We start from the raw sequence: 56,208 nt of genomic DNA on the forward strand, positions 1-56,208 counted from the left end.
CATAGACCTCGACCGGGTCCGGGCCGAGTTCCCGGAAGAACCCCACCGTCTTCAATGCGTCGGCCTCACCTCATCCTGGATAACCGGCGGTGTAGGTGGCATCCACCAGCTCCTGGAGGCGGTGAATCACGTCGGCCTTGTGCTCGCTCTCAGGCAGCTCCTGCTTTCCTGCGGCCACCAGGCCCTGCCGCCAGTAGCTGACGATCTCCGCCTGCGCATCTGGCGGCAGTTCGTGAACCCAGACCGAGCCGAGGTTGTTGTCGACGACTTCTTGGAGCTGGTCCGCGACCGTCCTGTCGGAGAGCCTCGGGATGAGGAACTCCAGCGTCCAGTCGAACAGGCCGCCCGTCACCGTCCAGTCGACGCCGGGCTTCAGCACGATGAGGCCAGCCATCACTTCCCCACAATGAACACTCGCGGGCCCAAGCCCCGATCGGCTATGAACTGCTCGATCCTAGCGACCTGCTCCCCGGAGAATTGCGAGACGTCAACCGGCACGAGGTCGGCCTTGGTCAGGTGTCGCTCGATCTGATACTGCAGCTGAGGCCACTGCCGGTCGAAGTATTGGCCTGGGAAGTTGCCTACTGCGTCGTACGTGCGCCCGCTGCCATCGACCCAGTCAGCGGATGAGCCTTCGGGTGCACGGGTCAGAGTGACGTCCAGTTCGCGCTCCAGCCGGGCAGCCGTCTCGGCCTCACTGGGCCGGAACTTGCCCGTCGCCGGATCCATGCCGAGTTCGTGGATCCGCCGCTCTTCATCGAGACGCGGCGGCTCGGGGCTGTGAGGCGGCAGTGGCTGCGACGGGTCCCTTCGGCCTGCTCGACCGCCGCTGAGCAGCCGCCCCAGTGCCTCCCTCAGCTTCTCGATCAGCTCGCCGAGGCGGCGGATCTGCGGCATCAGCCGCCGCAGGCTGGCCAGCAGCCCGCGTAGCAGCCGGGCGATCCGCGCCGCCCACGACGCCACCGTGGCGGTGACCTGCTCCACGACCATCGGTGTGGCGAGGCCGGCGGTGGCGACGAGTTCTCCCGCGTACACGATGAGGCGGGAGACGCAGGTGGCGATGGCGTCGCGGACCAGGAGCCGGACGGCGGCGACGAGGCCGGCGGCGCCCTCGGTGATGGCGGCCAGGGTGTCGGCGGCCTGGGCGAGGCCGGTGATCGCCTGGTGCTGTCCGGCGGCCCAGGTGCGGTAGGCGGGGCCGGCGTCGCCGCCCCAGCCGGCGACCTCGGTGCGTACGGCGTGGGTCAGCTCGGCGGCGTCGTCGCGCAGCGACGCGGCGACGTTGCGCCAGGTCTGGGCGTGCGCGGTGATCTGCGCCGGGTCGCCGGCGAGCCAGTCCAGCGCCTCGCTGAGGGGCTTGACGTGTTCGATGAGCCAGGCGATGCCGTATTGGAGCAGGGCGCCGACCGGGTCGGAGACGAAGGCGAGGGCGTCGAGGCCGGCGCTGACCACGCCGAGGCTGCCGTCGATCCAGCTGCCGTCGCGTACGCCCTGCGCGATGAGCTCGATGTCCTCGCAGATCCAGATGCCGGCCCAGGCGCTGGGGGCGGCGTCCTGCGGGGCGGCGACGAGCGGGTTGCCGGTCACCGCGCGTCTCGTACGCGATGGAACCGTTGCTCGGCGCGGGCGTCGGCGGCGCGGTAGCCCTCGGCGCCGGAGCGCAGCCTGGTGGCGGTGTCGCGCACCGACCGGGCCGCGGCGTCGACGCCGCCGACCAGGGTCTGCTGGAGGGCGTCGAGCAGCACCGGCATGATCGCGCACAGCTGGCCGTACGCGTCGGCGTCCAGCCGGACGTGCTGCCCGGCCTGCCGGGCGGTGTCGAGGCTGCCGGCGCAGCGTTCCAGGTGGGCGGCATGGGCGGTCAGGTCGCCGGGGTCGACCCGGATGCCGTCACCGGCGGCCATCGGGCGGGCCCTGGCCGGGGTCGAGCCGCCGCCGGTGGCCGTCGATGATGGCCCGCACGGCCGGGTCGTCGTCGCCGAGGGTCTGCGTGGTCGCCTCGGTGAGCTGCCGCAGCAGGTCGGCGTGCGCGGCCCGAGTCGTGGCGACGATCTGCCGGGCGGTGTGTGCCGCCGGGTGCTGCCGGATCTGCTCGTCGAGCCGCAGGTCGACCAGCAGACCCGTGGCGTCGACGGTGACCTCGACCGCCCGGTCGGGGCTGTGGGCGGTGCCGGTCAGGGCCCGCACCCGCGCCGACAGCGCCCGCGCATTGGCGGCCCGGTCGGCCAACGACGACTCCCACTCGTCGAGCCGGCGGGTCGCCGCGTCCAGCGCGGCCTCGTCCGCCCACATGTCGACCCTCCCCAGGGGACACACCGGTGACCGTCCCGCACACCGTAGCAATCCGTCCGCACCGCCGCCGGCCGGTCACGCGCCACGGCGGCTAGGGGTGGGTGTCACGGTTCGGGGACCTGCCCGGTCGTACGGGTGACAGGGCGGCGCGCCGCGCCGCGTACGCGGAGGGAAGTGATCCGATCATGAAGATCGTCGTCATCGGCGGTACCGGGCTCATCGGCTCCCGGCTCGTGGCCGCGCTCGACCGGGAGGGCCACCAGGCCGTCGCCGCGTCCCCGAAGACGGGGGTGAACACCCTGACCGGCGAGGGGCTGGCCGGGGTGCTCGACGGCGCGGACGTCGTGGTCGACGTGTCGAACTCGCCCTCGTTCGAGGACGCGCCCGTGCTGGAGTTCTTCCGGACCTCGACCGGCAACCTCCTCGCCGCCGAGGCCGGGGCGGGCGTGCGGCACCACGTGGTGCTGTCGATCGTCGGCGTCGACCGGATCCCCGACAGCGGTTACATGCGGGCGAAGGTCGCCCAGGAGGAACTCGTCGTCGCCTCCGGCATCCCGTACTCGATCGTGCGCGCGACGCAGTTCTTCGAGTTCGTCCGCGCCATCGTCGACGCCGGTGGAGACGGCGACTTCGTGCTTCTCGCGCCGGTGTCCATCCAGCCCCTGGCGGCCGACGACGTGGTCGCGACCCTCCTGGAGATGACCCTTGGCGCGCCGGTGAACGGCGTCGTGGAGGTCGCCGGCCCCGAACGGTTCCGCCTCGACGAGCTGGGCCGTACCGTACTCGCCACGAGCGGCGAGGACCGCGAGGTGGTGACCGATCCGGGTGCGACGTACTTCGGCGCGGCGCTGGCGGATGGCTCGCTGGTGCCGCTCGGGGACGCCAGGACGGGCGCGGTGTCCCTCGCGGACTGGCGTACCTCGCAGGCGGCTAGATTGGCCCCGTGACGGTCGACGAGACGCACAACGCGGCGACGACGGCCGTCCCGTCCCCGGCGGGGCCCGGGGACGGGCTGGCCGAGTTCGTGGCGGTGCGGCCGCGCCTGTTCGGCATCGCCTACCGGATGCTGGGCAGTGTCGCCGAGGCCGAGGACGTCGTGCAGGACGCGTGGCTGCGCTGGCAGTCGGCCGAACGCGGGGCGGTGCGCAACTCGGCGGCGTTCCTCACCACGACCACGACCCGGCTGGCCATCAACGCCGCCACGTCGGCGCGCGCAGTCCGCGAGCGGTACGTGGGTCCGTGGCTGCCCGAGCCGGTGGACACCAGCGCGGACCCGGCGCTGGGCGCGGAGCGGGCCGAGGCGCTGGACTTGGCGGTCCTGTTGCTGCTGGAGCGGCTCACGCCGACCGAGCGGGCCGCGTACGTGCTGCGCGAGGCGTTCGACTACTCCCACCGGCAGGTCGGCGAGGTGCTCGACACCTCCGAGGTCAACGCCCGACAGCTGGTCAGCAGGGCGCGCCGGCACCTGGCGTCGCAGCGCCCCTCGCCCGTGTCGGCGGCGCGGCGGCGCGAGCTGGTCGAGGCGTTCCTCGTCGCCGCCCGGGAGGGCAACGTGGCCGCCCTGGAGCGGCTGCTCGCCGAGGACGTCCGGGCGTGGTCCGACGGCGGCGGCCGGGTCAACGCCGCGCGCAAGGAGCTGGCCGGCGTCGGGCGGGTGACCACGTTCCTGGACAACGTCCTGCGCAAGTACTGGCACACCGCCGGGTTCCGGTTCGTCGAGGTCAACGGCGGCGGTTCGCTGCTGGTGACGAACGCCGACGGCAGCCCGCAGTCCCTCGTCGCCCTGGACTGCTCCGACCGGGGGGTCGAGCGGGTGCTCATCGTGGTGAACCCGGACAAGCTGCGGCGGTTCGCCGGGGCCGGCTGAGGGCGAGAGCGCGCCTGGAGGCGGCGCTGGGAGGGGCTCCGCCGGGCCACCGCCTCAGTCGCCCGGCGGGGGCGCGGTGCTCTCGCGGACCACGAGGCGGGTGGAGACGAGGGTGGTGCCGGTCTCCGGCACGCCGGTGCGGACCTGGCGCAGCACCGCCTCGACGCAGCGGCGGCCGACCTCCGCGAAGTCCTGGTGGACGGTGGTCAGGGGCGGGATGAACGCTCCCGCGTCGGCGATGTCGTCGAAGCCCACGACGCTGATGTCGCGGGGCACCGACCGGCCCCGGTCGTGCAGCGCGCGCAGCACCCCGAGGGCCATCTGGTCGTTGGCGACGAAGACCGCCGTGCAGTCGGGGTCGCCGGCCAGGTCGAGGCCGGCGCGGTAGCCGGACTCCGCCGACCAGTCGCCGCGGCGCACCTGCGGCGTCGGGCGGCCGTGCTCCTGCAGCGTCGTACGCCAGGCCAGCGCGCGCCGCTGCGCGGCGAACGACTCCCGGGGCCCCGCGACGTGCCACACGGTGCGGTGCCCGAGGCCGAGCAGGTGGTGCACGGCCTGGCGGGCCCCGTCGGCCTGGTCGGTGTCGACGACGCGGTGGCGGTCGCCGGCGTCGGAGTCGACCACGACGACGTGCACGCCGGGTGGGACGGCGACGGTCGCCGCGTCCAGCAGGTGCACCTCCATGATGACGATGACCGCGTCGACGGCGAGTTCGCCGAGCCGGGTGAAGGCCCCGAGCAGGCGGTCCTGGGTGGGTGCCCCGACGGGGATGAGGGTGATCACGTAGCCGGCGTCGGCGGCGTGGGTGGCGATCGCCTCCAGGGTGCGGCTGTTGCCGGTGCTGGACAGGGTGAACAGGATGACGCCGATGGTGCGGAACTCGCCGTACTTGAGCGCGCGGGCGGCGCTGTTGGGACGGTAGCCGAGCTGCCGCATCGCGGCGAGGACCTGCTCGCGCGTGCTGTCGACGACGCCGGGGTGACCGGTGGAGACGCGGGAGACGGTCTGCGCGGAGACGCCGGCCAGCCGCGCCACGTCGGCCATGGAGACGCCCCGCCGCCGGCCGGCGCGGGGGCGGCCCGCGCTGGCGGGCTCCTGGGTCGCCCCGTCGGGGCCGGACCGACTCATCCCGCCTCGCTCCTCTCGCCCCGCCTGCGGCCGGCGCCTCGTGCCGGCTCCGCCGCGGTGCTCACGCGGCGCAGCCCAGTATGCCGGCCGTGCTTGACGGGCCACGGGCCGACTGGGAGCATCGCAACACTCGATGTTTGCGTAAACATCGAGGTAGCGCGCCCGCCGCAGGAACGCGGCGCGATCCACCGGCTCACCACCACCCGTCGGAGGAGATCGTCCACATGAGCAGACACCCGTCCCGCCGGGGGCTGGCCGCCGCGGTCACGGCGGCCGTCGTCACCCTCGGCGTCGCCGTCGCGCCCGGCGCCGGCCCCGCCTCCGCCGCGCCGGCAACCGGATCCGCCGCCGTGGCCGGGGGCGCGGCCGCGCCGGGGCCCGCCGCGCTCCCGGTGGTCACCGTCCGCCCCGACCCGTCCTACCAGGGGCAGGAGTTCCAGGGGTGGGGCACCAGCCTCGTCTGGTTCGCCAACGCCACCGGCGGCTACCCGGAGGAGATCCGGCAGCGCCTGGCCGACCTCGTCTTCGGCGAACAGGGCCTCAACCTCAACATCGCCCGCTACAACATCGGCGGCGGCAACGCCCCCGACGTCCCCGACTACCTGCGCCCCGGCGGCGCGGTGCCCGGCTGGTGGCGGGCCCCCGACGGCACCGCCCGGGCCGACACCGACTGGTGGGACCCGGACAACCCGCAGCACTGGAACCCGGACGCCGACCGCGCGCAGCGCTGGTGGGTCGACCGGATCAAGAACGACGTCACCCGGTGGGAGACCTTCAGCAACTCGCCGCCGTGGTTCCAGACCGTCAGCGGGTACGTCTCCGGCGGCTTCGACCCTACCGCCGACCAGATCCGCGCCGACCGGGTCGACGACTTCGCGACCTATCTCGTGCGGGTCACCCAGCGCCTGGAGGCCGTGCACGGCATCACCGTCGACACGATCGACCCGCTCAACGAGCCGAACACCACCTACTGGAGCACCCGGCTGGGTGCCGACGGCAACCCGGTCGGCGGTCGGCAGGAGGGCGCCCACGCCGGCCCCGGCCTCCAGCAGCAGGTCGTCCGGGCGGTCGCCGCCGAGCTGCGCGCCGCCGGCAGCGGGACCCGCGTGTCCGCCATGGACGAGACCAACCCCGGCACGTTCGCCACGAACTGGAACGCCTACCCCGACGACGTACGCGGCCTGGTCGACCAGCTCAACGTGCACACCTACGGCACGGGCCAGCGCACCACCGCCCGCGACATCGCCAAGGGCGAGGACAAGCCGTTGTGGATGAGCGAGGTGGAGGGCTCCTGGGGCGACGGGCACAGCCTCACCAGCATGGCCCCCGGCCTCGGGATGGCCCGGCACATGGTCGACGACCTGCGCGAGCTGGAACCGTCGGCGTGGGTGTTCTGGCAGCCGGTCGAGGACTACGACAACATGAAGCCCGGCGGCGAGTTCCCGCAGGGCTCCAACTGGGGCAGCATCCAGCTCCCGTTCGACTGCACCGCCGCCGACACCCTGCGGACCTGCCCGATCTACACGAACACCAAGTTCGACACCGTCCGCAACTTCACCCACCACATCCGCCCCGGCGACCGGCTCGTCGCCGTGAACGACACCTCCAGCGTCGCCGCCGTGGCCACCGGCGGGCGGGCCACCGTCGTGCACGTCAACGACGGCACCGCCGCCCGTACCGTCGCGTTGGACCTGTCGGCGTTCGGCGCCGTCGCCGCGAACGCGACGGTGACCCCCGTCGTCACCAGCGCGGACGGGGCGCTGCGGCGCGGCGCCCCCGTCGCCGTGCGCGGCCGCGCTGCCCGGGTGGACGTGCCCGCCCAGTCGGTGACGACGTTCCTGGTCACCGGCGTCTCCGGGGTCGCCCCCGGCGCGGCGTTGGTGCGCGACGGCCACGTCTACCGCCTCACCGGCGTGCAGAGCGGCCGCTCCCTCGCCCCGGCCGGCGGCACCGGCTCGGGCGCGGTCATCCGCACCACCGACCCGGCGAGCGCGGACCAGCTGTGGCGGCTCACCCGGCTCGCCGGGGGCACGGGCAACCGGGCCCGGTACGCCGTCGCCACCGCCGACGGCACCCGCCAGGTCGCCGTCGTCGACCAGGCCGTCACCCTCGTCCCCGCCGTCGCCGCGCCGGGCCCGCAGGCACAGTGGATCCTGTCCACCACGGGCGACGGCACGTACACCCTCGTCAACGTCGGCTCGCGCCGCCTGCTGGAGGTCGGCGGCCAGGCCACCGGCGACGGCGCGGCGGTCACCTCCTGGCTGGCCAACTCGGGGGCCAACCAGCGCTGGCGGGTGACCGACGAGACGGTCCTGCGGATCGCGCCCACCGACGCGTTCACGGTCCCCGGGGTCGCCCCGGCGCTGCCGGACACCGTCGTCCCGGTCCGCCGCGACGGCGCCCGGGGGACGCTGCCGGTCACCTGGAAGCTGCCCGCCACGTCGAGGTGGCAGCGGCCCGGCACCGTGCGGGTCACCGGCCGCGCCACCGACGCCCTCGGGCGCGCCCACGTCGCCCGGGCGACGGTCGTGGTCGACACCCTCGTGGCGACGCGGCCCACCCGGGCGAAGGCCGCCGTCGGCGGCGAGCCGACGCTGCCGGCCACGGTCACCGCGGTGGCCCGGCGGGGCGCGACGGTGCAGCGCCCGGTGCGCTGGCAGCCGCCGCCGGCCGGCGCGTTCGACGCCCCCGGCGTCGTCACCCTCGCCGGGCAGGCCGACGCCGGCGACGGGCGCACCCTCGCTGCGAGCGTGCGGGTGCAGGTGACCCAGCCGGTCGAGGAGCGGGCGGCCCCGGCGGGCGTCGCCGCCACCTTCACCGAGCCCGGCTACTCGCCGGACGGCCTGGCCAACGGCGTGCTGACGGACAAGGCGTGGTCGAACTGGCGGTCGGGGACGAAGAACCCCTCCGACACGCTCACCGTCACCCTGCCGGAGCGCCGGAGGCTCACCCGGGTCGTCGTCCACTTCTACCGCGACGGCTTCGACAGCTATCCGCAGAGCCTGCGGGCGCAGGTCCGCGACCCGCAGGGCGGCTGGGTCGACGCCGGCGCGCCGGTGGACGTCCCGACGGGCACGGCGAGCGCCCCCGCCGTCGACGTGCCGGTGACCGCCGCCACGGACGCGGTGCGGATCGTGCTCACGGCCCACCCGGACCGGCACATCACCGCCAGCGAGATCGAGGTCTTCGCCGCCGCGCCCGGCACGTCGTCGGACGCCTCCGCCGCCGGCATCGCCCTCGACGGGGTGCCGCTGGCCGGCTTCGATCCGGAGAAGCTGTCCTACACCGTGACCCGCCGGGGCGGGCTGCCGTGCGTCACCGCCGTGGCCGCCGACCCGTACGCCACCGTCGTCGTGCGCCAGCCGAGGGCCGGCAGCCGTACGGCGACCGTGTCGGTGACCAGCGAGGACGGCTCGCAGTCGCGCACCTACACGATCCGCCTGCGCCGCTGACGCCGGGGTGGGGTGGGGCGGTGAGGCGCACCATGTCGCCGTCCCGGCCGTTGCGACCGTGCCCGGCGATCCTCTACGGTCTGGTCAGCGGTTGGCGGTGCGGTCCGTTCCCAGCCCCCACACCGCTGCGCGGCCGTAGGATCGGGCCGGGGCCGGTGGGGTCCCGGGGCGAACCGCCGACGGCCGGCGGCGGTCACGTGTGACCCTCTCTCGTCCGGCGCCCGTCGACGCGCGCCGCGACTGCGGGAGCGTGCACGCCGGACCGCCCGGAGGTTTCCGTGTTCCTCAGCCCCCACGAGCAGGATCGCCTGCTCGTGCACGTCGCGGCGGACGTCGCCCGTCGCCGCCGCGAGCGCGGCCTGCGCCTCAACTATCCCGAAGCCGTCGCCATCATCACCGCGTTCCTGCTGGAGGGCGCGCGCGACGGGCGGTCGGTCGTGGACCTGATGTCGGCCGGTCGCGGCGTGCTCGGCCGCGACGACGTGCTCGACGGTGTCCCCGAGCTGCTGAAGGAGGTGCAGGTGGAGGCGACGTTCCCGGACGGCACCAAGTTGGTGACGGTGCACCACCCGATCCCGTGATCCCCGGGGAGGTGCTGCCCGGCGACGGCCCGGTCGAGATCAACGCCGGCCTGCCGGTGACCACCCTGCTGGTGGTCAACACCGCCGACCGGCCGGTGCAGGTCGGCTCGCACTACCACTTCGCCGAGGCCAACCCCGGCCTGCGCTTCGACCGCGCCGCCGCGTACGGCCAGCGGCTCGCCGTGCCCGCCGGCACGTCCGTGCGGTTCGAGCCGGGGGTCAGCCGCCAGGTGGAGCTGGTGCCGCTGGGCGGGGCCCGCATCGTCGCCGGCCTGCGCGGCGAGGTCGCCGGCCCGCTGGACGCGGGCCCGGGCGTCGTGGACCAGCCGGACGGGGGGTCGGACCGGTGAGCGAACTGGACCGGCGGCGCTACCTCGACCTGTACGGGCCCACCACGGGCGACCGGATCCGGCTCGCCGACACCGACCTGCTCATCGAGGTGGAGGTCGACCACTGCGTCGGCGGCGACGAGATGGTCTTCGGCGGCGGCAAGGTGATCCGGGAGTCGATGGGCCAGTCCCGGGCCACCCGCGCCGAGGGCGCCCTCGACACGGTGATCACCGGCGCGGTGGTGCTCGACCACTGGGGCGTGGTAAAGGCCGACGTCGGGCTGCGCGACGGCCGGATCGTCGCGCTCGGCCGGGCCGGCAACCCGGACACGATGCCGGGCGTCCACCCGGACCTGGTGATCGGCCCGGCGACCGAGGTGATCGCCGGCAACGGGCGCATCCTCACCGCCGGTGCCGTCGACACCCACGTGCACTTCATCTGCCCGCAGCTCGTGCACGAGGCGCTGACCAGCGGCATCACCACCCTCGTGGGCGGGGGCACCGGCCCCGCCGAGGGCACCCGCGCCACCACGGTCACCCCGAACGCCTGGCACCTGGCCCGGATGCACGAGGCGCTGGACGCGTTCCCGGTGAACGTGCTGCTGCTCGGCAAGGGCAACACCGTCTCCGAGGAGGCGCTGTGGGAGCAGCTGCGGGCCGGCGCGGGCGGCTTCAAGCTGCACGAGGACTGGGGGACCACCCCGGCGGCCATCGACGCCTGCCTGCGGGTGGCCGACGCCTCCGGCGTGCAGGTGTCCATCCACACCGACACCCTCAACGAGGCCGGGTTCGTCGCCGACACGCTGCGCGCGATCGCCGGCCGGGCGATCCACTCGTACCACACGGAGGGGGCGGGCGGCGGCCACGCGCCGGACATCATCACCGTCGCCAGCGAGCCGAACGTGCTGCCGTCGTCGACGAACCCGACCCGCCCGTACACCCGCAACACCCTCGCCGAGCATCTCGACATGCTGATGGTCTGCCACCACCTCAACCCGGCGGTGCCGGAGGACCTGGCGTTCGCCGAGAGCCGGATCCGCCCGTCGACGATGGCCGCCGAGGACCTGCTGCACGACCTCGGCGCGATCTCCATCATCGGCTCCGACTCGCAGGCGATGGGGCGCATCGGCGAGGTGATCACCCGCACCTGGCAGAGCGCCCACGTGATGAAGCGGCGGGTGGGGGCGCTGCCCGGCGACGGGCGCGCCGACAACCGCCGGGCCCGCCGCTACGTCGCGAAGTACACCATCTGCGCGGCGATGGCCAACGGCCTGGAACGCGAGATCGGGTCGGTGGAGCCGGGCAAGCTCGCCGACCTGGTGCTGTGGGACCCGGCCTTCTTCGGCGTACGCCCGCACCTGGTGCTCAAGGGCGGCATGATCGCGTACGCGCAGATGGGTGACGCGAACGCGTCGATCCCGACGCCGCAGCCGGTGCTGCCCCGGCCGATGTTCGGCGCGCACGGCGTGGTGCCGGCGGCGACCAGCCTCGCGTTCGTGGCCCCGGCGGCGCTGGAGGCCGGCCTCCGCCTCGACGTGCGCCGGCCGCTGGTCCCCGTCGCCGATGTGCGGTCGCGGGGCAAGGCCGACCTGCCCGAGAACGGGGCCATGCCGCGCATCGAGGTCGACCCGGACACCTTCACCGTCCGCATCGACGGCGAGGTGGTCGAGCCGGACCCGGTGACGGAGCTGCCGATGGCCCAGCTCTACCACCTGTTCTGACGACGATGACGAGCATGCTGCTCCTGCTCGCCGACGGGCGGTTCCCGGCCGGCGCGCACGCCCACTCCGCCGGGCTGGAGGCCGCCGTCGCCGCCGGGCTGGTCACCGACCTGGCGTCGCTGCGCGGCTTCCTGGTCGGCCGGCTGGCCACCGGCGGGCTGGTCGCCGCCGCGTTCGCGGTGGCGGCGCACCGGGCGGCGGCCGGTGACCCCGGCCCCGCGCTGGCCCGGCTCGACGCCGAGCTGGACGCCCGCACGGCCGCCCCGGCGCTGCGCGCGGTCTCCCGCCGGCAGGGCCGGGCCCTGCTGCGCGCCGGGCGGGCGCTGTGGCCGGGCGGGCCGTTCGCCGCCCTGCCCGCCGACCCGACCGGGCCGCACCAGCCGCTGGTGCTCGGGCTGGTCGGGGCGGCCGCCGGCCTCGACCCGGCCGAGCTGGCGACCGCCGCCGCGTACGGGTCGGTGACCGGCCCGGCGAGCGCGGCGGTGCGGCTGCTCGGCCTCGACCCGTACCGCGTGCACGGGCTGCTCGCCGCCCTGACGGCCGACGTCGACGCCACGGCGGCGCGGGCGGTGGCCGCCGCCGACGGGCCGCCGGAGTGGCTGCCGGCCGGCGCGGCCCCCCTCACCGACATCCATGCCGAAGTCCACACCACCTGGGAGGTGCGTCTCTTTGCGTCCTGAATCCGTTCCCCTGACCTCGTCGCACGACGAGGACGTCCCCCACACCCACCCCGAGCCCGGGGTCGACCCGCACGCCCCGCTGCCGGCGGCGGCCCGGCCGCTGCGCATCGGCATCGGCGGGCCGGTCGGCTCGGGCAAGACCGCCCTGGTGGCCGCGCTGTGCCGGGCGTTCGCCACCGAGCTGCGCCTCGGCGTGGTCACCAACGACATCTACACCACCGAGGACGCGGACTTCCTGCGCCGGGCCGGGGTGCTCGACCCGGCCCGGATCCGGGCGGTGGAGACGGGCTGCTGCCCGCACACGGCGATCCGCGACGACATCGGCGCGAACCTCGACGCGATCGACGAGCTGTGCGAGGCGGTCGGCCCGCTGGACCTGGTGCTCGTGGAGAGCGGCGGGGACAACCTGACGGCCACGTTCAGCCGGGGGCTGATCGACCGGCAGATCTTCGTGGTGGACGTGGCCGGCGGCGACAAGGTGCCGCGCAAGGGCGGGCCCGGGGTCACCGCCGCCGACCTCCTGGTGATCAACAAGACGGACCTGGCGCCGATGGTCGGCGCGGACCTCGACGTGATGGACCGCGACGCGCGGGCCCGGCGCGGCGACCTGCCGACGGTCTTCCTGTCCATCGTCGGCGACCCGGAGGCGACCCGGGTGGCCGGGTGGATCCGGCACGAGCTGGCCCACCACCGGGCCGCCGTGGCCGTCGCCTGATGCGCGCGCGGGCCCGGGTGGTGGCGCGGGCCGACGGTCGCGGCGGGACCCGCCTCACGGAGCTGCGCGGCGAGTCGCCGCTGCTGCTGCGGTCCACCGCCGCCGAGGGCGGGGTCGCCACGGTGTACGTGGTGGGCGGCGCGGCGGGCCCGCTCGGCGGCGACGACCTGCTGCTGGAGGTAGAGGTGGGCCCCGGGGCGGCGCTGCGCGTCGGCAGCGTGGCCGCCTCGGTGGCGCTGCCCGGCCGCCCCGGGGCGGCGGCGTCCCGGATGCGGGTGCACGCGGTGGTGCACGACGGGGGCACCCTGCACTGGGTGCCGGAGCAGCTCGTCGCGGCGGCCGGCTGCGACCACGTCGCCGAGTCGCGGGTCGAGCTGGCCGCCGGGGCCCGGCTGACCTGGCGCGACGAGCTGATCTGCGGCCGGTACGGCGAGTCGCCGGGCGACGCCGTCGTCCGCACGTCGGTCGACCACGGCGGTCGGCCGCTGCTGCGCCAGTCGACGGCGGTCGGCCCGTCCGCGCCCGGCTGGGCGGGGCCCGCCGTGCTCGGTGGGGCCCCGGCGACGGGCTCGCTGCTGCTGGTGGGCCCCGACGTCCCGCCCGGTCCCGCCGCGCAGCCGGGTCCCGGGGCGGCACCCGGCGTCGGGATGCCGCCCGGCGTCGGGGTGCGGTCCGGCGGCCTGCCCGTCCCCCGGGCGCGGCCGGCGACCGGCGACGGTGGCGCGGTGGCCTGGCTGGCGCTGGCCGGCGGCCCGGCGGCGCTGCTCACCGCCACCGCCGCCGACGCGCACACCCTGCGCGAGCGGCTCACCCTGGCCTGAGCGGCACGGCGTGGGATGTGGCCGGCCCGGGGCGGCGGCTGCGGGCGTCAGCGGGTCGCGACGCGGGGGCGCGGGCCGGTCCCCGCGCCGACCGGGCGGCGGCCGGCGCCCAGCCGGTCGGCCAGCGCGGCCAGCGCCCCGGCCAGCGCGAGGTCGTCGTCGGTGGTCAGGTCGGCCAGGTCCGCCCGGACCAGGGCGTCGACGCGTTCCTGCTCGCGGCGGCCCCGGGCGGTCAGGTACGCGCGGATGCGCCGCCGGTCCTGCGGGTCGATCCGCCGGTAGACCAGGTTCTGGTCGACGAGCTGGTCGACCAGCTTGGTCAGCGTCCCCGGTGGCAGGGACTCCTCGGTGGCGACTTCGCTCATCGGGTGCCCCTGCCCGTCGGCGAGCAGGCACAGCACCCGCCAGGCCTCCACGGTGAGGCCCTCGGCGGCCAGGACACCGCCGACTCGCCGGGCGAGCAGCCGCTCGGCACGGGTCAGCGCACGCAGCAGGTCGACGGGCGTCGCGGGCACCTCGGGCATGGCTCTCCCCCGTTCGGTGGGGCTGTCATCGTACCGAAAAGGTCCCGCATCCTGACCGGGTCTGGTGTGGGCACCGGCCGGCGGCAATCATGTCGTCATGTCCGTGCCGGCAGGGCGTCCGGCTGGTGCGCCGCATCCCCAGCCGGGGCAGACGCTCCACTTTCCCGCGCCCTGGCTCACCGTGGACCGGTCGGTGGTCAGCGTCGCGCTGGTCTACCCGATGCGGGGGCCCGCCGGGATGTTCGGCCCGACCTGCGAGCTCTGCGCCCAGCTCGCGATGGAGGAGATCAACCGCGCCGGCGGGGTGCTCGGCCGCGAGCTGCGGCTGGTTCCCGTCGACGGCGGCGCCCCGCCGGCCGAGGTGGCCGCCGAGGTGGAGGCGCTGGTGTCGACCGGCGCGGTGCAGGGGGTGACCGGCTGGCACATCTCGTCGGTGCGGCAGGCGGTGGCCCCGCGCGTCGCGCACCGGGTGCCGTACGTCTACACGGCGCTCTACGAGGGCGGCGAGCGCACCGAGGGGGTCTTCCTCACCAGCGAGACGCCCGACGCGCAGCTCTGGCCGGCGATGCGGCTGCTGGCCCGCGAGCAGGGCGTGCGCCGGTGGTACGTGGTGGGCAACGACTACGTGTGGCCGCGCCGCACGGCCCGCGCCGCCCAGCGGTACGCGCTGCGCAGCGGGGCGCGGGTGTGCGGGCAGCGGTTCCTGCCGCTGGGCACCCACGACTTCGGCCCCGTCCTGCGCGCCGTCGAGCAGTCCGAGGCGGACGGGGTGCTGATGCTGCTGGTCGGCGCGGACGCGGTGCGGTTCAACCGGGCGTTCGCCCGCAGCGGGCTGGACCAGCGCTGCCTGCGGCTGAGCACGCTGATGGACGAGAACATGCTGCTGGCCAGCGGGGCGGGCGCGACCCGCCGGTTGTACAGCACGGCCGGGTTCTTCGCCGGCCTGGTCACCCGGGAGAACCTCGACTTCCACGGGGCGTTCGCCCGCCGGTTCGGGGTGGAGGCGCCGCCGCTGGGCAGCCTGGGGGAGTCCTGCTACGAGGGCGTGATGCTGCTGGCGGCGCTGATCGCCCGGGCCCGCACGCTGGACGTGCGGGCGATCGGGGCCGCCGCCGACGCGGTGTCGTACCAGGGGCCGCGGGGGGAGCTGCGGCTGCGGGGGCGGCACGTGCGCCAGCGGATCTACCTGGCCGAGGCCGACGGGCTCGACTTCGCGGTGCTGGCGGAGCTGTAGGGGCGCTTGACAGCCGGCCGGGGGACCCCGCTAAAATCCTTCACGCAGGAAGTAACTGGCTCGCCGGCCGTTTAGTCGAAATGTGATTACGGGGCGCGGACGACCGTTCTTCCAATTGTCTGATGTGGGCCGTCCCCATTCTCCGTGAATCCTCCGGAGATGGTGGCGGCCTTTGCTGCTTTCCTTCGCTCAGCTGGCCTTACCGGCCGTTCGGGAAACAGGCAATTAAGGGCCGGGAAACGTGGCCGCAATGAATCGAGTCGAGGCTTTGCCCAGCCCGACGTCCACTGCGGATGATCGGCCGGCGTCCCACCCGCCGGCCGGCCTTTCCGCCCGACGCGACACCCGTGACCGCACCGCTTCACCAATCACCGATCGCCAATGGCAATGCAGCCCGGCCCGACAGGGCCGGTGGTCGTCGCTCCACGCTCACCGCAGGGGAGATTGCATGTCACTGTTCCGGGGCCGCCGCATCCTGGCCGGCACCATGGCCTTCGTCGTCGCAGCCGCGCTGGCCGCGTGCGGCAGCAAGACCTCCGACAGCACGTCGGGAACGGGCGTCAGCGCCGACGTCTCGGGCGACACCGTCAAGGTGGGCCTGCTCAACTCGCTCTCCGGCACCATGGCCATCAGCGAGGTCACCGTCCGCGACTCGATCATGCTCGCCGTGGAGGAGATCAACGCGGCCGGCGGCGTCCTCGGCAAGAAGATCGTGCCGGTCGGCGAGGACGGCGCCTCGGACTGGCCGACCTTCGCCGAGAAGGCCGAGAAGCTCATCTCCGAGGACCGCGTCGCCGCCGTCTTCGGCTGCTGGACCTCGGCCAGCCGCAAGGCCGTCAAGCCGGTGTTCGAGAAGAACAAGGCGCTGCTGTTCTATCCGGTGCAGTACGAGGGCCTGGAACAGTCGCCCTACATCTTCTACACCGGGGCGACGACCAACCAGCAGATCGTCCCCGGCCTGGACTACCTCAAGGCGCAGGGCAAGAAGTCGGTCTACCTCGTGGGCAGCGACTACGTCTTCCCCCGCACGGCCAACAAGATCATCAAGGCGTACGCGAAGGCCAACGGGATGACCGTCCTCGGCGAGGACTACGCCCCGCTCGGCTCCACCGAGTTCGGCACCATCGTCAACAAGGTGAAGTCGGCGAAGGCCGACGCCGTGTTCAACACCCTCAACGGCGACAGCAACGTGGCGTTCTTCAAGGAATACACGTCCGCCGGGCTCAACGCGACCAGCATGCCCGTGGTGTCCGTGTCGATCGCCGAGGAAGAGGTCAAGGGCATCGGCACGCAATATCTCAAGGACCAGCTGACCGCCTGGAACTACTACCAGACCACCCCGGGCGGGGCGAACGCGAAGTTCGTCGCCGCGTACAAGGCGAAGTACGGCGCGGACAAGCCGACCAGCGACCCGATGGAGGCCGCGTACGTCGCCGTGTACCTGTGGAAGGAGATGGTCACCAAGGCCGGCTCCTTCGACGTGGAGAAGGTCCGCGCCGCCGCCGGCGGCATCACCTACGAGGCGCCCGAGGGCCTGGTCACCGTGGACGGCCCGACCCAGCACATCGCCAAGACCGCCCGGATCGGCAAGGTCGGCGCGGACGGGCTGATCACCGAGGTGTGGAACTCCGGCCAGCCGATCAAGCCCGACCCGTACCTCAAGAGCTACCCCTGGGCGACCGGCCTGAGCTGACCACCCGGCCCGGGCGGCCCCTGCGCCGCCCGGGCCCCACCCCTCCTCGGAGCAACCGTGACAGTCCTGTTCGGACAGCTCTTCACCGGCATCAGCATCGGCGCGGTCCTGCTGCTCGTCGCGCTCGGGCTCGCGCTCACCTTCGGCCAGATGAACGTCATCAACATGGCCCACGGCGAGTTCATCATGGCCGGCGCCTACACCACCTACGTGCTCCAGCAGACGATCACCTCGGCCGGCTGGTCGCTGCTGGTCGCCCTGCCCGTCGCCTTCGCGGTGGCCGGCGCGCTCGGGGTGCTGCTGGAGGTGCTGCTCATCCGCCGCCTCTACGCCCGGCCCCTGGACACCCTGCTCGTCACCTGGGGCGTGTCGCTGATGCTCCAGCAGGCGGCCCGGGACATCTTCGGCAGCCCCAACGTGCAGACCCGCGCGCCCGCGCTGCTCACCGGCAACGTGGCGCTGCCCGGCGGCATCACCGTCGCCAACAACCGGCTGTTCATCCTCGGCCTCGCCGTGGCGGCCGTGGTGGCGCTGACCCTCGCGCTGCGGCTCACCCCGCTGGGCCGCCGCATCCGCGCCGTGGTGCAGAACCGCGACCTCGCCGCCGTCTCCGGCATCGCCACCGCCCGGGTCGACCGCACCACCTTCTTCGTCGGCTCCGGCCTGGCCGGCGTCGCCGGGGTCGCGCTGACCCTGCTCGGGCCGATCGGCCCGACGATGGGCACCAACCTCATCATCGACGCCTTCCTGGTGGTCGTGGTCGGCGGGATCGGCCAGCTCAAGGGCAGCGTGATCGTCGCCTTCGCCCTCGGCGTGCTCCAGGCCACCGGTGAATACCTCACCACCCTCAGCGTCGCCAAGGTGATCGTCTTCGTGGCGATCGTCGCGTTCCTCCAGTGGCGGCCACAGGGCCTGTTCACCCTGCGTACCAGGAGCCTCGCATGACCACCGTGACCGGCCCGGCCACCGCCGCCGACGAGCCCGCCGCGCCGCCACCGCCGCCGCCCGCACGCCGCACCGGCGGCCGGGCCCGCGCGGCGCTCGGCTTCGCCGCCGGCGCGGCGCTGCTGTTCGGCGCGGCCCCCCTGGTGCTGTCGGACTTCCGGCTGGCGCTGCTGGCCAAGTACCTGTGCGTCGCCATGGTCGCCGTCGGCATCGGCATCGCCTGGGGGCGCGGCGGCATGCTCACCCTCGGGCAGGGCGTCTTCTTCGGCCTCGGCGGCTACGCGATGGCCATGCACCTCAAGCTCGCCGACGCGGGCCCCGGCGCGCTGCCCGACTTCATGCAGCTGTACGGGCAGCTCGACGAGCTGCCGTGGTGGTGGCGGCCGTTCGCCAGCCCCTGGTTCGCCCTGCCCGCCACCGTGCTGCTGCCCATGGTCGTCGCCTTCGGGCTCGGCTCGCTGGTCTTCCGCCGCCGCGTGCGGGGCGCCTACTTCGCCATCCTCAGCCAGGCCCTCGCCGCCGCCATGGTGATCCTGCTGGTCGGCCAGCAGGGCACCACCGGCGGCACCAACGGCCTCACCGACATCCAGGGCTTCTTCGGCTACGACCTCGACGACCCGGTCAACCAGCGCACCGTCTACTTCCTGATCGCCGCCGCGCTGCTGGGGCTGCTTGCGCTGGCCCGCCAGCTCATCCACAGCCGCTACGGCGAGCTGCTGGTGGCCGTGCGCGACGGGGAGGAGCGGGTCCGGTTCCTCGGCTACGACCCGGCCACCGTCAAGGTCGTCGCGTACGTGGTGGCCGCCGGCATGGCCGGCCTCGCCGGGGCGCTGTTCGTCCCCGCCGTCGGCATCATCTCGCCCGCCCTGATCGGCATCGTGCCGTCCATCGAGTTCGTCATCGGCGTCGCCGTCGGCGGGCGGGCCACCCTGCTCGGCCCGGTGCTCGGCGCGGTCGCGGTCGCCTGGGCGCGTACCGCGCTGTCCGAGCGGTTCCCGGGCACCTGGACGTACCTGCAGGGGCTGCTGTTCGTGCTGGTGGTTGCGTTCCTCCCCGGCGGCCTGGCGTCGCTGTGGGCGCTGCGGCGCACCCGACGCGCGACGCCCGACCGGCCGCCCTGGTGGCGCCGCGTCCCGCCCGCCCGTGGCGGCCGGACCCGGACGGAGGTGCCGGCGGCATGACCGACGCACAGAGCGACGGCCTGCGCGTGCGGGGCCTGCGGGTCAGCTTCGACGGCTTCACCGCCGTCGACGGCGTCGACCTGGACGTGCCCGCCGGCGACCTGCGCTTCCTCATCGGGCCCAACGGCGCGGGCAAGACCACCCTCGTCGACGCCGTCACCGGCCTGGTCCGGGCCACCGGCTCGGTCCGCTTCGGCGACCGGGAACTGCTCGGCCGGGACGTGCACCGCATCGCCCGCCTCGGCGTCGGCCGCACCTTCCAGACCGCCGCCGTGTTCGAGGAGCTGACCGTCGCGCAGAACCTCGACATCGCCGCCGGGGCCGGCCGGAGCTGGTGGACGCTGGCCCGCCGCCGGCGACGGCTGCCCGACGAGGTCGTCGCCGCCCTGGACACCATCGGCCTCGCCGACCGGGCCGACCACCTCGCCGGCACCCTCGCCCACGGGCAGAAACAGTGGCTGGAGATCGGCATGCTGCTCGTCTCCGACGCCCGGCTGCTGCTGCTCGACGAGCCGGTCGCCGGGATGAGCCACGACGAGCGCGACGCCACCGGCGCCCTGCTGGAGACGGTCAGCCGGGACCGCACCGTCGTCGTCATCGAACACGACATGGACTTCCTGCGCCGCTTCGCCCGCACCGTGACCGTGCTGCACGCCGGGCGCGTGCTCAGCGAGGGCACCGTCGCCCAGGTCCAGGCCGACCCCCGGGTGCAGGAGGTCTACCTCGGCCACCCCGTCGACGCTCCCACGGAGGCGTGATGTTGACACTGCGCGGCGTGCACGCCGGGTACGGACGCAGCGAGGTGCTGCACGGCGTGGACCTCGCCGTCCCCGCCGACGGCGTCGCCGCCGTGCTGGGCCACAACGGGGCCGGCAAGAGCACCCTGCTGCGGGTCGCGGTGGGCCTGCGCCGGCCCCGCGCCGGCACCGTCGAGCTGGCCGGGGAGGACGTCACCCGGCTCGCCCCGCACCAGCGGGTCGCCCGGGGCATGGCGTACGTGCCGCAGGGCCAGCAGTGCTTCCCGCACCTGACGGCGGGGGAGAACCTGCGGCTGGTCGCCGACGGCCGGCGCGACGGCGCGGCGGCCACCGCCGAGGCGCTCGACCTGTTCCCGGCGCTGCGCCCGCTGCTGCGCCGCCGGGCCGGGCTGCTCTCCGGCGGCCAGCGCCAGCAGCTCGCCATCGCCCGGGCGCTGGTCACCCGGCCGAAGCTGCTGCTGCTCGACGAGCCCACCGAGGGCATCCAGCCCTCGGTGGTCGCCGAGATCCAGGACCGCGTCGTCGAGCTGACCGCCCGCGCCGGCATCCAGGTGCTCCTCGTGGAGCAGCACCTCGGCTTCGCCCTGCGGGTCGCCCAGCGCTACTACGTGCTGGAGTCGGGCCGGGTCACCTCGACCGGCGACGGCGGGGCCACCGCCGAGCACGCCGTCCGGGCCGCGCTCGCCGTGTGACCCCGCCCCGCCCCGAGCCGACGGCTCGGCCCGCCTCAGCCCGGCGTCACGGGCCGCCGGCTCGGCCAGCCTCAGCCCGCCGTCGCCGGCGCGGCGGCTCGGCCCGCCGGCTCAGGCGGCGCGAACTCGACGAGCACGGCGCCCGGCTGGGGCACCAGCAGCTCCACCGTCGCCACCCCGCCGGCCACGTCCGGCTCGACGGGCTCCGCCGGCAGCGCGTCGGCGGCCCGCAGCGCGTCCCACTGCCCGTCGGTCGGCCAGTCCCCGACGCCGAGCCGGCCCGCGAGGGTGGTGACGTCGCCGTGCTCGCGGTCGAGCCGGGTCACCGTCACGCCGCCGCCGGGCCCGCCGGCCACGCTCAACCGGACCCGGCGGGCCAGCGCCGGATCGCCGTCGCGCTTCGACTGGTCGAGCGTCGACACCCAGACCAGCACGGCGAGGCCGCCGTCGGCGTGCCGGCTCGCCCACGCCTGCACCAGGCCGTCCGCGCCGTCGCCGGACGCCCGCACCGGCAACTCCGTGTCGCCGAGCCGGGCGAGCATCCGCAGGGCGTGGTAGCGGGGCTTGGCGATGCCGCCGACGGTGATCAGGCCGAACCCGCCGTGCAGCAGCCGGGGCGGCCGGCCCAGCTCCTCGAAGTGATCGCTGGCCACCCAGTAGGACAGGGCGTCGACCCGCCCGGCGGCCGACCGCATGCCGCCGAGCAGGAACGTCGCCGCCGACGCGCCGTCGTTGACCGGGTGGAAGTGGGTGGGCGTGACGCCCCACTCCGTCCACAGCAGCCGGGCGTGCGGGAAACCGAGCCGGCGCAGCGTGGGCCGCAGGTCCAGCGGCGGGCTGCCGTACGTGTGGGTGGAGACGAAGTCGACCGGCGTGCCCGTACGCGCGGCGTGTTCCAGCAGGGCGTCGACCCAGCCGGCGGCGGCCGACGACGGCCCGCCCACGGCGATGCGGGGGTCGACGTCCTTGACCGCGCGGGCGGTGACCTCGTACAGCCGCATCCACTCCTCGCGGGTGCCGGCCCAGAACACCTCCAGGTTGGCCTCGTTCCACACCTCGAAGTCCCAGCCGAGCACCGCCTCGCCGTACCGGTCGAGCAGGTGCGCGACGAGCGCGCGGACCAGCTCCGCCCAGCGGTCCCAGTCCTTCGGCGGCGAGATGACCCCCCGGTAGGCGAACACCGTCCGTTCCGGGTCGCGGGCCAGGTCGCGGGGCATGAAGCCGATCTCCACGACCGGCCGCAGCCCGGCCGAGAGCAGCAGGTCGTAGACGCGGTCCACGCCGGTGAAGTCGTGCACCGGCCGGCCGTCGACCTCCCGGTAGACGCCCAGGTCGTCGTGCAGGATCGCGTGCGCCCGCACGGCCTCGACGCCCACCTCCGCGCGGACGCGGCGCAGGGCCGCCAGCAGCTCCGCCCCGATCTCCCGGCCGCCGCTGGTGTCGGCGCACAGCAGCTGCGACAGCCGCTCGCTGCCGATCATCGGCTGCCAGGGACGGTGCAGCGGCGTGCCCGGCGCGGCGGCGTCGACGCGCACGTCCACCGTCGGCGGCGGGCCGTCGGCGGCCGGCAGCGCGGCGGCGACGACCGGGTCGCCCAGCTCACCGGTGACGGTCACCTCGGGCACGGCGGCCACGGCGTACGCGTAGGACCGGCCGGGCTCGCCGGTGGTGTCGACGTACCAGGTGTCGGGCACGGCGAGCACGTCGCCGCCCTGGTGGTCGACCGGGGCGAACGGGCCGGCGGGCCGTCCGTCGCGCAGCGGGGCCCGGTGCACCAGGTAGCCGACGGCGTCGGGCACCGGCGACCAGGACAGCCGCACGTGGCCCACCCCGGCGACGGCCGCCAGCCCGGCCGGCGGCGGCAGGACCGGGGTGCCGCCCGCCGCCCCGCGTTCGTCGCTGCGCAGCGCGATGCGCCGCGTCCAGTCGCCCCGGGCGTCGCTGCCGGCGGCCGAGCCCGTGCCCACGTCGTGGCCCCCGGCGCCCGCCCCGTGGCCCCCGGCGTGGTGGCCTGCGGCCTCGTGGCGGCCCGTCATCGCTGCCCCCCACCGTGCGGGAGGGAGAACTCCTCCATCCGCATCAGCGGGGCGACCCGCTGCTGCATCGGCCCCTGCTCGAACGGCCGGCGCAGCACGTCGTGGGCCAGGGCGTTGCCCAGTGCCGCCATCGCCATGCCCTGGTCCAGCGCGAGGTAGCGCTTCGACACCCGCCCGGTGGTCACGTCGACGGAGTCGTAGAACCCGCCCGGCCCGTACGCGTCGAAGTCCCGCCGCAGGTTCGCCAGGTTGCGCAGGGCGTCGTCCGGCGCGTAGCGCAGCGCCAGGAAGGACGCGTGCGGGGTCACCACGCCCCGGCCGTAGCCCGCCGGCGGCGGCTGGGCGGGCCGGCACTCGCCGTACCCGGGGTCGACCGAGGTGCGCTCCTGGTCGGAGGTGTAGCCCGGCCCGTCCATGCCGAGCTGGTCCACGCCGTACTCCCGGTAACCGCCGTCGGGGTCGTTGGCGGGGGAGAAGCCCCAGTAGCCGTAGCCGGCCTCCCGCAGCCCGTGCTCGATCTGCGCCCGCACGTACGTCGGGTGGTTGACCGCCCAGCTGCGCGGGCCCCACCGGTCCTCGGGCACGAACAGCGGCACCATCAGCGCCTCGAACATCGACCCGCCCCAGCTCGGCACGAGCTGCAGCCCCCGGTAGCGGTAGGCGCCCTCGAACACCCGCACCCCCAGGTACGTGCGCCACTGGCCGACGGCCCGCTGCTCCGTCCACGCCCAGTCGCAGCCCTCCGGGTCGAACGTGCGGTACGTGCCGAAGTAGTGCTCCGGCGGGATCTGCCCGGCGGCGATGCCGAGGTAGCTGGCGATGCGCGGCTCGGTGTTGAACGCGCCGTAGTGGTGGCAGGTGTAGAACACGTCCGGCCCGGTGCGGTAGTTGCCGGCCAGCGAGCAGCCCGGCGGCGGCTCGACCCAGAACCCGCCGCGGAGCTGTCGCTGCGCCGGGTCGTAGTAGTAGCCGAAGTCCATCCGGCGCAGCAGCGCGTCGGCGCGACCCGCCAGCTCCGGCACCGCCTGCCGCACCACCGTCAGCGCCGTGGCGAGCCAGCCGTTGTCCACGCTGGACAAAAACGGGTGCACGGCGCTGCCGTCGACGGGCCAGGTGGTCAGCTTCGCCCCGGTCGCCGGGTCGTACCAGTTGTAGTACATGCCGGACGGCTCGTGGACCTCCAGCCGCCCCAGCGTGGCGAGGGTGCGGGCGATGCGGTCGCGGGCCTGGCCGGCGCTGACCAGGCCGGTCTCCCGGGCCGCCACGGTGCTCCACAGGTACGCGCCGACGTTGGTCGGCGACGTGTACCCGGCGCGGTCGGCCGGGTCGAGGTCGCCGCCGACGTTGTCGGCCGCCAGCCCGGTGCCCGGGTCGACCATGGCGGCCATCGACCGCCAGGTGTCGGCGGCGTACTGCCGCAGCGCGGCGGCCGGGGACCCGGCGGGCGCGGCTGTCGGCGGCGCGGCCGCGGCGGGCGGGGCGACGGCGGCGGTCAGCCCGAGGGCCAGCAGCACCGCCGCGGTGCGGAACGGATGGGACCTGGATCGCACGAGGACACTCCTCACGTGAGGACGGTCAGGTCAGGTGGGGCGGATGGTCTCACTTCAGGCCGGTCGTGGCGATGCCCTGGACGAAGTGCCGCTGTAGCGCGACGAACACCAGCAGGACCGGCACGATGACGGCCACCGAACCCGCCATCAGCAGGCCGTAGCGGGTGTTGTTCTCGCCGATCGCGTACAGGGCCAGCGCCACCGGCAGGGTGTAGCGGTCCTCCGACTGCGCGACGACCAGCGGCCAGAGGAAGTTGTTCCACGACGACAGGAACGTCAGGATGCCGAGGGTGGCCAGGGCCGGCCCGCACAGCGGCAGCACGACCCGGGCGAAGATCCGCAGCTCGCCCGCGCCGTCGACCCGGGCCGCCTGGATCAGGTCGTCGGGCAGCCCGGTCATGAACTGACGCATCAGGAACACCCCGAACGGGCTGGCCAGCCACGGCAGGATCAGCCCGGCGTAGCTGTCCACCAGCCCGAGCCGGCTCACGAGCATGAACAGCGGCACGAAGGTGACCATGCCCGGCACCATCAGCATCCCCAGCACCAGCGCGAACACCACGCGCCGGCCGGGGAACTCCAGCTTCGCCAGGGCGTAGCCGAGCATCGAGCAGAACACGAGGTTGCCCACGGTGACGGCGCCGGCCACCAGCACGCTGTTGAGGAAGAACGCCGGGAAGTCCAGCTCGGTGAACAGGTGGCGGTAGTTGTCGAGCGTGGGCGCCTCCGGCAGCCAGGTCGGCGGCACCCGGCGGATCTCCGCGTCCGGCTTGACCGAGCCGAGCAGCATCCACACGAACGGGCCCACCAGGACCACGAGGCCGCCGGCCAGCACCACGTACACCCAGGGCTGGCCCCGCTCCCGTTTCTTCGCGGTCGTCGTCACGGCACCCTCCTCACGTCTTCGACCGCATCAGCCGGAACTGCGCGGCGGTGAGCCCGACGACGGCGACGAACAGCACGTACGCGATCGCCGCCGCGTAGCCGTAGTTGCCGAAGCCGAACTGCTGGTAGATGTAGAAGGCCACCGACAGGGTGCTGTCCAGCGGCCCGCCGCCCGTCATCACGAACGGCTCCTCGAAGAACTGCAGGTAGCCGATGCCGGTCACCACCCCGCCGAAGAGCAGCGTGGGGCGCAGCAGGGGCAGGGTGACGTGCCGGAACCGCGCCCAGGCCCCGCAGCCGTCGATGGCAGCCGCCTCGTGCAGCTCGCCGGGGATCGCCTGGAGGCCGGCGAGGAAGACCACCATCAGGAAGCCCATGTTCCGCCAGGCCGCCATCACCACCAGCGACGGCAGCGCCGTGCGGGTGTCGGACAGCCACGCCGGACCGTCGACGCCGAGGCGGGCGAGCAGTGTGTTGACGAGCCCGCTGTCGGGTTCGAGCAGGAACCGCCAGACCACGGCCACGGCGACGATGCTGGTGACCACCGGAAGGTAGTAGCCGACCCGGAAGAACGTGCGGAACCGGCTGATCCCCGCGTCGAGGGCGACGGCCGCGGCCAGCCCCAGCACCATCGTCAGCGGCACGCCGAGCAGCACGAACCACGCCGTGTTGGCGGCGGCCCGCCGCAGGGTCTCGTCGCCGAGCAGACGCACGTAGTTGTCCATGCCCACCGGGTCGACCGCGAGCGGGTTCCGCAGGTCGGCGCTGCGCAGGTCGGTGAAGCTCATGGCGGCCGAGGCCAGCACGGGGCCCGCCATGAACACGGTGAAGATCAGCAGGAACGGCAGCGCCAGGCCCCACCCCGCGACCCGCTGGCGGCGGGTGACGTCGCGCCGGCCGGGCCGCCCGCCGGTGCTGCCGCGCGGGCCGGGCCGCGTGAGGCCGGGCCACCCGGGGCCGGGCCGCTCGGGCGGCGCGCCGCCGGTGGGGGCGGCCCGCCGCGCGGGGGCGGACGCCACCTCAGCTCCCGGTGCCGATGGCCGACGCCTTGGCCTGCATCTCCCGGGTGGCGGTGGCCGGGTCGGTCACGCCCCGCACCACCCGCTCGATGCCGTCGTCGATGACGTCGGCGACCTGCTCCCAGGTGGCCATCGCCGGCGGCGACTTGGCGTCGGCGAGCTGCGCGCCGAACGCCTTGAGCAGCGGGTCGTCGGCGAGCTTGCCCGACTGCCAGGTCGCCGTCACCGCCGGGAGGCTGCCCACCAGGTCGTAGAGCTTCTGCTGGGCGGCCGGCGACGTGAGGTACCGGACGAACTTCCAGGCCGTGTCGCGGTTGTCGGTGTCCCGGTAGACCACCAGGTCAGCGCCGCCGATGAACGAGGTGCCGGCCTTCTCGCGGGGCATCGGCGCGACGTCCCACTTGCCCTCCAGCGCCGCGCCGCCCTGCTCGCGCAGGATGCTCATGTGCCAGGGGCCGGAGACGAACGCCCCGATGTCGCCGGAGACGAAGCCGCTCTCCTGCGCGCCCGGCGCGACCTGGCTCGGGGCGAGCCCCTGCCGGAAGAACGACGCGTAGTATTCCAGCGCCGTCCGCATCTGCAGGGTGTCCAGGGTGAACTTCCCGTCGGCCAGCACGTCCGCCCCCGCCTGCCAGGCGAACGGCAGGAACGACTGCCACGCGCCGGTGCCGCCCGGTTGCAGCGAGATGCCCCACTTCGCCCCGCCGGCCTCCTTGAGCCCCTTGGCGAACGCGGTCAGCTCCTGCCAGTTGGCCGGCTTGCCGACCCCGGCCTTCGCCGCGAGGTCGGTGCGGTGGTAGATCAGCCGCGTCTCGACGTACCAGGGGACGCCGTAGGCGGTGCCGTCGACCACCGTCGTGTCCCACGCGCCCGGGAAGAACGCGGCCTGGTCGAACAGCCCGGCGGGCGTCGGGTCCAGGGCCCCGGTCTTGGCGAACTCGCCCATCCAGGTGGAGCCCATCATGCTCACGTCCGGCGTCTGCCGGCCCGCGATCGCGGTGGCGAGCTTGTCGTGGGCGGCGTCGAACGGGAACGCGGTGACGGTGACCTTGGCCGCCGGGTTCTCCCGGGTGAAGTCGTCGGCCAGGGCCTTCAGCTTCTCCCCCTCGGCACCCATCGCCCAGACCGTGATCTCGCCGGTGGCCTTGCCCTCCGCGACCGCCCCGCCGGCGGAGGGCCCGCCGGCACCCGGCCCGCCGTCGTCCCGGCCGCAGCCGGTCACGCCCAGCGCGAGCGCGGCCACGACCGCCGTCGCGTGTCTCCAGTGCCTCATTGCGCCTCCTGAGGGGGATGGGTCGCCACGGCCGGGTCACCGCACGGTGCGGTCACCCGCCGCCGGACGGCGTCCGGCAGCCGTGGGGTCGTGCTCGGTGGTGGTGTGCTTGTCGGTGGGCCCGTGCGCGGTGGCGGGGCGGTGCCCGGTGCGGTCGGCTTCGGTGGTGGCGCCGGCTTTGGTGGCGGGGCTGGGCGCGGTGGCGGGGCCGGCCCCGGTGGTCGCGGGGCAGCCGCAGCTGCGCCGGACGACGAGGTCGGTCGGGAGCACCAGGGCGGCGTCGGACCCCCCGGTCTCGCCCGCCGCGGCCCGCAGCAGCAGCCGCGCGGTCCGCCCGGCCAGCTCGCGCACCGGCTGCCGGACGGTCGTCAGGGCCGGGCTGACGAGCGCGGCCATCGGGATGTCGTCGAAGCCGGTGACGACCAGGTCGGCGGGCACCCGCACGCCCCGGGCCGCCGCGCCGACGAGCATGCCGAGCGCGGTCTCGTCGTTGGCGCAGACCACGCCCCGGGGCGGGGCCGCCCGGCTGAGCAGCTGGTCGGCGGCGAACACCCCGTCGTGCTGTTCGAGGCCGACCCGCAGCGGCGCGCGGGGCAGCGGCAGGCCGAGCTGCCGGTGCGCGTCGCGGAACCCCTCCCAACGGCCGGTCACGTCCGGCGAGTTGCGCGGGTCGCCCACGAAGACCAGCCCGCGCAGCCCGTGGTCGGCCAGCAGGTGCCGCGTCAGCGCCGTCGCCGCCGCGACGTTCTCCGCGCGTACGGACGGCACGCCGGGCGGCCCCTCGCCGGCGAGCACCACGACGGGCACGAGTGCTGCCAGCTCCCGCAGCGTGTCGGGGGAGACGGTGCCGCCGAAGACGGCCAGCCCGTCGACCCGGCGGGCCATCTCCACGACCTGGGCGTCGGAGTCGTCCCGCAGGTGGGTGCAGAGGATGTGGACGCTGGTGCGGGTGTGCACCGCCTCGGCCTCGAAGCCCTGGATCAGCTCCGAGAAGTACGGGCCGGACAGCCCGGGGAACACCAGGCCGACCGCGCCGTGCCGGCCGGCGGCGAGGGCCCGGCCGAGGTGGTCGGGGCGGTAGCCGTGCTCCTCGATGGCCCGCTGCACCCGCCGCCGGGTCTCCTCGGACACCTGACCGACCCCGTTGGACACCCGGGAGACGGTGGCGACCGACACCCCGGCCAGCCGGGCGATCTCCCGGACCGTTAGCCGATCGCTGCCCATGGACTCCCTCGCTCCGTCGTGCGCCGCTCGGTAACCGGTTTCAGAAACCGGTTACCGAGCACCATAGGCAAACACCGATGACTCCACAACCCGGGCCGGCCCGGCTCCATAGCAGACGCCCCGCCGCGACGGGCGCTGTCCACAGCCCGACGGTCGTCCACAGCACCGGTCGCTGGCCGGTTGCGCCGTGCCGCGCCGATCGGCACGGTCACCGGCATGAACGAGGTGCTGCGGGACCTGGTGCGGCGCGGCGGCGGGCTGGTCACCAGGGCGATGGCGACACAGGTGGTGCCCCCGTGGACCCTTCAGCACGCGTGCGCCGCCGGCCACCTGGTGCGGGTGCTGCCCGAGGTGTTCGTCGCGACGGACCTATACGACACGCCGACGCGATTGCACCGCAGCCGGCCACCGAACGGGATGCCCGCCGCCCCCGCGACGCGCAGCGGTCCGGGGAGGAAGCGTTCGCTCCTCCCCGGACCGGTGAACGCGCCGGACGGACTACAGCCCGAACCGCGCCTGGTGGATCTGGTGCTGCGCGCCGCGGACGAAGAGCCGCAGCTCGCCGCCGTAGACGACCACCGCCGGCACCGACCGCGCCCCGGCGGGGCCGGGCACCGTGGTCCAGCCGGTCCAGTCGCCGGTGGTGAGGTTGTAGCGGTTGGTGCGCACGGTGCCGCCTGCGCCCTGGGTGAACAGGTGCAGGTCGCCGCCGTAGATGGTGGTGGCGGGTGCGGACTTGGTCCTGGCGGTGCCGGGGATGGTGGCCCAGCCGGTCCAGTCGCCGGTGGTGAGGTTGTAGCGGTTGGTGCGCACGGTGTTGCCTGCGCCCTGGGTGAACAGGTGCAGGTCGCCGCCGTAGATGGTGGTGGCGGGTGCGGATGTGGCTCCGGCGGTGCCGGGGACGGTGGTCCAGCCGGCCCAGGTGTTGGTGGAGGCGTTGTAGCGGTTGGTGCGTACCGTGCCGCCGGTGCCTTGGGTGAACAGGTGCAGGCTGCCGCCGTAGATGGTGGTGGCGGGTGCGGATGTGGCTCCGGCGGTGCCGGGGACGGTGGTCCAGCCGGCCCAGGTGTTGGTGGAGGCGTTGTAGCGGTTGGTGCGCACGGTGTTGCCTGCGCCCTGTGCGAACAGGTGCAGGTCGCCGCCGTAGATGGTGGTGGCGGGTGCGGACTTGGCCCCGGCGGTGCCGGGCACCGTCGCCCAACCCGACCAGGTGTCGGAGGTGAGGTTGTAGCGGTCGACCCGGACGGCGTCGCCCGCCCCCCGGGCGAACAGGTGCAGGTCGCCGCCGTAGACGGTGGCGGCGGGACCCGACCTCGCCCCGGCGTCGCCGGGGACCGGAGTCCAGCCGGAGGCCGGCGGGAGCTGCGGCCGACCCCAGTTCTGCGCCGGGGCCGCCGAGGCCGGCGCCGCGACCAGCGCGGTGGCCCCCACGACGGACACCAGCAGGCGGCTCAGCGTTCTCGCTGGATGAGTCAGATGCACATGGGCTCCTTCGTGGACGATGGTTGCTGGACGATACCCGCCCCGGCGGGACCGTCGGGGTGCCCCCGGACGGTGCCCCGCGCGGGTGTGACGCCCCACGCCGCCCTCAGGTTTCACCCGGCGCGCAGACCGTCGGGCTTTTTCGAGGCGTGCCGGCGACCAGCCGTCACGAGCCGTGCCAGGAGCGCCACAGGGAGGCGTACACGCCGTCGGCGGCGACCAGCTCGTCGTGGCCGCCGATCTCGGTGATCCGGCCGTCCTCCAGCACCGCCACCCGGTCGGCGTCGTGCGCGGTATTGAGCCGGTGCGCGATGGCGATGACGGTCCGCCCGGCGAGCACCGCCGCGAGCGCCCGTTCGGTGCGCCGGGCGGTCGTCGGGTCCAGCGCCGCGGTCGCCTCGTCGAGGATCAGCGTGTCCGGGTCGGCCAGCACCAGCCGGGCCAACGCCAACTGCTGGGCCTCCGCCGCGCCGAGGCCCCGGGCCCCGTCGCCGAGCTGCGTGTCGAGGCCGTCGGGCAGGTCGGCGTGCCAGTCCGCGCCGACCGTCTCCAGGGCCGCGAGCATGCGTTCGTCGGTGGCGTCCGGCGCGGCGAACGCGAGGTTGTCGCGCAGCGAGCCGATGAAGACGTGGTGCTCCTGCGTGACGAGCGCGATCCGGCGACGCCGCTCGGCCGGGTCCAGGTCGGTGACCGCGACGCCGCCGAGGCTCACCACCCCCTCCTGCGGGGCGTCGATCCCGGCGAGCAGCCGGGCCAGGGTGGACTTGCCCGCACCCGAGGGGCCGACGACGGCGAGGCGTTCCCCCGGCTCGACCGCCAGGTCGATGCCGTGCAGCACCTCGTGACCCTCGGCGTACGAGAACCGCGCGCCCCGCACCACGAGCCGCCGCCCGTGCGGCGCGTCGGCCCGCCCGCGCGGCTCCGGCGGCACCAGCCCCACCCCGAGGACCCGGGCGAGCGAGGCGATGCCGCGCTGCGCCTGCTCGACCCACTGCAACAGCCGGTCCAGCGGGTCGATCGCCTGCTGGAGGTAGAGCGCCGCGGCGACCACCTCGCCGAGGCTGACCATGCCGCGCGACAGGAAGACCCCGCCGACACAGAGGACGGCGGCGATCGGCAGCGCGTAGCTGCCCTCCACCCCGGGGAAGAACACCGACCGCAGCGCGAGCGTGGCCCGCCGCGCCGCCCACACCCCGGCGACCCGCCCGGTGCCGTACGCGACGCGGTCGGCGCCCAGCCGCAGCGCCTCGATCGTGCGCGCGCCCTCCGCCGTGGTGGTCAGCGCCTCGGTCAGCTCGGCCGTCGCCGCCCCCTCGGCGAGGTAGGCGGGCCCGGCCCGGCGCAGGTACCAGCGGGTCACCGCCCAGATCGACGGCAGGCCGGCCAGCGCGACGAGCCCGAGCAGCGGATCGAGCAGGAACACCGCCGCGAAGAGCAGCAGCAGGTGCGTCCCGGCGATGACGACCGTCGGCACGACCTCGCGCACGGTGGTGCCGACCGTCGTCACGTCGACCGAACTGCGGGTGGCCAGGTCACCGGTGCCGGCGCGCTCGACCACGGACACGGGCAGGCCGAGCATCCGGGTGACGAACTCCTCCCGCAGCCGGGCGACGGCCCGCTCGCCGAACCGGTGCCCGGCGTACTGCGCGTAGCGGGAGAGCAGCCCCTGGGCCAGCACGCAGGCGGCGATGGCCAGCGCCAGCCGGTCCACGGCGGCGACGCCCGCCCCGGCGGAGACCTCGTCGACGATCCGGCCGAGCAGCCACGGCGCGCCGAGCCCGGCGACCGTCGCGGCGACGTGCAGCGCCAGCACGACGGCCACGGCCCGTCGGTCCCGGGCGATCAGGTCGAGGGCGGCCTGGCGTACGGCGGCCCGGCCCGCCACCGGAAGCTTCGTCACCGCCGCGCCCGCCCGGCCTCGACGGCCTCGTCGCCGGCGGCGGTGCCCTCGGCCGTCCGGCCCTCGACGGACTCGCCGTGCTCGCCGTCGGCGGTGCCCCCGGTGCGGGACACCAGCGCGCGGTAGCCCGGGTCGGGGGCGAGCAGGTCGGCGTGGGTGCCGGTGGCGACGACCCGGCCGGCGCTCAGGTGCGCGACCGTGTCGGCGTGCCCGAGCACCAGCGGGGACGTGGCCAGCACGATCGTGGTACGCCCCGCCCGCGCCCCGCGCAGGCGCTGGGCGATGCGCGCCTCGGTGTGGGCGTCCACGGCGGACGTCGGGTCGACGAGGATCAGCACCTCCGGCTCGGCCAGCAGGGCCCGGGCGAGGCGCACCCGCTGCCGCTGGCCGCCGGAGAGCGTGCGGGCCCGGGCTCCGATCGGGGTGTCGAGGCCGTCGGGCAGCGCGTCGGCCACGTCCTGCGCCGACGCGGCGTGCAGCGCGGCCCGGATGTCGGCGTCGTCGCCGGCTGCCTCGTCGCGGGCAGTCCCGGTGCCCGCCGCGTGGTCGCCGGTCGCAGCGGGGCGCGCGTTGCCGCCCGCCGCCCGGCCGCGCAGGAGCTCCCGCAGGGTGCCCGCGAAGAGGTGGCTGTCGTGGTCGGCGACCAGGATCCGGGCGCGCACGTCGTCGAGGTCGACCCCGGCCAGCGGCACGCCGCCCCAGGTCACGTCGCTGGCGACGTACCGGCCGAGCCGGTCGGCCAGGGCGACGGCCTCGGCCGGGTCGTCGGCGGCGACGCCCACCAGCCGGCCCGGCGGCACCACCAGCCCGGTGGCCGGGTCGCGCAGCTCGGCCGGCTGCCGCGGCGCGGTCGCGGTCACCGGCCCGCCCGCCGGATCGGGGGTCAGTCGCAGCAGGCCGACGATGCGGCGGGCCGCGACGCGCCCCTGGATGAGCATGTAGCCGCCCTCCAGCAGGAACCAGACCGGCACGACGAGGACGGCCGTGTAGCCGTAGACGGCGACGAGCTGCCCGATGGTGATGTCGCCGTTCGCTGCCGTCCGCGCGGCGAGCCAGACCACGGCCGCCAGGAAGAGCCCCGGCATGGTGAGCGTCAGCGCGTCGATCCAGCTGGCCACCGCGCCCACCCGGTAGCCCTCGCCCCGCAGGGCCCGGGAGCGGGCCGCGTACCGGCGGGCGAACAGGTGGCGGCCGCCGACCCCGGCGAGCACCCGCAGGCCGGCGACGATGTCGTCGGCCCGGGTGGTCAGCTCGCCCTGTTGCTGCCGGTAGGCCGACTCCGCGCGTTCGAGGCGGCGCAGCAGCGGCCCGACGGACACCGCGATGGCCGGCACGCCCAGCAGCACCAGCACGGCGAGCGGCGGATCCACCGACCAGAGCAGCACGGCGACGACCCCGTACGCGATGACGGCACCCACCCCGGGGCCGCTGAGCGTCAGCACGTGCGAGGTGCGCACGATGTCGTACCCGCCGACGGTGGCGACGTCGCCCGCGGCCAGCCGGCGGGGGAGCACCGCGCCGATGCGGGAGAGCCCGTGCAGCAGCACCTCGGCGGAGCGGGCGCTGGCGTCCTCCCGGATGAACGTCATGGTGCGGTGCCGCATGATGCCCAGCCACGCCAGCGCGAACCCGGCCGCCACGATCGCGGCGACCCACCACAGCAGTGCCCGCCCGTCGCCGGCGCGCAGGCCGTCGTCGATGGCGCGGGCGACCAGGTAGGGGCGGACCGACAGCCCGACCATCCACGCCGTGCCGAACACGCTGCCGCGCAGCACCCGCCACGGCTGGCAGCGGATCAGCCACCAGATGTAGCGCAGCGGCCCCGACGTGTCGGGGACGCCGGGCTCGGGATGGGGGATCCGCGGAGGCACCGACCCAGGCTATCGACCGCTCTGCCCGATTACCGCCCCGTTTCGGGGCCCCGCCGGATGACCTCGATCATGCGGCTGGCGGCCCGTCGCCTCCGCCCGGGGTGCCGCCGGCGGGGCCCGAGGGCTCCCGCCGGCGGCGACGGCCGGTCAGCCGACCCCGGTGTGGTGGGTCGGCGGGCGCGTCACAGCACGGCGCACGGGGTGCCGTTGAGGGTGAACGCGGTGGGCCAGACGTTCGGGCCGCTGTACGCGCCCACGAAGCCGGCGCTCGTGCTGCCCCCGCCGCCGGCGATCTTCGCGTTGTCGGCGGTGTTGGTGACCGTCACCGTCCGGCCGCTCTGCGCCCAGGTGGCGCTCCAGCCGCTGTCCACCCGCTGCCAGGTGGTCGGCCAGGTGAACGTGAGCGTCCAGCCGTCGATCAGGTTCGCGCCGGTGTTGACGATGTCGAGGCTGCCGACGTATCCGTTGCCCCAGTTGGTGGTGTCCCGCAGGCGCACGCCGCACGTGCTCTCCGCCGGGCCGGCGGTGGTGAAGGTCACCGGCGGCGACGACCAGGAGAGCCGGCCCGCGCCGTCGCGGGCCAGCACGTTGAGGGTGTACCGGGTGCCCGGCACGAGGTTGCCGACCGCGAGCGAGGTGGCGGTGGTCTCGCCGAGCTGCTCGCTGACCGTGCCGTTCTGCCGGTACACCTCGTACTTGAGGGCCCCGCCGGCCGCCGGGGGCAGCGCGGGCCAGGAGACCGTCGCGCCCCGGTCGGTGACGTCGGCGACGGTGGGCTGCGCGGGTGCGCCCGGCGCCCCGGTGACCACCGCGTCCGGGCGCAGCACCAGCGTGGTCAGCGAGTACGGCGGCAGGGTGCGGCTGGTCGCGCTGCCGGACTGGCTGGTGGCGATGGCGGTCGCGCCGTTGGTGAGGGTGTGCACGGTCGGCGCGGCGGCGGACGGGGCGAACCCGGCGTAGTCGATGGTGACCGGGCGGGCGTTGTCCGGGTCCTTGTTGACCAGCATGACCGCGAGGTCACCGTTGGGCCGGCGCACGGCGTGCGCGGTGACCAGCGCCTCGTCGGTGCCGGCCCGGACGAACTGGCCGCCGGCCCCGGCGAGCAGGTTCATCATGGACAACCCGTGGTACGGGGCGAACGGCGTGTTCAGCGGCGGCTCGCACACCGTGCCGTCGGAGGTGCAGCTGCCGCTGGAGAGCAGCCCGAAGTCGCCGTAGTCGGTGTGGCCGGCGACCTGCGACACCTTGTCGATGCCGTTGTGCACGTTCCACCACTGGACGGTGAACACCCCGTTCTCCAGCAGGTCGCTGTACGCGTCGGCGAGGAACAGCGCGCCGGGCTGGGTGTTGCGGCCGGTGTCGACGTTCAGCTCGGTGAAGCTGATGCCGATGCGGGCGGCGTTCGGCCCCGCGTACCGGGCGATCTGCTGGCGCAGCAGGTGGGCCGCCTCGTCGATGTGGGCGGTGCGCTGCAGGGACTCGGCGGCGCTGCCGCCCGGATACCAGTGCACGTCCACGAAGTCGACCTTCGGCCCGGCGATCGACAGCACCGCCTGGTTCCACGGGCCGGGGTCGCTGCCGGCGGTGATCCCGTCGGGCCAGTTGCCCGGCATGGTCAGCACCGCGCCGACCTTGATGGTCGGGTCGACGGCCTTCATCGCGTCGGCGTACTCGACGACGAGGTTCGCGTAGTAGGTCGCGCTCTTGTCCGGGTGGTCGTCGGCCTCCCAGGCCGAGCCGTAGAGGCCGTTGCCGTAGTTCTCGTTGCCGATCGTCCAGTACTTCGCGCCGTACTTCTTGGTGACGTTGGCGTAGCGCACCCAGTCGGCGGCCTCGGCGGGGGTGCCGGTGCCGTAGTTCGCGATGATCATCGGCTGGGCGCCGACCCGCCTCGCCCCGGCCATGAAGGTGTCGAAGTCGGTGTTCGGGGCCACGTAACCGCCGGGCGCGGTGTGGTCCTTCCAGTGGTAGATGTCGGCGTACGAGCCGCCCGGGTAGCGCAGCATCTGGACGCCGGCCGCGCGCAGCAGGTCCGACGTCTCGTTCGTGCCCAGGTTCGAGTCCCAGATCGCCTGGTTGACGCCCAGCGCGGTGTTCGGCACGCCGGCCAGCCCCGCCTTGGCGTTGACGGTGACGACGACCGGGTCGGCGGCCGCGCCGACGGCCGGGGGAGTGATCGCGGCGAGGGCCCCGGTGGCGAGCAGCGCGCTCGCCGCGAGGGCCGTCCACCGGCGTCGGCCGGGCCGGCGCGGCGGCGGGGTGTGGCGTGGATACCCGTACGTGCTCGGGTTGTTCATGCTGTTCCTTCTTGACCACGGGCAGAGCGCCGCCGCGTCGGCGGGCGGCTCTGGACGGACTGATCTGGCGTTGGTCGCAGATGTCGCCGTCCCCCGGGAGGCCGCGTCGGCCACCGGTTGCCCATTGGACGACGGTCAGCCCCGCGCGCGGCTGGTCATCGACGCACAAGAATCTCACGCCCGTGCCCGGATGCTCAAGGCGGTCGTCTGCCCCGGCGGGCCGTGGGCCGGTGGGGTCGCCGTCAGTCGCGGTGGGCCGGCGGGCCGGCGGGGTCGACCTCGGCGAGCGCGGTGCGGATCGTGTCGAGCAGCGGGCCGTCCGGGTGGTCGATCCAGTGCTGGATGGCGACCCGCAGCGCCGCGAGGAAGCTCGCGGCCAGGACCCGGGACCGCAGCGCGGCGTCCGGGCCGGTGAGCCGGGACGCCAGCTCCGCGGCCACCTCCCGCTCGACCGTCGTGTACGCCGCCAGGTGGTGGGCGAGCAGGCTCGGGTGCGCCCGCAGCTGCCGGCGGTGCGCCAGCCAGGCCGGGTCGGGGTCGCCGTACACCTCGGCGGTGAGGCGCTCGGCCGCCCGGCTCAGCACCGTCCACGGCCGCTCGCCGGGGGGCTGGTCGCGGATCAGCTCCCGCATCCGCCGCAGCCGCACGGTGTCGCCGTAGAAGAGCGCCTCCTCCTTACTGGAGAAGTAGTTGGAGAACGTGCGGCGGGAGACGTTGGCGGCGTCGGCGATCGCCTCGACGGTCACCCGTTCGGGCCCCCAGGTGGCGGCGAGGCGCAGGGCGGCCTCGTGCAGGGCGAGGCGGGTGGCCGCCTTCTTGCGCTCGCGCAGCCCGGTGGCCTGGTCCATGGGCGTCACGATACGCGGCCGGTGATCTACTTCTCAACGCGCAAACTTGCCCAGTGGGCACGTTCGGTGGATAGTTGCTTGCAGCAACCATCACTGTGGGGAGGGCGGGCGTGGAGACCACCCGGGAGCTGGGCGCGCGGCTGTACGACCTGCTCAAGAGCGTGCGGCTGATCAAGCAACGGCGCGCCGACGACCGGCCGTCCGTGCCGCTCGGGCTGGTCGGCATGCTCACCCAGATCGAGCAGCTCGCCGCCGGGGCCCACGCCCGGGAGCTGGCCGAACACACCGGGCTCGACCCGTCCACCGTCAGCCGCGCCGTCGCCTCGCTCGTCGCACACGGCCTGGTCGAGCGGCGGGCCGATCCCACCGACCGGCGGGCCAGCTGCCTGGCCGTCACCCCCGCCGGCCGGGCGGCCCTCGCGGACACCTACGGCTGGTACGGCGAACTGCTCGACCGGGCGCTCGCCGACTGGACCCCCGACGAGGTGGCGGCGCTGTGCTCGGCGCTGGGCCGGTTCACCCGCGACCTCGGGTCCGCCCTCGGTGGCAGAGCCGACCCCGGGTCCGCCCCCGCAGACAACGACAACCTGGAGGCCGCGCGATGAGCGCACCCACCACGACGGCCGAAGCCGCGCCGATGACCCATCGGCAGACCCTCGAAGCGCTCAGCGGCCTGCTGCTGGTGCTCTTCGTCGCCATGCTCAGCAGCACCGTCGTGTCCACGGCGCTGCCGAAGATCATCGGGGCGCTGGACGGCTCGCAGACCCAGTACACCTGGGTGGTCACCGCCACCCTGCTCACCGCGACGGCCACCACCCCGATCTGGGGCAAGCTGGCCGACCTGTTCAACAAGAAGACGCTGGTGCAGGTCGCCATCGTCGTCTTCCTCGCCGGCTCCGTGGTCGCCGGCTTCTCCCAGACCGCCGGCCAGCTCATCGCCGCCCGCGCGTTCCAGGGCATCGGCGTCGGCGGCCTCCAGGCCCTCGTCCAGGTCGCCATCGCGGCGATGATCCCGCCGCGCGAGCGCGGCCGCTACAACGGCTACCTCGGCGGCGTCATGGCCGTGGCGACCGTCGGCGGCCCCCTGCTCGGCGGCCTCATCGTCGACACGTCCTGGCTCGGCTGGCGCTGGTGCTTCTTCGTCGGGGTGCCCGTCGCCCTGATCGCGCTCGTCCTGCTCCAGCTCACCCTGCGCCTGCCCACCGTCCGCCGCGACAACGTCAGGATCGACTATCTGGGCGCGGCCCTGATCGCCGCCGGCGTCAGCGTGCTGCTGATCTGGATCTCGTTCGTCGACGACTCGTTCGCCTGGCTGTCCTGGCAGACCGCCGCGATGGTCGGCGGCGCGGTGCTCCTGCTGGCCCTGGCCACCTGGGTCGAGTCCCGGGCCGCCGAGCCGGTCGTCCCGCTCGGCATCGTCCGCGAGCGCACCACCGCCCTGGCCATCCTCGGCAGCCTCGCCGTCGGCATGGCCATGTTCGGCGGCGCCGTCTTCCTCGGCCAGTACTTCCAGATCGGGCGCGGCTACAGTCCCACCGAGGCCGGCCTGCTCACCATCCCGATGATGGCCGGCGTCCTCGGCTCGTCGATCATCGCGGGCCGGATGATCACCAAGACCGGGCGGATCAAGCCCTACATCGTCGTCGGCGCGATCCTCCTCGTCGCCGGCTTCGCCCTGCTCGGCACCATCGACCACGAGACGTCGCTCGTCCTGGTCGGCGTGGCCATGTTCATCGTCGGCACCGGCGTCGGCATGACCATGCAGAACCTCGTGCTCGCGGTCCAGAACACCGTGTCGCTGCGCGACATCGGCGCGGCCAGCTCCACCGTCGCGTTCTTCCGCTCCCTCGGCGGCACCATCGGGGTCTCGGTGCTCGGCGCGGTCCTCGCCCGCCGGGTCAGCGACCGGATCACCCACGACCTCGCCGCCGCGGGCATCCCCGTCTCCGGCAGCTCCGGCGGCGGCAGCCTCAACCTCGACGTCCTGCCCGCGCCCGTGCGCGACATCGTCCGGGCCGCATACGGCGACGCCACCGGGCACATCTTCCTGATCTCCGCGGCCATCGCCGTCGTCGGCGTCGTCGCGGCCCTCCTGCTCCGGCCGGTCACCCTGCGCACCAGCCTGGACCTGCCCGACCCGGCCAGGTCGGTCGCCGTGGCCGCCGACGCCGTCGACGGCGCGCCCGCCCTCGACCAGGTGGCCGTCGACGCCGGTCGCGAAAGCCGCCCGCCCGCCCGCAGGGCCTGACCCGGCCCGGTGCCCGGGGCCACCGTCACCGCCCGGTGACGGTGGCCCCGCCTGCCATGCGGACCGGTCACCGGCTGCCGTCCGGGCCGGTTGCGGCACGTTGTCCGGGCCGGTTGCCGCCCGTTGTCCGGGCCGGTCGCCGCCTGCTGTCCGGGCCGGCGTCGGCGTGGCGGGCGGGTCGGCGTCAGCGTGGCGACGCGTACGCCAGCGGCAGCGGCGTCGGCTGCCCCTCCCACGTGCCCGTCAGCCGCGCACCGGGCAGGTCGGGATCGTCGCCGACCCGCCGCAGAACGGCCAGCTCGACGGAGCCGGCGAGGATCCGGGTCGGATCCCCGTCGTCGGCCTGGTCGACCGCGTCGATCCCCGGCGCGCCGGCCAGGCCCGCCCCGTCGACCGCGATCCCCATGCTCGGCGCCCGCTCCTCGCGCCGACCGTCCACCTCGAAGTACTCCTGCGCCTGACCGGTGCCGGCGAGGATCGCCCCGGCCAGGGCCGCCGCGTAGACGGGGTCGCCGCAGGCGTCGTACACCCAGCGCCGCCCCAGCACCGAGTGCTCGCAGGTGCCGACGAGCCACGCGTCGGCACCGCCCAGCGGCGCGCCCCGGTAGGTCAGGGGCACCTGGTGCACCGGCCCGTTGCCGGCCCGCACCAGCAGCGTCTCGATCCCCACCTCCCCGGCGGGGTCGTCGAAGCGGTACGCCGCGACGCGCTCGACGCCGGCGGCGGCGTCTCCCAGGAACCACGGACGACGGGGCAGCCAGGCCGACAACAGTTCGAGCTTCGTGGGGCGGATCTCCGCCCGGTGCAGCAGCGCCATCACCGGATCATAGGGACCCCGTCCGGAGCCGGCCGCCGCGTGTCTCGCCCGGTCGGCGGGTGCCCGCCCGGTCGGCGTGCCTCGCGGGGTCGGCGTGCGTCCGTCCCGCGTCGACCCGGTCAGGCCGGCGCGCGGGGCCCGCACGTGCGCGGCGGCGGCTTGCCGGTGTACCGCAGCTCGGCGCAGTACCGCAGCGCGCGGGCGGGGGCGAGGGTCCACTCGTACCGGGCGGCCTGGTAGCCCATGTAGGTGATGCGCCCGCAGCACCGGAAATCCCGGTCCCCGTCGCGCAGGTCGTAGGTCTGCGGCACCCCGTCGACCTCCAGCTCGACCCGCAGCCGGTAGTCGGACACGCCGCCCGGGAACGGGTCGACGGGGCTGCCCGACTCGTCGAGCCTGTCGAGCTCGACCGGGACCTCCACGGTCTGCCCGGCGGCGAGGGGGTGCGGCATCCCGCCGCCGCGCCACCGGCCGGGCGGGGACGCGGCGGGGGAGGCGACGCCGTCGCGGCAGGCCAGCTCGACCCACGGCCCCTGCTCGCCGGCGCGGTCCACCTGCGCGATCGGCACCGCCCGGACGGCGGCGACCTGCACGTCCACGCTGCGCCGGGCCCGCAGCGTCAGCGTGTGGACGGGCTCGGGGCCGACCGGTACGCCGCCGTTGTCCCGCGCCCACGCCGCGAACCGGACGCAGTCGCGCACCCACTCCGGCGGGCTGACCCGCGCCCGCGCCTCCGGCACCTCGAACGTCAGCTCGGTGCTGTACGCGGTGCCGGAGAGCGTGGCGGCCAGCTCGACGGCCCCGGCCGGACCTGCGGAGGTGGCCGGCTGCCCGCCCGCGCCCGCCGGAGCGCCGCTGCTGGCCGTGGCACGGCCCGCCCCGGCCCGGTCGCCCCCGCGGTCGCCGCCGCTGTCGCTGTCGCCGGAGCGCAGCGCGTAGACCGCGGCGAAGGCCAGCACCGCCGGCAGCACCCCGATGGCGACGACCCTGACCAGCCACCGACCGGCGCTCATATCCGGAACTCGAAGGGCCCGGGGCCGTCGGCCCCCCAGCCGCCCGTGAGATTCGCGTGGTACCGCTCCTGGTATTGGCGGGCGAGGCTGCTGCTGCGGAACGGCCGGCCGTCGTCGTCGACGGTGAGCACCCGCCGTTCGCCGCCGAGGTCGACGTCCAGCTCGATGACCCACTCGCAGTACGACCGGTTCGTCTGCGCCTGCACGTCCACGGTGAGCGGCTCGCCCGGCGACAACGTCAGCGAGTGCCCGTCCACGTACGCCGCACCGAGTTCGAGCTTCCTCGTGACGACCCGCGCGATGCTGTCCGGCTCGTCCAGGTCGAAGCCGATCTTCAGCGGCTCCCCGCCGCCCTGGCCCCCCTCCAGCACGTACGCGCCGGACAGCGGCGCGGAGCGCCGCTGCACCCGGGCCCGGATCTGGGTCACGAACACCGGGCCGGTCCACTGGCCGACCACCGACAGCCGGACCCGGGTGAACAGCCGGTACGGGTGCCGCGGGTCGCCCGGCCACACGGTGTCGACGCCGTCGCCCGTGGCGGCCAGGTCGGTCACGGTGGTCGGGGTCCTCGGCAGGTCGAGCAGCCGGTGCCGCTGCTCGCCGGTCAACGGCACCGGGAACAGGCAGACCCCGGAGTCGTCGGAGCGGTCGTAGTAGTAGGCGTTGACGGACAGGGGCGGCTTCTGCTGCGCGGCCGACTGCTTCGCCGCCTCGACCGCCCGGTCGTCGCGCACCGCCTGGTCTGAGGAGGTGAGCCGGCTGGCCACCTCGGCGACCACCGCGCCGACGACCGCGCTGGCCAGGCCGCCGCCGGCCGCCCACAGCACGGCGCGGCGGGAGAACTGGGCCGGCGGCCCCTCGGTCTGCTCCGTGGCGTGCTCCGGCGTGGCCCCGGGCGTCATCGGGCCGCTCTCGGGGGCCGCCCGTCCGGCCCCGGACGCCGGTGTCGGCGGCGGCTGCGGAGGGCTGGCCGGGCCGGGCTCCCGGGGGCCCGTCGGCGTGCCCGCCGGCGAGCCTTTCGGCGTGTCCGTCGGCTGTGGCACCCGTGGCCTGCGCCGGCCCCGCCTTCCTCCGGATCCGGAAGATGACACGCGAATCCCCCCGAAGCGCGATATCGACGAGCACTCATCGTAATAACCGCGACAACCCCACCCCCCGTGCCACCCACGAACACCCACCGCCGCCCGCGCCGCGCCCGTGGACCGCGCCGACGGCGGTGATCAAGAGGTTTGCGTCAAGTTTGATCTTCGGCCTGACACAAACCTCTTGATCACCGGCGCGGGGCGGGGTGCGGGGTGGGTGGGTCAGGTGGGGGTGGGGGTGTTGAGGTAGTGCAGGACGGCGGCGACGCGGCGGTCCGTGCGGTCGGTGGGCGCGAGGTCGAGCTTGGCGAAGATGCTGCGGATGTGCTTGTGCACGGCCCCGTCGGTGACGAAGAGCCGCTCCGCGATGGCCGCATTGCCCAGCCCTTCGGCCATCAGCGCGAGCACGTCGCGTTCGCGGGGGCTGAGCCGGTCCAGCCGGGTGTCGGGCCGGCTGCGGACCAGCAACTGGGCGACCACGTCCGGGTCGATGGCCGTGCCGCCCCCCGGCCACCCGGCGCAGGGCGACCAGGAACTCCTCCACCCGGCCCACCCGCTCCTTGAGCAGGTAGCCGAGCCCGGCGCCGCCCCGGGCGAGCAGGTCGGTGGCGAACGCCTGCTCAACGTACGCGGAGAGCACCAGGACGGCGAGGCCGGGCTGCCGGCGGCGGGCCTCGACGGCGGCGACGATCCCCTCGTCGGTGTGGGTGGGCGGCATCCGCACGTCGACGATCGCCACGTCGGGGGAGTGCGCGTCGACGGCGGCCAGGAACGTGGTCGGGTTGTCGGCGGTGGCGACGACGTCCAGCGACTCGGCGCGCAGCAGCAGCGCCAGCCCCTCGCGCAGCAGCGCGTCGTCCTCGGCGATCACGATCCGCACGGCAGGTCCACCTCCACAGTGGTCGGACCGCCCGGCGGGCTGGTCAGGGTCAGTTTCCCGTCGTGTGCCTCGGCCCGCCGCCGGATGCCGGACAGCCCCGACCCGGCGCGCTCGTCCGCGCCGCCGCGACCGTCGTCGACGATCGTCACGCGCAGCCGGTCGCCGGCGCGGCGCACGGTCACCGTGGCCCGTCGCGCCCCGCTGTGCCGGGCGACGTTGGTCAGCGCCTCGGCGGCCACGAAGTATGCGGTGGCCTCCACCGACGCGGCGCACCGGCCGGGCACGTCCGCGTCGACGCGGGCCGGGACGGGGCAGGTGGCGGCCAGCGACAGCAGCGCGTCGGGCAGGCTGCGGTCGGTGAGCACGGGCGGCAGGATGCCACGGACGACCGCGCGCAGCTCGGCGAGGGCGTCCTCGGCGGCCCGCTGCGCCCGCTCCAGGAGCGCGTCGGCATCGGCCGGGTCGCGGGCCACCGCCCGGCGGGCCGCGCCGAGCAGCACGGTGACGCCGACGATGCGGTTCTGCGTGCCGTCGTGCAGGGCCCGCTCGATGCGCCGCAGCTCGGCGGCGTGGGCGTCGAGCGCGGCGGCCCGCGTCGCGGTCAGCTCGGCGACGCGCAGCACCAGGTCGGCACCCGGGTCGGGCGGGAGCAGCCGGCGGCCGGGCAGCTCCTGGAGGCGGGCCAGGGCGGGCGTGGCGTAGCCGACGAGGGCCAGCCAGCCGAGGCCGAACAGGCCGACCCCGAGCGCCCCGGCGGTGTCGGTCACGACGGGGAAGCCCAGCGCCGAGGTCGCCTCGCCGGCCGGGAGCAGCCGCCACCACAGTGGGAACGTGCCGTCGCGCAGCACGTTGATCGGCAGCGTCAGGCCGAGCAGGCCGAGGAACAGCCCCAGGGTGGCGTGCGTGACCAGCCAGCGCGCCTCCCGCCGGACGGTCGGGTCGGCCACGGCGGACCGCAGGGTCTCCGGCGCCGGCAGCCCGGCGGCGATGACCGGGCCGGTGCGGGACAGCCGGTCGCGTTCCCGGTCGGCGACCAGGCGCAGCGCCCGCAGCGCGTACGGCACCGCCGGCAGGCCGACGCCGACCAGGCAGGCCAGCGCCGTGACCGTCAGCAGGGCCAGGGCGGACAGGGCGAGGACGGCGGTGCCGAGTCCGCCGACGAGGCGCTCCAACGCGTCCAGGCTGACGCGGACCCGGGCCGAGGGCGGCCACCGGCGACCGGCAGCCGGGCCGGGCCGGGCGTGCTCGTCCGACGCCATCGTCGCCTCCTCCCCGCGGGACAGCAGCGACAGTAGGGCACCGCGGCGGGCCGGCGGCACCGCCGGGGCCGGAAAGTAGTGCCTGCTGTACCGGATCCGCCCGCCTGGCGGGATCGGGCCGGCCCGGTGGCGTCCGGCTGCGCCGGGGCGAGGACGCCGGTGCCGGACCAGTCGATGTACTCCTCGGCGCGCCCGCCCTGCCGCTGACTGCCCGATCAGCGGGGGATATCGTCGGCGACCGACCGGCGGCTGCCGGCCTGGCACAACCGAACAGGCGGTCGTCGGTGTCCCGAGCGCGCGCGGTCCTCCCCCCGGCACTGCTGGCCCTCGTCCTGGTGGCGCTGGTGGCGTCCGGCATCCGCCCGTACGACCGGCTCACCTGGCTGCTGGAGACGGTGTGGGTGATCGTGGGCGTGCCGGTGGTGCTGCTCACCTGGCGGCGCTTCCCGCTGAGCACGCTGCTGTGCTGCCTGCTCGCGGTCCACGCGCTGATCCTCATCGCCGGCGGGCACTGGACGTACGCGCGTACCCCGCTGGGCGACTGGGTGCGCGACCTGTTCGACCTGTCCCGCAACCCGTACGACCGGCTCGGGCACTTCGCGCAGGGCTTCGTGCCGGCCATCCTGGTCCGGGAGATCCTGGTCCGCCGCTCCCCGCTGCGGGGCAGCCGCTGGCTCGCCCCGCTCGTGGTCTGCGCCTGCCTGGCCTTCAGCGCCTTCTTCGAGATGATCGAGTGGTGGGCGGCGGTGGCCGGCGGCTCGGCCGCCGACGACTTCCTCGCCACCCAGGGGGACGTCTGGGACACCCAGTGGGACATGTTCCTGGCGCTGCTCGGCGCAATCACGTCGCTGGCCCTGCTCAGCCGGCTGCACGACCGGCAGCTTCCGCCGTCGGCAGCGCGCGACTGAACCGCGCCGCAGGTGTGCGGACGAATGGTTTACCGGCGTTGCCCAGGCTACCGCTGTCATTGACATCCGTCATGTCGACAAATGTCGCGGCTCGGCTGGTCGGCGTGCTCCCTACAGCGCGACCTGCTGGCGGCGGCGCGCGGCTCTGCCGGGCGTCTGGGCACGTGGGAGCGGGTTCCGGCCCATCGTCCGGCAGTGGCTGCGTGTGATCGGCGTCGATCTGCCGACCGCTGTGTCGCGTCGCGGCGGACGGGGCGATGTTAGGGGTCGAGACTAAGGGGTGTCCCGCGTCCTGATCCTCGCTACACTGACGCCGGCAAATGTCCCACAATGCTTGCTGGGCTTTGCGGATGTGGCGGCGACTCGAATCGGATACGACGGGCGGTTGGCTACCCACGATGCTGACGTACACGGGGGAATGGCGAAGTCGCGGCCCACGCCGTCTGCCGGTGACCCCGGCCCCGACACCTGACCCGGCCGTGCCGGCCCCCTGAGCGGGTGCCCCCCGGGCGGTCGGGCGAGGTCCCGTCCCGGGTGGCCGTGCGTCCACGGCCGGCCCGTTCGCGCACGTCCTGGCCAACCACGCGAGTCCGCGGTCGCCCGGGTCCGGGTCATCGTCCGCCTGAAGGAGGCACACATGGAGTCAACGGGTCGTGAGCGGCGGCTGCGGCGGCTGTGGGGTCCGACCAGTGGACGCACCGTGCTCATGCCGATCGACCAACCCGTGACGATGGGTCCGATCGCCGGGCTGGACGCGATCGACTCCCAACTCGTCCGGCTGCTGGCGGGGGCGCCGAACGGCATCATCGGCCACCGGGGGGTGCTGCGGCGGGTGCCGGCGGAGGTGGCCCGCTCCACGGGCGTCGTCATGCACCTCTCCGCCGGCACCGCCCTGTCGGGCCGGGGCCACGTCAAGACGCTCACCGGCGACGTCGTCGAGGCCGTCCGGGTGGGCGCCGACGCCGTGTCGGCGCAGGTCACCTTCGGCGTGCCCGAGGAGACCGACATGCTGCACGACCTCGCGCAACTCGCCGGCGCGTGCGCCCAGTGGGGCATGCCGCTGCTGGCGATGGTGTACGTCGCCGGCGTCGACCCCACCGCCGCTCCGGAGAAGATCGCCCACGCCGCCCGCGCCGCGGCCGAGCTGGGCAGCGACATCGTCAAGGTCCCCTACACCGGCTCCGCCGACTCGTTCGCCACGGTCGTCGACGGCTGCTTCGCCCCGGTCGTGATGGCCGGCGGCGAGCCGTCCGACTCCTGGGAGGACGTCCTGCTCGACGTCAAGGACGCCCTGTCGGCGGGCGCGGCGGGCGTCTGCATCGGGCGCAAGGTGCAGCAGCACGCCGCGCCCGAGGCGGCCCTCGCGGACCTGCACGCGCTGGTGCACGCCAACAACCCCGGCTGACCCCGACGAAGGAGGCACGACCGTGTCCGACAGTGACGCGTTGATCCCGCTCTGGTGCGACCTGTCGCACCTGCGCGAGGGCCTGCCCGACATGGTGGCGGCGGTCGTCCAGGCGCCCGTGCGGGGCGTCATGGTCCCGCCGGACGCGGTGCCCGACACCGCCCTGCCCGACCGGGTCGAGGTGGCGGTGCTCGTCACCGAGCCGGCCCAGCTCGACAAGCTCGACCCGGCCCGGTCGCTGACCGTCATCGCCGCCGACCACGCCACCCTCGCCGCCGTGCCGCACGGGGGCCGCTGGCGGCGGGGGCGCTGGATCGACGTCACCGACGCCGAGACGATGCAGGAGGCCGTGGCGGCCCTCGGCCACGTCGACGTGCTGCTGGTCAGCTTCGCCGACGAGACGAACATCCCGCTGGAGCTGATCGTCGCCGAGGCCCAGTCGCAGCGCACCACGGTCGTCAAGCGCGTGCACAACTCCGTGGACGCCCTGGTCACCCGGGGGGTGCTCCAGCACGGCCCGGACGCGATGCTGCTGCGCGTCTCCACCCCCGGGGAGGTGGTGCGGCTGGCCCGGGAGCTGCTGGAGCGGCGCACGGAGCAGCTCGACCTGGTCGAGGCCGAGGTGACGGCGGTGCGGTCCATCGGCATGGGCATGCGCGGCTGCGTGGACACGACCGACCTGTTCGAGCCCGACGAGGGGATCCTGGTCGGCTCGACCTCCTCGGGCGGGCTGCTGGTCTGCGCCGAGGTGCACTACCTGCCGTACATGAACCTGCGGCCCTTCCGGGTCAACGCCGGCGCGGTGCACTCCTACGTGTGGACGCCGGCCGGGCGCACCGCGTACATCACCGACCTCAGCGCCGGCGAGCAGGTCCTCGCCGTGAACACCGCCGGGCGCGCCCGTCCCGTCCTGGTCGGCCGGATCAAGACCGAGATGCGTCCGCTGCGCCTGATCGAGTGCCGCATCGGCGACTCGACGATCAACACCATCGTGCAGGACGACTGGCACGTGCGGCTGTTCGACGCGGCCGGCGCGGTGACCAACTGCACCGCCATCGCCGTCGGCGACCGGATGCTGGCGATCTCCGCCGTGCCCGGCCGCCACGTGGGCATCCCGGTCAGCGAATCGATCAAGGAGAACTGAGATGACCGACGCCGACAGCACCCTCGACCAGCTCGTCGCGCTGCTGCTGCGCCGCCAGGGCAACCCGGTCGACTCGATCGGCCCCGACGACCGGCTGCTCGACCTGGCGGTCGACTCGATCGACATGGCGTACCTGATGTCGCACTTCGAGCGCCAGCACGACGCCGACTTCGCCGACGAGGACTTCGAGCTGAGCCGGTACGTCACGGTGGGCGACCTGGCCAAGGCGATCGACGCGCGGATCAATGGCTGAGGGCGCGACGCGGACCCGCCGCCCCCCGGTCATGGACCCGGGGCTGTCGCTGGGCTGGGACGACGGCCCCCTGGACGGGCTGAGCTGCCTGCTGCGCTGCGTCGAGTCGGCGCTGCGGGCCGAGGGCTTCGACAACCGGGAGATCGCCCAGGCCCTCGCCGTGCCGCTGGAACTGCGCGGCGACCGGCGCAAGTCCTCCTGGTTCCGGCACGGCCGGCTGGACTGGCGCAACGCGGTCGACGGCCACGAGCACTGGGACGAGTTCACCGCGCTGGTCGCCGCGGGCACCCCGTGCGTGCTGATGCCGGACCGCTACTACTGGCCCGGCGACGAGTTCGAGGGGGTCGCGCACTTCCTCGACCACATGGTGCTCGCCGTGGCGTACGACGGCGAGGTGCTGGAGGTGCTGGACACCGACGCGCCGCCGGCCGACGGGTACCGCCGCCGGATCCCGGTCACCCCCGACGTGGTCCGGGGCTGCTGCCGGTTCGCCACCGCGCACTTCACCCCGCCCCACGACGACGCCGCCGCGCTGCGCGCCACGCTGCTGGAGCCGACCGCCGTGGCGCTGGCCGAGGACCTGCCGGCGCTGCGCGCCGTCGCCCGGCGCTGGCGGCGCGACGGCCTCACCGGGCCCGCCGCCCGGGCCCTGCACGTGGTCGTGCTCGGCGCGGTCCAGCCGTCGCTGTTCCTCACCGCGCTGGCCGTCGAGAAGGCGTATCCGGCGCTGGCCACCGAGCTGCTCGCCGCGTCCCGCGCGGCGCAGAAGCTCGGTCGGACCCTCATCGGCGCGCACCGCTGGGCGGGCGCGCAGGCCGACGACACGTCCGTGTACGCCCCGGTGCTCGGCGTCTTCGAGGCGTGCGAGGCGGCGCTGGCCCGGCTCGGCGACGAGCTGCACCGCCAGCTCGACCTGCCGGCACCGGCCCCCGACGCCACCGGCGACGACGAGGGCGTCTGGCGGCGGATCGTGCGCAACCAGGCGTGGTGCTACGCCGACCGGGTCGCGCCCGCCGACCAGCACCGCGACGAGGAGAGGAACCGATGACCGGAGAAGGCCCACTCGACCTGAGCGAGTCCCAGGCGCTGCGGCGGCGCGCCGTGGCGGTCGACGCCACCCTCGCCTACGAGGGCTACGTCCTGGCCCGCGACCGCCTCGTCGACGGGGCGTACCCGCTGTACGGCGAGCGCGCCAGCGGCGCCCACATCTGGGACGTCGACGGCAACCGCTACCTCGACCTGATCCTCGCCTACGGCACGATCATCCTCGGGCACGCCGACCCGGTGGTCACCGAGGCGGTCCTGCGGGAGATCCGCGACGGCTTCGCCATCACGCTGCGCAAGCGGGTCCAGGTGGAGCTGGCGGAGCTGCTGACGGCGGTGATCCCGCACGCCGAGAAGGTCTTCCTGCTCAAGACCGGCTCCGACGCCACCAGCGCCGCCGTCCGGCTCAGCCGCGTGCACACCGGGCGGACGCGGGTGATCCGCTGGGGCTACAACGGCTGGCACGACTGGTGCGCCACCCGCCCCGGCGGGGTGCCCACCGAGGCCCAGGCCGTGGTGGACAGCTTCGACTACAACGACCTGGACAGCCTGCGGGCCGCGTTCGAGCGCCACCCCGGCGAGGTCGCCTGCCTGCTGATGATGCCCTTCGAGGTGGACCCGCCGGCCCCCGGCTTCCTGGCCGGCGCGGCGGAGCTGGCCCACGAGCACGGCGCGCTGTTCGTCCTGGACGAGATGCGCTCCGGCTTCCGGATGGCCCCCGGCGGCGCGCAGGAGCGCTACGGCGTCCAGGCCGACCTGGTGACGTTCAGCAAGGCCATGGCCAACGGCTACCCGATCTCCGCCCTGGTGGGCCGCGAGGAGGTGATGCGGGCCGTCGGCGAGGTGCACATCAGCTCGACGTTCCACGTCAACGGCGCCGAGATGGCGGCGGCGGTGGCCACCATCAGCCAGCTGCGCGACGGTGCGATCCTCACGCACGTCGAGCGCCTCGGCGAGCGGCTCCAGGCGGGGCTGGCCAAGCAGCTCGCCGAGCACGGCCTGCCCGGCCGGGTGCTGGGGGTGCCGCAGATGCCGTTCCTGCGGTTCACCGACCCCGACGAGGCGGCGCGCGGCCGGGCGCACGACGCGTTCTACACCGAGACGACCCGGCGGGGCCTGCTGCTGCACCCCAACCACCACTGGTACGTCTGCGGTGCCATGACCGACGAGGACGTCGACGCCGCGCTGGAGGCGACCGCGTCCGGCTTCCGCGCCGCCGAGGCGGCCGCCCATGGCTGAACCGGGCCGGCCGCAGGTCGTCCACCGCGTCCGCGAGCTGCTGGCCCGCTACCGCGACCCGGAGCAGGTCGACGGCCTCGGCGACGACGAGCCGCTGGCCGTCCTCGGCGTCGACTCGGTCACCCTGATCACCGTCGCCGCCGAGCTGCACCAGCGGTGGGATCTCACCATCGGAGACGACGCCGTGCTCGACCCGGCGGCGTCGGTCGCGTCCCTCGCCGCCGCGGCCGTCGCCGCCGACCGCCCGGACGGCCGCACCGGCGGCCGGCTCGACGTGGTCGGGATGGGCGTGGTGGCCCCCACCGGCCACGGCGTGCCGGCCCTGTGGGACGGCCTGCTGGCCGAGCGGGCGCACCGGCTGCCCATGCCGTACAACGCCGCGCGCGGCCACCGGGCCGGCGCGGTGGCCGGCGCATCCGCCGCCGACGTGGTGGCACCGGACCGCCTGCTCGACCTGGTCTGCCTGGCCGCCGGGGAGGCGCTCGACGGCCTGGACCCGGGCCGCCGGGCCGGCGTCACGCTCGTCGTCGGCACCACCGACACCGGCGGCAACGCCCTCGGCCACGCCCTCGCCGGGGCGGGCGACGACCGGGCGGCGCTGGCCGGGTGGGTCGCCGAACGCGCCGCCGAGAAGCTCGGCCTCGGCGCGGCCGTCACCGTGGGCAGCGCGTCGGCCTCCGGGGCGGTGGCCCTCGGGTACGCCCGCGACCTGCTGCTCGCCGGCGACGCCGAGGAGGCGCTCGTCGTCGGCGCGGACACGGTGTCGAAGTCCGCGTTCCACGGCCTGGCCGCCCTGCGCACGCTCGGCGTGGACGGCTGCCAGCCGTTCCACGAGGCGCGGCGGGGCATCGCGTTGTCCGAGGCCGCCGCCGCCTGCCTGCTGCGCCGGCCGTCCCCCGGCGACGACGCCGTCCTCGGCCGGCTGGCCGGCTACGGGGCGAGCAGCTTCACCACCCACATGGCGGCCCCCGAGTCCGCCGGGATCGAGCTGGCGCTGCGCCGCGCGCTGGCCGCCGCGGCCCTCGCGCCGGGCGACGTCTCGTTCGTCAACGCCCACGGCCCCGGCACCAAGCTCGGCGACGTGGCCGAGATGCGGGCGCTCGCGGACGTCTTCGGCGACCGGGTCCGGACGCTACCGATCAACAGCGTGAAGGGTCTGCTCTGGCACTGCCAGGGCGCGGCCGGGGTCATCGAGTCGCTGGCGTGCCTGCTGTCGCTGCGGCACGGGACGCTGACCCCGACGACGGCGGCCGAGCCCGTCGACCCGCAGTGGAGGGAGTACGACATCGTGACCAAGCCCCGGGAGCTTGTCGACGCCCGGTCGGCCGTCTCCGTCTCCTGCGGCCTGGGCGGCGTCAACACGGCCGTCGTCTGGGAGCGGGCGTGAGCACGGGAGCCGGGGTGGGCACGGGAGCGGGCGTGCACACGGCGCCGGTCGGCGCGGCGACCGTGACGACGGTGCGGCTGGCGGCCGGCGGCAGCGACCGGTTCGCCCTCGACGAGGCGGCGCGCAACCGGGCCCGGGGGCGCGACGGCTGGCCCGCCGAGCCCGACCTGACCCGCGTCGTGGTCGACCGGTTCACCGACGTCGTCGGCCGGGTCGTGGCGGCCGGTGGGCTGGACGCCGCCGCCCGCCGGGAGACCGAGGTCGCGGTGGGCACCCTCTACGGCATGGCCCGCGTCGGCGAGGTCATGCACGAGCAGCTCGACGAGGCCGGGCCGAAGTGGCTCGCGCCGGAGATGTTCGTCTACTACTCGCCGCACTCGCTGGTGTCGGCGGCGGCGGTGGCGCACGGGCTCGGCGGCGCCGCGACGACGCTGCTCGGGCGCGACGGCGGGATGCAGGCCCTCCTGCACGCGGTGCGCCGGCTGGCCACCGGCCAGGCCGACACGGTGCTGGTCGGCGCGTACGAGGCGCTCACCCCGTTCGCGGACGCGGCGCTGGACCGGCTCGGGGTGCCGCACCACGCCCAGTTCGGCGACGTGGCGGCCGTGCTGCTCGGCCGGGAGGCGACCGGGGACGCCGGTGACTGCCACCGGCTGTCGGTGGCCCGGGGCGTGGCGTCCGGCCGGGCGCTGCCGGACGTGCTGGACGCGGCCGGCGTCGACCCGGCGGCCGTCGCCGACGTGCGGCTGTGCGGCGCGACCGTCGCCGTCCAGCAGGCCGCCCGCGCCGAGTTCGGCGCGGCGTTCCCCCGGGCCCGGACGTGGGTCGGTGGGGCGTCCTCGCCGGCCGTCGGGCCGGTGTGCGCCCTCGCCGAGGCGGTCGCCCCGCCCACCGCCCCCGGCACGGAGACCGCCGCCGAGGGGGAGGCCGCCAGCCGGGTCGTGGTCGTCGTGGCCGGTCGGCCCGGGGCGTGGGACGTGGTGCTCGCCCGATGAGCGGCCCGGCCACCCTCGCGGACGCGCTCGCCGAGGTGGCGGGCAGGAACCCGCACCGCCCGGCGGTCGTCGCCGGCGACCGGACGCTGACGTACGCCGAGCTGCTGCGGCGGGCGGACGGGCTCGCGGCGGGGCTGACCGGCCGGGCCGCCACCGTCGCGCGGTGCGCGGCAGACGTCGCCGTGACGGTCGTGGCCGCCACGATCGCGGACGTGCCGCTGCTCGTCGGCGACGCCCGGGCCGCCGACGACGAGCGGGACCGGGCCCGGTCGCTGTTCCGCGCCGACCGGCTCGTCACCGGCGACGGCGACCGGCTCACGGTCGAGGGGCTCACGGTCGCCGAGTTCGCGGGGCTCGACGGGTCCGCCGCCGGGGACGCGGGCCACCACGGGCCGCCCCAGGTCCCCGCCGGGGACGGGCCCGCCGGGCTGGGGCTGTCGACGTCGGGCAGCGAGGGCTGGCCGAAGTGCGTGGAGCGGCCCTGGCCGGCCGTGACGGCCAACGCGCGGGCGTTCGCCGCCGCGCTGGAGCTGGCCCCCGGCGAGGTGGTCGCCTGCACGACCCCGCCGCACCACAGCTACGCCCTGTGCGGCGGCATCGTCACGACGCTGGTCGCCGGCGGCACGTACGTGGCGCTGGACCAGCGGCCGGGCCCGCGCACGGTGGCCGACGCCGTCGACGGGCACCGGGTGGCGGTGCTGCTGTCCGTACCGCTGCTGTACCGGTGGTTCTCGACCGCCGGCCTCGCCACCCGGCACCGGCCCCGGCTCTGCGTCTCGGCGGGCGCGCCACTGCCGCCGGAGGACCGCCGGCGGTGGACGGAGGCGGTGGGCTGGCGCATCGGCGAGCACTACGGCACCTCCGAGCACGGCATGCTGACCCTCGACACCGAGTCGGTCGCCGGCTCCGTCGGCCGGCCGGTCGCCGGGGTGACGCTGACCGTCGACCCCGCGCCCGGCCCCGGGGACGTCCTCGTGTCCTGCGCCGGCCCGCCGACCCGCGTCCACGCCGCCGAGCCGCCCCCCGGGCCGGCCGGGCACGGGCCCCAGCCGACCGGCGACGTGGGCCGGCTCGACGCCGACGGGCGGCTGCACCTGCTCGGCCGCCGGGGCGGCACGCTCAACGTCGCCGGCAACAAGGTGCCGGCCGCCGAGGTCGAGGACGCGCTGCGGGCGTTCCCCGCCGTGCGGGACTGCGCGGTGGTCGGCGCGCCGGGGCCCGGCGGCGCGCAGGAGGTCGTGGCGTTCGTCGAGGCCGCCCGCGAGCTGGACCACCGGGCGCTGTACGCGTTCCTGCACGGGCGGCTGGCCGCGTACAAGATGCCGGCCCGGGTGGTCGTCGTCGACCGGCTGCCCCGCAACGTCAACGGCAAGCTGCTGCGCTCCGAGCTGCTGCGCGGGCTGGCCGCCGGCACCTGGCGCTGACCCGCGCGGGCGGGCCGGCGTCGGGCACCGGCGGCGTGCGGCGGGCCGCTCACGTGGAGGCGGGCGGCTCACGTGGAGGCGGGCCGCTCGGCGCGGAGGCGCGCCGCTCAGCGCAGCAGCGCCGCGAACGACTCCGCGAGGTCGGACTCGGCGCGCAGCCGGGCGAGGCTGTCGCGGGCGTAGCCGGCCCGCTGCGCCAGCGTGGCGTCGTCGAGCGCCTCTGCGATCGTGGCCGCCAGGTCGGCCGCCGGCACGACCGGATCGTCGGTGGCCCCCGAGTGCCGGTTGACGTACCGGATCCGGCCGTCGGGCTCGACCTCGGTGGTCCGCGCCACCAGGCCCGCGCCGTGGTCGGCGAGGAACTGCCGGCCGTTGGCCTCCTGCTCGCTCATGAACGGCAGGACCACCTGCGGCTTGCCGTGCAGCAGGCCGGCGAGCACCGTGGAGTAGCCGCCGTGGTTGACCACCAGGTCCGCCCAGCCGATCGGCCCGGTGATGCCCGTGAACCCGCCCAGCTCCACGTTCGGGTAGCGGTGCAGCCACTCGCGGGCCGCGAACCCGGCCGACAGGAACACCGACAGGTCGGGCCGGTCGCACGCGGCCAGCACCTCCCGCAGCGCCGTGTCGGCCACCATCCCGCCGCTGCCGATGGAGACGTACACCCGGCGGGTGCCGGCGGCGGCGCGCGGCACGTACGGCGCGCCGGGCGGATCCCAGTACAGCGGGCCGACGTACGCCGGACCCGACCGGCCGGGCGGGGCGGGCGGCGGCGGCTCCACCTCCGGCGCGCTCGGCACCACCGTCAGGTCGCCCCACAGCAGCTCGGGGATGCTGCCGACCGGGTCGAGCCCGTGCTCGGTGGCGACGGCGTCGAGGGCGTCCAGGGCGCTCGGGTGCGGCAGCAGCGTCGTCGGGTCGGCGGCGCTCCACGGCATCCACGCCAGCGGATCGGGGCTGAGGAAGTCGGTGTCGGCGATGGACACCAGCGGCAGGCCCCGCAGCCGGGCGGCGAGCACCGCCGTGGGCTGCATGTCGGTGACCACGACGTCGGGCCGGTACTCGTCGATGGCGGCCAGGTCCCGCCGCAGGTGCTCGGCCAGCACCGACCGGCGGTAGTAGCGCGCGGTCACCGCGTAGACGCGTTCCACGTTGGCGAACGGCAGGAACGCCGGCACCCGCTTCGGCGCGCCGTCCGGCGCCGGTTCCCCGATCATCCGGTAGCCGCCCTCGGCGACCATCCGGGGCACCCCGGACGGGCCGAAGGCGCACTCGAAGCGCCCGTGCAGCCGCGCGGCGGCGGCGAGCGCCCGGCCGGTGTACCCGGCGCCGCCGCCGGCCGACCAGGGGCAGAAGAGGACCTTGCGGGTCATGGGAGCAGTGCCTCCAGTCCACGGGGATGGTCGAGGGAGTGCACGGCGTCGGCCGGCAGGTCCCGGCGCAGCACCTTGCTCAGCGTGCGGCCGGGCCCCGCGTCGACCAGCAGGTCGGCGCCCGCGTCCCGGGCGGTGGCCAGGCACTGCCACCAGCGCACCGGGGCCAGCATGTGCCGGTGCAGGTCGGCCCGGATCTCCGCGACGTCGCGGCTGGCCCGCCCGGTCGTGTTCAGCACCACCGGGACGCAGGGCTCCCGCAGGTCGGCGTCGGCCACCAGCGGGGCGAACCCCGCGTCGGCCGGGGCCATCAGGGGCGAGTGCGCGGCGAGGGCGATGGCGAGGGGCACCACCCGTTCCGCGCCCGCCGCCACGGCCCGCTGCGAGACGGCGGCGACGGCCGGGCCCGCGCCGGAGACGACCACCTGGTCGGGGCCGTTCACCGCCGCCACCGAGACGGCGTTGTCCCCGGCCGCGCGGACCAGGTCGGCGACGGCCGGCTCGGACAGCCCGATGAGGGTCGCCATCGCGCCGTCGGCGGCCAGGCTGGCCCGGTGCATCAGCTCGCCGCGCCGGGCCACCAGGTCCAGCGCGTCGGTCGCGGACAACGCCCCGGCCGCCGCGAGGGCGGTGAAGTGGCCGAGGCTGTGCCCGGCCACGCACACCGGCGGGTGTTCCGCGCCGCGCCGCGCCGCCTCTTCGACCAGGGCGTACCAGCCGGCGAGGCCGGCGAGGAAGACCG

The 56,208-nt window shown here is 75.3% G+C and carries 49 protein-coding genes and 1 pseudogene (1 of these 50 only partly in view); 26 read left to right on the forward strand and 24 right to left on the reverse strand.

Features of this window, described 5'->3' with window-relative positions; translation table 11 throughout:
- Positions 1-70: 70 nt before the first annotated feature.
- Genes ACVMYR_RS30500 through ACVMYR_RS30515 form a run of 4 tightly spaced genes read right to left on the reverse strand, consistent with a single transcriptional unit; the run spans position 71 to position 2,292 of the window.
- Positions 71-394, reverse strand: a complete 324-nt coding sequence (locus tag ACVMYR_RS30500) for a hypothetical protein (RefSeq protein ID WP_457123432.1) — start codon at positions 392-394, stop codon at positions 71-73.
- A complete protein-coding gene (locus ACVMYR_RS30505) occupies positions 394-1,587 on the reverse strand; it encodes a WXG100-like domain-containing protein (RefSeq protein WP_457123433.1) in 1,194 nt (397 codons plus the stop codon). Before ACVMYR_RS30505 ends, ACVMYR_RS30500 begins: the two co-directional genes overlap by 1 nt.
- On the reverse strand, positions 1,584-1,904 hold the full coding sequence (locus ACVMYR_RS30510) for a type VII secretion target (RefSeq protein ID WP_077937557.1): 321 nt from the start codon (positions 1,902-1,904) through the stop codon (positions 1,584-1,586). The genes ACVMYR_RS30505 and ACVMYR_RS30510 overlap by 4 nt, the downstream gene beginning before the upstream one ends.
- Complete coding sequence (locus ACVMYR_RS30515; protein ID WP_457123434.1) at positions 1,891-2,292, reverse strand: YbaB/EbfC family nucleoid-associated protein; 402 nt, start codon at positions 2,290-2,292, stop codon at positions 1,891-1,893. Before ACVMYR_RS30515 ends, ACVMYR_RS30510 begins: the two co-directional genes overlap by 14 nt.
- Positions 2,293-2,477: 185 nt before the next feature.
- Here ACVMYR_RS30515 and ACVMYR_RS30520 point away from each other — a divergent pair, with 185 nt between their 5' ends.
- Together ACVMYR_RS30520 and ACVMYR_RS30525 are read left to right on the forward strand one after the other, a co-directional pair.
- Positions 2,478-3,239, forward strand: a complete 762-nt coding sequence (locus ACVMYR_RS30520) for an SDR family oxidoreductase (protein ID WP_457123435.1) — start codon at positions 2,478-2,480, stop codon at positions 3,237-3,239.
- Positions 3,236-4,159 (forward strand): RNA polymerase sigma-70 factor, encoded by a 924-nt coding sequence (locus tag ACVMYR_RS30525; RefSeq protein WP_457123436.1) that lies wholly within the window; start codon positions 3,236-3,238, stop codon positions 4,157-4,159. The genes ACVMYR_RS30520 and ACVMYR_RS30525 overlap by 4 nt, the downstream gene beginning before the upstream one ends.
- Before the next feature lie 54 nt (positions 4,160-4,213).
- Here the strand turns inward: ACVMYR_RS30525 and ACVMYR_RS30530 are convergent, their stop codons facing one another.
- Positions 4,214-5,287, reverse strand: a complete 1,074-nt coding sequence (locus ACVMYR_RS30530) for a LacI family DNA-binding transcriptional regulator (protein ID WP_457123437.1) — start codon at positions 5,285-5,287, stop codon at positions 4,214-4,216.
- 224 nt (positions 5,288-5,511) lie between these two features.
- Here ACVMYR_RS30530 and ACVMYR_RS30535 point away from each other — a divergent pair, with 224 nt between their 5' ends.
- From ACVMYR_RS30535 to ACVMYR_RS30565, 7 genes are all read left to right on the forward strand, one after another.
- Positions 5,512-8,739: an Ig-like domain-containing protein gene (locus ACVMYR_RS30535; protein WP_457123438.1), complete on the forward strand. Its 3,228-nt coding sequence runs from the start codon at positions 5,512-5,514 to the stop codon at positions 8,737-8,739.
- A gap of 278 nt (positions 8,740-9,017) precedes the next feature.
- Positions 9,018-9,320, forward strand: coding sequence for an urease subunit gamma (locus ACVMYR_RS30540; protein ID WP_043963228.1), 303 nt, complete (start codon positions 9,018-9,020; stop codon positions 9,318-9,320).
- Positions 9,317-9,670: an urease subunit beta gene (locus tag ACVMYR_RS30545; RefSeq protein WP_457123439.1), complete on the forward strand. Its 354-nt coding sequence runs from the start codon at positions 9,317-9,319 to the stop codon at positions 9,668-9,670. Before ACVMYR_RS30540 ends, ACVMYR_RS30545 begins: the two co-directional genes overlap by 4 nt.
- Positions 9,667-11,370: an urease subunit alpha gene (locus tag ACVMYR_RS30550; protein WP_457123440.1), complete on the forward strand. Its 1,704-nt coding sequence runs from the start codon at positions 9,667-9,669 to the stop codon at positions 11,368-11,370. The genes ACVMYR_RS30545 and ACVMYR_RS30550 overlap by 4 nt, the downstream gene beginning before the upstream one ends.
- A gap of 5 nt (positions 11,371-11,375) precedes the next feature.
- Complete coding sequence (locus ACVMYR_RS30555; protein WP_431894805.1) at positions 11,376-12,050, forward strand: urease accessory protein UreF; 675 nt, start codon at positions 11,376-11,378, stop codon at positions 12,048-12,050.
- Positions 12,040-12,765 (forward strand): urease accessory protein UreG, encoded by a 726-nt coding sequence (ureG, locus tag ACVMYR_RS30560; RefSeq protein ID WP_077937565.1) that lies wholly within the window; start codon positions 12,040-12,042, stop codon positions 12,763-12,765. The genes ACVMYR_RS30555 and ureG overlap by 11 nt, the downstream gene beginning before the upstream one ends.
- On the forward strand, positions 12,765-13,586 hold the full coding sequence (locus ACVMYR_RS30565; RefSeq protein WP_457123441.1) for an urease accessory protein UreD: 822 nt from the start codon (positions 12,765-12,767) through the stop codon (positions 13,584-13,586). The genes ureG and ACVMYR_RS30565 overlap by 1 nt, the downstream gene beginning before the upstream one ends.
- A gap of 47 nt (positions 13,587-13,633) precedes the next feature.
- On the opposite strand, the gene ACVMYR_RS30570 is transcribed toward ACVMYR_RS30565, so the two are convergent.
- Positions 13,634-14,110 (reverse strand): MarR family winged helix-turn-helix transcriptional regulator, encoded by a 477-nt coding sequence (locus ACVMYR_RS30570; RefSeq protein WP_457123442.1) that lies wholly within the window; start codon positions 14,108-14,110, stop codon positions 13,634-13,636.
- 97 nt (positions 14,111-14,207) lie between these two features.
- On the opposite strand from ACVMYR_RS30570, the gene ACVMYR_RS30575 reads away from it, so the two are divergent.
- The 6 genes from ACVMYR_RS30575 to urtE all read left to right on the forward strand — a co-directional run bounded on the left by ACVMYR_RS30575 (position 14,208) and on the right by urtE (position 20,613).
- The gene (locus tag ACVMYR_RS30575) at positions 14,208-15,344 is read left to right on the forward strand and encodes a substrate-binding domain-containing protein (protein ID WP_457123443.1); all 1,137 of its coding nucleotides are present in this window, start codon (positions 14,208-14,210) and stop codon (positions 15,342-15,344) included.
- A 448-nt stretch (positions 15,345-15,792) separates the two neighbouring features.
- The gene (gene urtA / locus ACVMYR_RS30580; RefSeq protein WP_198956546.1) at positions 15,793-17,037 is read left to right on the forward strand and encodes an urea ABC transporter substrate-binding protein; all 1,245 of its coding nucleotides are present in this window, start codon (positions 15,793-15,795) and stop codon (positions 17,035-17,037) included.
- A gap of 57 nt (positions 17,038-17,094) precedes the next feature.
- Positions 17,095-17,982: an urea ABC transporter permease subunit UrtB gene (gene urtB / locus ACVMYR_RS30585; RefSeq protein ID WP_077937568.1), complete on the forward strand. Its 888-nt coding sequence runs from the start codon at positions 17,095-17,097 to the stop codon at positions 17,980-17,982.
- Positions 17,979-19,163: an urea ABC transporter permease subunit UrtC gene (gene urtC / locus ACVMYR_RS30590; protein WP_457123444.1), complete on the forward strand. Its 1,185-nt coding sequence runs from the start codon at positions 17,979-17,981 to the stop codon at positions 19,161-19,163. Before urtB ends, urtC begins: the two co-directional genes overlap by 4 nt.
- Positions 19,160-19,921 carry an urea ABC transporter ATP-binding protein UrtD gene (gene urtD, locus ACVMYR_RS30595; protein ID WP_077937588.1) on the forward strand — a complete coding sequence of 254 codons (762 nt, stop codon included), beginning with the start codon at positions 19,160-19,162 and terminating at the stop codon, positions 19,919-19,921. The genes urtC and urtD overlap by 4 nt, the downstream gene beginning before the upstream one ends.
- Positions 19,921-20,613 carry an urea ABC transporter ATP-binding subunit UrtE gene (urtE, locus tag ACVMYR_RS30600; protein WP_457123445.1) on the forward strand — a complete coding sequence of 231 codons (693 nt, stop codon included), beginning with the start codon at positions 19,921-19,923 and terminating at the stop codon, positions 20,611-20,613. Before urtD ends, urtE begins: the two co-directional genes overlap by 1 nt.
- A 71-nt stretch (positions 20,614-20,684) precedes the next feature.
- Here urtE and ACVMYR_RS30605 read toward each other — a convergent pair whose 3' ends face one another.
- From ACVMYR_RS30605 to ACVMYR_RS30655, 11 genes are all read right to left on the reverse strand, one after another.
- Positions 20,685-22,649, reverse strand: coding sequence for a GH39 family glycosyl hydrolase (locus ACVMYR_RS30605; RefSeq protein ID WP_457123446.1), 1,965 nt, complete (start codon positions 22,647-22,649; stop codon positions 20,685-20,687).
- Positions 22,646-24,199 carry a glucoamylase family protein gene (locus ACVMYR_RS30610; RefSeq protein ID WP_457123447.1) on the reverse strand — a complete coding sequence of 518 codons (1,554 nt, stop codon included), beginning with the start codon at positions 24,197-24,199 and terminating at the stop codon, positions 22,646-22,648. Before ACVMYR_RS30610 ends, ACVMYR_RS30605 begins: the two co-directional genes overlap by 4 nt.
- A gap of 49 nt (positions 24,200-24,248) precedes the next feature.
- Entirely contained in the window at positions 24,249-25,085 is an 837-nt protein-coding gene (locus ACVMYR_RS30615) for a carbohydrate ABC transporter permease (RefSeq protein ID WP_043963241.1), read from the reverse strand.
- Between the two features lie 10 nt (positions 25,086-25,095).
- Complete coding sequence (locus tag ACVMYR_RS30620; protein WP_457123448.1) at positions 25,096-26,103, reverse strand: carbohydrate ABC transporter permease; 1,008 nt, start codon at positions 26,101-26,103, stop codon at positions 25,096-25,098.
- 1 nt (position 26,104) lies between these two features.
- Entirely contained in the window at positions 26,105-27,376 is a 1,272-nt protein-coding gene (locus tag ACVMYR_RS30625; RefSeq protein WP_457123449.1) for a sugar ABC transporter substrate-binding protein, read from the reverse strand.
- A 36-nt stretch (positions 27,377-27,412) separates the two neighbouring features.
- Positions 27,413-28,600 carry a LacI family DNA-binding transcriptional regulator gene (locus ACVMYR_RS30630; RefSeq protein WP_457123450.1) on the reverse strand — a complete coding sequence of 396 codons (1,188 nt, stop codon included), beginning with the start codon at positions 28,598-28,600 and terminating at the stop codon, positions 27,413-27,415.
- A 498-nt stretch (positions 28,601-29,098) separates the two neighbouring features.
- Positions 29,099-30,040 carry a hypothetical protein gene (locus ACVMYR_RS30635; protein WP_457123451.1) on the reverse strand — a complete coding sequence of 314 codons (942 nt, stop codon included), beginning with the start codon at positions 30,038-30,040 and terminating at the stop codon, positions 29,099-29,101.
- Between the two features lie 208 nt (positions 30,041-30,248).
- Positions 30,249-31,982, reverse strand: coding sequence for an ABC transporter ATP-binding protein (locus tag ACVMYR_RS30640; RefSeq protein WP_457123452.1), 1,734 nt, complete (start codon positions 31,980-31,982; stop codon positions 30,249-30,251).
- A complete protein-coding gene (locus ACVMYR_RS30645; RefSeq protein WP_457123453.1) occupies positions 31,979-33,853 on the reverse strand; it encodes an ABC transporter ATP-binding protein in 1,875 nt (624 codons plus the stop codon). The genes ACVMYR_RS30640 and ACVMYR_RS30645 overlap by 4 nt, the downstream gene beginning before the upstream one ends.
- A 182-nt stretch (positions 33,854-34,035) precedes the next feature.
- Positions 34,036-36,150: a cellulose binding domain-containing protein gene (locus ACVMYR_RS30650; protein WP_457123454.1), complete on the reverse strand. Its 2,115-nt coding sequence runs from the start codon at positions 36,148-36,150 to the stop codon at positions 34,036-34,038.
- Between the two features lie 242 nt (positions 36,151-36,392).
- The gene (locus ACVMYR_RS30655) at positions 36,393-36,998 is read right to left on the reverse strand and encodes a TetR/AcrR family transcriptional regulator (protein ID WP_431894836.1); all 606 of its coding nucleotides are present in this window, start codon (positions 36,996-36,998) and stop codon (positions 36,393-36,395) included.
- A 110-nt stretch (positions 36,999-37,108) separates the two neighbouring features.
- Between ACVMYR_RS30655 and ACVMYR_RS30660 the strand changes: the two genes are divergently transcribed.
- Both ACVMYR_RS30660 and ACVMYR_RS30665 read left to right on the forward strand, forming a co-directional pair.
- The gene (locus tag ACVMYR_RS30660; RefSeq protein ID WP_228986525.1) at positions 37,109-37,603 is read left to right on the forward strand and encodes a MarR family winged helix-turn-helix transcriptional regulator; all 495 of its coding nucleotides are present in this window, start codon (positions 37,109-37,111) and stop codon (positions 37,601-37,603) included.
- Positions 37,600-39,246: an MDR family MFS transporter gene (locus ACVMYR_RS30665; RefSeq protein WP_457123455.1), complete on the forward strand. Its 1,647-nt coding sequence runs from the start codon at positions 37,600-37,602 to the stop codon at positions 39,244-39,246. The genes ACVMYR_RS30660 and ACVMYR_RS30665 overlap by 4 nt, the downstream gene beginning before the upstream one ends.
- 184 nt (positions 39,247-39,430) lie before the next feature.
- Here the strand turns inward: ACVMYR_RS30665 and ACVMYR_RS30670 are convergent, their stop codons facing one another.
- From ACVMYR_RS30670 to ACVMYR_RS30690, 5 genes and pseudogenes are all read right to left on the reverse strand, one after another.
- On the reverse strand, positions 39,431-40,063 hold the full coding sequence (locus tag ACVMYR_RS30670) for a CG0192-related protein (RefSeq protein ID WP_457123456.1): 633 nt from the start codon (positions 40,061-40,063) through the stop codon (positions 39,431-39,433).
- A 119-nt stretch (positions 40,064-40,182) separates the two neighbouring features.
- Positions 40,183-41,076: a hypothetical protein gene (locus tag ACVMYR_RS30675; protein ID WP_457123457.1), complete on the reverse strand. Its 894-nt coding sequence runs from the start codon at positions 41,074-41,076 to the stop codon at positions 40,183-40,185.
- Positions 41,073-41,978, reverse strand: a complete 906-nt coding sequence (locus tag ACVMYR_RS30680) for a hypothetical protein (protein ID WP_457123458.1) — start codon at positions 41,976-41,978, stop codon at positions 41,073-41,075. Before ACVMYR_RS30680 ends, ACVMYR_RS30675 begins: the two co-directional genes overlap by 4 nt.
- A 402-nt stretch (positions 41,979-42,380) precedes the next feature.
- Positions 42,381-43,038: pseudogene (locus tag ACVMYR_RS30685) on the reverse strand (response regulator).
- Positions 43,026-44,297: a sensor histidine kinase gene (locus ACVMYR_RS30690; RefSeq protein ID WP_457123459.1), complete on the reverse strand. Its 1,272-nt coding sequence runs from the start codon at positions 44,295-44,297 to the stop codon at positions 43,026-43,028. The pseudogene ACVMYR_RS30685 and the gene ACVMYR_RS30690 overlap by 13 nt, the downstream one beginning before the upstream one ends.
- Before the next feature lie 284 nt (positions 44,298-44,581).
- Here ACVMYR_RS30690 and ACVMYR_RS30695 point away from each other — a divergent pair, with 284 nt between their 5' ends.
- The 9 genes from ACVMYR_RS30695 to ACVMYR_RS30735 all read left to right on the forward strand — a co-directional run bounded on the left by ACVMYR_RS30695 (position 44,582) and on the right by ACVMYR_RS30735 (position 54,096).
- Positions 44,582-45,205 carry a DUF2238 domain-containing protein gene (locus ACVMYR_RS30695; protein WP_198956551.1) on the forward strand — a complete coding sequence of 208 codons (624 nt, stop codon included), beginning with the start codon at positions 44,582-44,584 and terminating at the stop codon, positions 45,203-45,205.
- 637 nt (positions 45,206-45,842) lie between these two features.
- Positions 45,843-46,610 (forward strand): class I fructose-bisphosphate aldolase, encoded by a 768-nt coding sequence (locus tag ACVMYR_RS30700; RefSeq protein WP_077937594.1) that lies wholly within the window; start codon positions 45,843-45,845, stop codon positions 46,608-46,610.
- A 22-nt stretch (positions 46,611-46,632) separates the two neighbouring features.
- Positions 46,633-47,754 (forward strand): 3-dehydroquinate synthase II, encoded by a 1,122-nt coding sequence (locus ACVMYR_RS30705; RefSeq protein ID WP_077937595.1) that lies wholly within the window; start codon positions 46,633-46,635, stop codon positions 47,752-47,754.
- Between the two features lies 1 nt (position 47,755).
- Entirely contained in the window at positions 47,756-48,007 is a 252-nt protein-coding gene (locus ACVMYR_RS30710) for an acyl carrier protein (RefSeq protein ID WP_077937596.1), read from the forward strand.
- Complete coding sequence (locus ACVMYR_RS30715) at positions 48,000-49,055, forward strand: hypothetical protein (RefSeq protein WP_457123460.1); 1,056 nt, start codon at positions 48,000-48,002, stop codon at positions 49,053-49,055. Before ACVMYR_RS30710 ends, ACVMYR_RS30715 begins: the two co-directional genes overlap by 8 nt.
- Positions 49,052-50,290: an aspartate aminotransferase family protein gene (locus ACVMYR_RS30720; RefSeq protein WP_457123461.1), complete on the forward strand. Its 1,239-nt coding sequence runs from the start codon at positions 49,052-49,054 to the stop codon at positions 50,288-50,290. The genes ACVMYR_RS30715 and ACVMYR_RS30720 overlap by 4 nt, the downstream gene beginning before the upstream one ends.
- Positions 50,283-51,677, forward strand: a complete 1,395-nt coding sequence (locus ACVMYR_RS30725; RefSeq protein WP_457123462.1) for a beta-ketoacyl synthase N-terminal-like domain-containing protein — start codon at positions 50,283-50,285, stop codon at positions 51,675-51,677. Before ACVMYR_RS30720 ends, ACVMYR_RS30725 begins: the two co-directional genes overlap by 8 nt.
- On the forward strand, positions 51,674-52,672 hold the full coding sequence (locus ACVMYR_RS30730) for a hypothetical protein (protein WP_457123463.1): 999 nt from the start codon (positions 51,674-51,676) through the stop codon (positions 52,670-52,672). Before ACVMYR_RS30725 ends, ACVMYR_RS30730 begins: the two co-directional genes overlap by 4 nt.
- A complete protein-coding gene (locus tag ACVMYR_RS30735; RefSeq protein ID WP_457123464.1) occupies positions 52,669-54,096 on the forward strand; it encodes a class I adenylate-forming enzyme family protein in 1,428 nt (475 codons plus the stop codon). Before ACVMYR_RS30730 ends, ACVMYR_RS30735 begins: the two co-directional genes overlap by 4 nt.
- A gap of 107 nt (positions 54,097-54,203) precedes the next feature.
- Here the strand turns inward: ACVMYR_RS30735 and ACVMYR_RS30740 are convergent, their stop codons facing one another.
- A complete protein-coding gene (locus tag ACVMYR_RS30740; RefSeq protein WP_457123465.1) occupies positions 54,204-55,466 on the reverse strand; it encodes a glycosyltransferase in 1,263 nt (420 codons plus the stop codon).
- Positions 55,463-56,208 carry the 3' portion of an ACP S-malonyltransferase gene (locus ACVMYR_RS30745; protein WP_457123466.1) on the reverse strand. Its footprint extends 199 nt past the window's final position, so the window shows 746 of its 945 coding nt (coding positions 200-945); the start codon falls outside the window, past its right edge — the gene reads right to left on this strand; it ends in the stop codon at positions 55,463-55,465. Before ACVMYR_RS30745 ends, ACVMYR_RS30740 begins: the two co-directional genes overlap by 4 nt.

The organism is Micromonospora sp. PTRAS2 (assembly GCF_054052245.1).

Bases quoted from the DNA above. Each gene is read 5' to 3' on its own strand.
- ACVMYR_RS30710 (WP_077937596.1), top strand. From the start codon at position 47,756: ATGACCGACGCCGACAGCACCCTCGACCAGCTCGTCGCGCTGCTGCTG.
- ACVMYR_RS30720 (WP_457123461.1), top strand. From the start codon at position 49,052: ATGACCGGAGAAGGCCCACTCGACCTGAGCGAGTCCCAGGCGCTGCGG.
- ACVMYR_RS30565 (WP_457123441.1), top strand. From the start codon at position 12,765: ATGCGCGCGCGGGCCCGGGTGGTGGCGCGGGCCGACGGTCGCGGCGGG.
- urtE (WP_457123445.1), top strand. From the start codon at position 19,921: ATGTTGACACTGCGCGGCGTGCACGCCGGGTACGGACGCAGCGAGGTG.
- ACVMYR_RS30500 (WP_457123432.1), bottom strand. From the start codon at position 394: ATGGCTGGCCTCATCGTGCTGAAGCCCGGCGTCGACTGGACGGTGACG.
- ACVMYR_RS30690 (WP_457123459.1), bottom strand. From the start codon at position 44,297: ATGGCGTCGGACGAGCACGCCCGGCCCGGCCCGGCTGCCGGTCGCCGG.
- ACVMYR_RS30700 (WP_077937594.1), top strand. From the start codon at position 45,843: ATGGAGTCAACGGGTCGTGAGCGGCGGCTGCGGCGGCTGTGGGGTCCG.
- ACVMYR_RS30605 (WP_457123446.1), bottom strand. From the start codon at position 22,649: ATGACGGGCCGCCACGAGGCCGCAGGCCACCACGCCGGGGGCCACGGG.
- ACVMYR_RS30535 (WP_457123438.1), top strand. From the start codon at position 5,512: ATGAGCAGACACCCGTCCCGCCGGGGGCTGGCCGCCGCGGTCACGGCG.
- ACVMYR_RS30520 (WP_457123435.1), top strand. From the start codon at position 2,478: ATGAAGATCGTCGTCATCGGCGGTACCGGGCTCATCGGCTCCCGGCTC.
- ACVMYR_RS30575 (WP_457123443.1), top strand. From the start codon at position 14,208: ATGTCCGTGCCGGCAGGGCGTCCGGCTGGTGCGCCGCATCCCCAGCCG.
- urtC (WP_457123444.1), top strand. From the start codon at position 17,979: ATGACCACCGTGACCGGCCCGGCCACCGCCGCCGACGAGCCCGCCGCG.
- ACVMYR_RS30625 (WP_457123449.1), bottom strand. From the start codon at position 27,376: ATGAGGCACTGGAGACACGCGACGGCGGTCGTGGCCGCGCTCGCGCTG.
- ACVMYR_RS30740 (WP_457123465.1), bottom strand. From the start codon at position 55,466: ATGACCCGCAAGGTCCTCTTCTGCCCCTGGTCGGCCGGCGGCGGCGCC.
- ACVMYR_RS30570 (WP_457123442.1), bottom strand. From the start codon at position 14,110: ATGCCCGAGGTGCCCGCGACGCCCGTCGACCTGCTGCGTGCGCTGACC.
- ACVMYR_RS30670 (WP_457123456.1), bottom strand. From the start codon at position 40,063: ATGGCGCTGCTGCACCGGGCGGAGATCCGCCCCACGAAGCTCGAACTG.
- urtA (WP_198956546.1), top strand. From the start codon at position 15,793: ATGTCACTGTTCCGGGGCCGCCGCATCCTGGCCGGCACCATGGCCTTC.
- urtD (WP_077937588.1), top strand. From the start codon at position 19,160: ATGACCGACGCACAGAGCGACGGCCTGCGCGTGCGGGGCCTGCGGGTC.
- ACVMYR_RS30515 (WP_457123434.1), bottom strand. From the start codon at position 2,292: ATGTGGGCGGACGAGGCCGCGCTGGACGCGGCGACCCGCCGGCTCGAC.
- ACVMYR_RS30650 (WP_457123454.1), bottom strand. From the start codon at position 36,150: ATGAACAACCCGAGCACGTACGGGTATCCACGCCACACCCCGCCGCCG.
- ACVMYR_RS30675 (WP_457123457.1), bottom strand. From the start codon at position 41,076: ATGAGCGCCGGTCGGTGGCTGGTCAGGGTCGTCGCCATCGGGGTGCTG.
- ACVMYR_RS30665 (WP_457123455.1), top strand. From the start codon at position 37,600: ATGAGCGCACCCACCACGACGGCCGAAGCCGCGCCGATGACCCATCGG.
- ACVMYR_RS30530 (WP_457123437.1), bottom strand. From the start codon at position 5,287: ATGAGTCGGTCCGGCCCCGACGGGGCGACCCAGGAGCCCGCCAGCGCG.
- ACVMYR_RS30725 (WP_457123462.1), top strand. From the start codon at position 50,283: ATGGCTGAACCGGGCCGGCCGCAGGTCGTCCACCGCGTCCGCGAGCTG.
- ACVMYR_RS30715 (WP_457123460.1), top strand. From the start codon at position 48,000: ATGGCTGAGGGCGCGACGCGGACCCGCCGCCCCCCGGTCATGGACCCG.
- ACVMYR_RS30630 (WP_457123450.1), bottom strand. From the start codon at position 28,600: ATGGGCAGCGATCGGCTAACGGTCCGGGAGATCGCCCGGCTGGCCGGG.
- ACVMYR_RS30680 (WP_457123458.1), bottom strand. From the start codon at position 41,978: ATGACGCCCGGGGCCACGCCGGAGCACGCCACGGAGCAGACCGAGGGG.
- ACVMYR_RS30510 (WP_077937557.1), bottom strand. From the start codon at position 1,904: ATGGCCGCCGGTGACGGCATCCGGGTCGACCCCGGCGACCTGACCGCC.
- ACVMYR_RS30655 (WP_431894836.1), bottom strand. From the start codon at position 36,998: ATGGACCAGGCCACCGGGCTGCGCGAGCGCAAGAAGGCGGCCACCCGC.
- ACVMYR_RS30735 (WP_457123464.1), top strand. From the start codon at position 52,669: ATGAGCGGCCCGGCCACCCTCGCGGACGCGCTCGCCGAGGTGGCGGGC.
- ACVMYR_RS30555 (WP_431894805.1), top strand. From the start codon at position 11,376: ATGACGAGCATGCTGCTCCTGCTCGCCGACGGGCGGTTCCCGGCCGGC.